The 40598-nt window shown below is 48.2% G+C and carries 36 protein-coding genes and 1 riboswitch; of the genes, 9 read left to right on the forward strand and 27 right to left on the reverse strand.

The annotated features are described in order from the left end of the window. Positions 1-221 precede the first annotated feature (221 nt). Positions 222-890: a class I SAM-dependent methyltransferase gene (locus LG211_RS18045; protein ID WP_269478142.1), complete on the forward strand. Its 669-nt coding sequence runs from the start codon at positions 222-224 to the stop codon at positions 888-890. Between the two features lie 116 nt (positions 891-1006). Here the strand turns inward: LG211_RS18045 and LG211_RS18050 are convergent, their stop codons facing one another. The 4 genes from LG211_RS18050 to LG211_RS18065 all read right to left on the reverse strand — a co-directional run bounded on the left by LG211_RS18050 (position 1007) and on the right by LG211_RS18065 (position 3847). Then, entirely contained in the window at positions 1007-2569 is a 1563-nt protein-coding gene (locus LG211_RS18050; RefSeq protein WP_253021289.1) for a DUF4153 domain-containing protein, read from the reverse strand. A gap of 53 nt (positions 2570-2622) precedes the next feature. Further along, complete coding sequence (locus LG211_RS18055; protein ID WP_148397217.1) at positions 2623-2829, reverse strand: helix-turn-helix domain-containing protein; 207 nt, start codon at positions 2827-2829, stop codon at positions 2623-2625. A 15-nt stretch (positions 2830-2844) separates the two neighbouring features. Continuing rightward, the gene (locus LG211_RS18060) at positions 2845-3297 is read right to left on the reverse strand and encodes a DUF2975 domain-containing protein (protein ID WP_148397216.1); all 453 of its coding nucleotides are present in this window, start codon (positions 3295-3297) and stop codon (positions 2845-2847) included. A 358-nt stretch (positions 3298-3655) separates the two neighbouring features. Next, positions 3656-3847, reverse strand: a complete 192-nt coding sequence (locus tag LG211_RS18065) for a hypothetical protein (protein ID WP_148397215.1) — start codon at positions 3845-3847, stop codon at positions 3656-3658. Positions 3848-3996: 149 nt separating this feature from the next. Here LG211_RS18065 and LG211_RS18070 point away from each other — a divergent pair, with 149 nt between their 5' ends. The 4 genes from LG211_RS18070 (at position 3997) to LG211_RS18085 (ending at position 9085) form a co-directional block, all read left to right on the forward strand. Beyond that, positions 3997-4725: a response regulator transcription factor gene (locus LG211_RS18070; protein WP_148397214.1), complete on the forward strand. Its 729-nt coding sequence runs from the start codon at positions 3997-3999 to the stop codon at positions 4723-4725. After that, positions 4722-5948: a sensor histidine kinase gene (locus LG211_RS18075; protein WP_148397213.1), complete on the forward strand. Its 1227-nt coding sequence runs from the start codon at positions 4722-4724 to the stop codon at positions 5946-5948. The genes LG211_RS18070 and LG211_RS18075 overlap by 4 nt, the downstream gene beginning before the upstream one ends. A 66-nt stretch (positions 5949-6014) precedes the next feature. Next, positions 6015-6698: an ABC transporter ATP-binding protein gene (locus LG211_RS18080; protein ID WP_253020120.1), complete on the forward strand. Its 684-nt coding sequence runs from the start codon at positions 6015-6017 to the stop codon at positions 6696-6698. Further along, on the forward strand, positions 6695-9085 hold the full coding sequence (locus tag LG211_RS18085) for an ABC transporter permease (protein WP_336246092.1): 2391 nt from the start codon (positions 6695-6697) through the stop codon (positions 9083-9085). Before LG211_RS18080 ends, LG211_RS18085 begins: the two co-directional genes overlap by 4 nt. Positions 9086-9154: 69 nt before the next feature. Here LG211_RS18085 and LG211_RS18090 read toward each other — a convergent pair whose 3' ends face one another. From LG211_RS18090 to LG211_RS18115, 6 genes are read right to left on the reverse strand one after another with little or no spacing between them, the layout of a single operon-like run. After that, a complete protein-coding gene (locus tag LG211_RS18090) occupies positions 9155-9571 on the reverse strand; it encodes an acyl-CoA thioesterase (protein WP_253020121.1) in 417 nt (138 codons plus the stop codon). Positions 9572-9617: 46 nt separating this feature from the next. Beyond that, entirely contained in the window at positions 9618-10559 is a 942-nt protein-coding gene (gene whiA, locus LG211_RS18095; protein ID WP_253020122.1) for a DNA-binding protein WhiA, read from the reverse strand. A 15-nt stretch (positions 10560-10574) separates the two neighbouring features. Further along, complete coding sequence (gene rapZ, locus LG211_RS18100; RefSeq protein WP_253020123.1) at positions 10575-11423, reverse strand: RNase adapter RapZ; 849 nt, start codon at positions 11421-11423, stop codon at positions 10575-10577. Then, the gene (locus tag LG211_RS18105) at positions 11420-12154 is read right to left on the reverse strand and encodes a PHP domain-containing protein (RefSeq protein ID WP_148397208.1); all 735 of its coding nucleotides are present in this window, start codon (positions 12152-12154) and stop codon (positions 11420-11422) included. Before LG211_RS18105 ends, rapZ begins: the two co-directional genes overlap by 4 nt. Continuing rightward, on the reverse strand, positions 12144-13052 hold the full coding sequence (gene murB / locus LG211_RS18110) for a UDP-N-acetylmuramate dehydrogenase (RefSeq protein ID WP_269478143.1): 909 nt from the start codon (positions 13050-13052) through the stop codon (positions 12144-12146). Before murB ends, LG211_RS18105 begins: the two co-directional genes overlap by 11 nt. Continuing rightward, a complete protein-coding gene (locus LG211_RS18115; protein WP_148397207.1) occupies positions 13033-14298 on the reverse strand; it encodes an AI-2E family transporter in 1266 nt (421 codons plus the stop codon). Before LG211_RS18115 ends, murB begins: the two co-directional genes overlap by 20 nt. Positions 14299-14569: 271 nt before the next feature. Between LG211_RS18115 and LG211_RS18120 the strand changes: the two genes are divergently transcribed. Then, complete coding sequence (locus LG211_RS18120) at positions 14570-15838, forward strand: argininosuccinate synthase (protein WP_148397206.1); 1269 nt, start codon at positions 14570-14572, stop codon at positions 15836-15838. Next, positions 15789-17156 carry an argininosuccinate lyase gene (gene argH / locus LG211_RS18125; RefSeq protein WP_269478144.1) on the forward strand — a complete coding sequence of 456 codons (1368 nt, stop codon included), beginning with the start codon at positions 15789-15791 and terminating at the stop codon, positions 17154-17156. Before LG211_RS18120 ends, argH begins: the two co-directional genes overlap by 50 nt. Before the next feature lie 671 nt (positions 17157-17827). Here argH and LG211_RS18130 read toward each other — a convergent pair. The 7 genes from LG211_RS18130 to LG211_RS18160 all read right to left on the reverse strand — a co-directional run bounded on the left by LG211_RS18130 (position 17828) and on the right by LG211_RS18160 (position 26487). Then, the gene (locus tag LG211_RS18130) at positions 17828-18550 is read right to left on the reverse strand and encodes an amino acid ABC transporter ATP-binding protein (RefSeq protein ID WP_253020126.1); all 723 of its coding nucleotides are present in this window, start codon (positions 18548-18550) and stop codon (positions 17828-17830) included. Next, a complete protein-coding gene (locus LG211_RS18135; RefSeq protein ID WP_253020127.1) occupies positions 18537-19211 on the reverse strand; it encodes an amino acid ABC transporter permease in 675 nt (224 codons plus the stop codon). The genes LG211_RS18130 and LG211_RS18135 overlap by 14 nt, the downstream gene beginning before the upstream one ends. Before the next feature lie 74 nt (positions 19212-19285). Continuing rightward, positions 19286-20071, reverse strand: a complete 786-nt coding sequence (locus tag LG211_RS18140; RefSeq protein ID WP_148397202.1) for a basic amino acid ABC transporter substrate-binding protein — start codon at positions 20069-20071, stop codon at positions 19286-19288. A 474-nt stretch (positions 20072-20545) separates the two neighbouring features. Further along, positions 20546-20926, reverse strand: coding sequence for a fluoride efflux transporter CrcB (crcB, locus tag LG211_RS18145; RefSeq protein WP_253020128.1), 381 nt, complete (start codon positions 20924-20926; stop codon positions 20546-20548). 35 nt (positions 20927-20961) lie between these two features. Next, a riboswitch (Fluoride riboswitch) is annotated at positions 20962-21035 on the reverse strand. A gap of 373 nt (positions 21036-21408) precedes the next feature. Beyond that, positions 21409-22716, reverse strand: a complete 1308-nt coding sequence (locus tag LG211_RS18150) for an aspartate aminotransferase family protein (RefSeq protein ID WP_269478145.1) — start codon at positions 22714-22716, stop codon at positions 21409-21411. Between the two features lie 17 nt (positions 22717-22733). After that, the gene (locus LG211_RS18155; protein ID WP_269478146.1) at positions 22734-24704 is read right to left on the reverse strand and encodes a hydantoinase/oxoprolinase family protein; all 1971 of its coding nucleotides are present in this window, start codon (positions 24702-24704) and stop codon (positions 22734-22736) included. A 19-nt stretch (positions 24705-24723) separates the two neighbouring features. Then, entirely contained in the window at positions 24724-26487 is a 1764-nt protein-coding gene (locus LG211_RS18160) for a cobalamin B12-binding domain-containing protein (protein ID WP_269478147.1), read from the reverse strand. A gap of 350 nt (positions 26488-26837) precedes the next feature. On the opposite strand from LG211_RS18160, the gene LG211_RS18165 reads away from it, so the two are divergent. Then, complete coding sequence (locus LG211_RS18165; protein WP_269478148.1) at positions 26838-28940, forward strand: sigma 54-interacting transcriptional regulator; 2103 nt, start codon at positions 26838-26840, stop codon at positions 28938-28940. Between the two features lie 78 nt (positions 28941-29018). On the opposite strand, the gene LG211_RS18170 is transcribed toward LG211_RS18165, so the two are convergent. From LG211_RS18170 to LG211_RS18215, 10 genes are all read right to left on the reverse strand, one after another. Continuing rightward, positions 29019-30341, reverse strand: coding sequence for an aspartate aminotransferase family protein (locus LG211_RS18170; protein WP_269478149.1), 1323 nt, complete (start codon positions 30339-30341; stop codon positions 29019-29021). Between the two features lie 177 nt (positions 30342-30518). Then, positions 30519-32114, reverse strand: a complete 1596-nt coding sequence (locus LG211_RS18175; protein WP_148397196.1) for a sodium:solute symporter family protein — start codon at positions 32112-32114, stop codon at positions 30519-30521. Positions 32115-32374: 260 nt separating this feature from the next. After that, complete coding sequence (locus tag LG211_RS18180) at positions 32375-32758, reverse strand: hypothetical protein (protein ID WP_269478150.1); 384 nt, start codon at positions 32756-32758, stop codon at positions 32375-32377. Continuing rightward, complete coding sequence (locus LG211_RS18185; RefSeq protein ID WP_269478151.1) at positions 32694-32888, reverse strand: hypothetical protein; 195 nt, start codon at positions 32886-32888, stop codon at positions 32694-32696. The genes LG211_RS18180 and LG211_RS18185 overlap by 65 nt, the downstream gene beginning before the upstream one ends. 122 nt (positions 32889-33010) lie before the next feature. Further along, a complete protein-coding gene (locus LG211_RS18190) occupies positions 33011-34408 on the reverse strand; it encodes an aldehyde dehydrogenase family protein (RefSeq protein ID WP_269478152.1) in 1398 nt (465 codons plus the stop codon). A 57-nt stretch (positions 34409-34465) separates the two neighbouring features. Beyond that, positions 34466-36187 (reverse strand): acetolactate synthase catalytic subunit, encoded by a 1722-nt coding sequence (locus LG211_RS18195; RefSeq protein ID WP_269478153.1) that lies wholly within the window; start codon positions 36185-36187, stop codon positions 34466-34468. A 384-nt stretch (positions 36188-36571) separates the two neighbouring features. Beyond that, positions 36572-37120, reverse strand: a complete 549-nt coding sequence (locus LG211_RS18200) for a flavodoxin family protein (protein ID WP_148397191.1) — start codon at positions 37118-37120, stop codon at positions 36572-36574. 51 nt (positions 37121-37171) lie between these two features. Further along, positions 37172-38545 carry an MATE family efflux transporter gene (locus LG211_RS18205; RefSeq protein ID WP_269478154.1) on the reverse strand — a complete coding sequence of 458 codons (1374 nt, stop codon included), beginning with the start codon at positions 38543-38545 and terminating at the stop codon, positions 37172-37174. Between the two features lie 515 nt (positions 38546-39060). Continuing rightward, a complete protein-coding gene (locus tag LG211_RS18210; protein ID WP_269478155.1) occupies positions 39061-39474 on the reverse strand; it encodes a glycosyl hydrolase family 18 protein in 414 nt (137 codons plus the stop codon). A gap of 172 nt (positions 39475-39646) precedes the next feature. Further along, positions 39647-39871 (reverse strand): helix-turn-helix domain-containing protein, encoded by a 225-nt coding sequence (locus LG211_RS18215; RefSeq protein ID WP_269478156.1) that lies wholly within the window; start codon positions 39869-39871, stop codon positions 39647-39649. 422 nt (positions 39872-40293) lie between these two features. Here LG211_RS18215 and LG211_RS18220 point away from each other — a divergent pair, with 422 nt between their 5' ends. Further along, on the forward strand, positions 40294-40434 hold the full coding sequence (locus tag LG211_RS18220) for a hypothetical protein (RefSeq protein WP_269478157.1): 141 nt from the start codon (positions 40294-40296) through the stop codon (positions 40432-40434). The last annotated feature ends 164 nt before the right edge of the window (positions 40435-40598 follow it).

Raw genomic sequence — 40598 nt, forward strand, 5'->3', positions numbered from 1 at the left:
ATAATCTACGCAAGACCATTGTAACGGCGTTGCCGTAAGGTTGCGTAGTTTGAAGCATGCTCGACTGTGCTCGCATGTTATAATCTACGCAAGACCATTGTAACGGCGTTGCCGTAAGGTTGCGTAGTTTGAAGCATGCTCGACTGTGCTCGCATGCTATATTCTACGCAAAACCATTGTAGCGGCGCTGCTGGGAGATGAATAGTAAGGAGGATGTGGATATGAGCAGCTATTACGCAGATAAGTTGAACGCTCTGAGTTTGTTCCAAGTGTATGCGTCGGATATTCCTCGCGTGAGGCAGTATCTTGAAGCCGAAATCGATTTTGTGAGAAAAAATCTTCGGGGAGATGAAGCGGTTTTGGAATTGGCCGCCGGGTATGGTCGGATTATGAAAGAACTGGCGCCTCACTGCAAATCGATTGTGGGAATGGATATTTCCGAGGAAAATGTGGCTTTAAGCAAAGAGTATCTGAAAGATTATCCCAATGCCAGCATGGTCGTTATGGATGTTCATGCGATGGATTTTGACCAGGTTTTTGATGTTATTCTTTGCCTGCAAAACGGTTTGTCCGCCATGGGCGCCGACTCTGCTGTCATTGATAAAACACTGTCACTGCTGGCGCCCGGCGGTTCAGCTTATTTCAGCAGTTACAGCGCCAAGTTTTGGGAGTGGCGGCTGAAATGGTTTGAAGAACAGGCAGAGAAAGGACTTCTCGGTGAAATTGATTATGACAAAACAAAAGATGGCGTAATCATTTGTAAAGATGGCTTCCGCGCAACGACCCATTCGCCGGAGGCGTTGGATGAAATTGGCAAGAATTCAGGGCTTTCCTACAAAGTTATGGAAATCGATGAATCCAGCGTATTTTTGATTATTTCCAAAGGATAGGCATGGGGCATGATGAGAAGTAATATCTTTCATGCGACCGCCCGGCGGCTTAACAATTTAACACTTTTATTTATAGTGCAAGCTTGTTTTGAGCATACAAACGGCTGCAGCGCATCTTAAAACAGTAGCTGCCTGCCTCCTGTCCCCGCAGGAGGTTTGATCTCTTTACGAATCTTTTGCGCACGATATTGCTGCAAATTAAATGTCTTTATGTCCTCTTTTTCCGGGACCTGTGCCATACTGCCAGCAGAATCCCCTGTGATGACAGCATATAAAAGCTGGGCATCCTCCTCATCGCTCGCCTCCCGATATGCCTTAAAAAAGTACGGCACCGCTCCATCCGACAGCGCTTCCATACTGGCCCGATCCATCAACTCCAAGTTTCCCGCTAGATACTGGCCCATATTATACTTCGCGATTTGACCATCTACGTTCCCATAACAAAGTCCGAAAAAACAGATCAGTGCTGCCAGAATCACAGCCCTTCCTGCCTGAAACGGACGGACTTGCCTCAGCAGAATAATCAGAAACACAATAAATAGAAAAATCATGAAGATGGAAGTATAGATTCGCAGCCGCGTAAGACCATAGCTTTGAATATAAAGAACCATCTTGCTCAGGTCGATGACGGTAAGCGCAAGGGTAAAGACAGAAAGAAGTATCACCTCAATTCTCAGAAGTTTGCCCCGGCCTTCCTGCGACAAAAGTTTTGCCGCAAAGATAACAGCCAAGTTAATCGCAGTAACTGCACATAATTCAAAGAATCCGTGTCTGGCATATTCGGCATAAGTCATATGCTCAGGCAAAATCTGTCGGAAGGCAGAGAACAGATAGCTGGTCTGTGCAAGAAAGAAAATCACATACACCAAGTTTAAGGCCGCCAGGCTGGAACAGACCGCTGCCGCAGGAGCAATGCGGATTCGCTCAAATGCCCTGTCAACCTTGGTTTTTTCCATTGCCGAAGGATGTTTTTCCACACTTCCCCGGATCAGGCCGCATAAATAGCAGGCTACCGGAATACCCAAAACGAAGTACCAAACATAGATGAGAAATTCATCGGACACCGCCTTTTTTATACTGCCCATCCAATGGTCGAAGGCTGGATCCGCTCTGACCAGCAGCATAATCACTGCGCACAAAATGGGTATCATAATCAAAATTCCCAAAAGAGCCGCCGCAGTACCCTTGCCGGCTTTTTTCTGTTTTATATGCTTTGCCAGAATCGACGGAAGACATGGCAGATTGCCCAGCCCCCTTGCAAAGCTCTGATACAGCAAATCGATCAGGCTGTACCCGGACAACCTGTTTTCGATCGTAGATCCGGTTGTCAAGGCAATCCATTGAACAAAGGCAGCCATAATAAACAGCAGATTCAACTGCTTTTCCAGATACCCATCAAAGATCAGAAACACAGCAGACGATAGAACGATGACAACAAGACCAATCAAACTTCTTTTGTTCTGCCGATACCCTTTGTGATTCAGATAAATGACCGATACGGAACAAACGATCCCTGTAAAAATAACGGTACCTGCTCCCGGTCGAAAAAGGCTGACCAACTCCCAAAACAAAAAACCAACAGCCAGCAGCGAAACGGCCAATGCCCCATCCGCCCTCGTATACTCCATATCCCAAGCGGCTTCGTACAATGTACTCTTTTTCTTCGCACTATTTTCCATCACAATACACGCCCCTCTCTTAACCATTCTCTTAATCCCTTTAAATCCGTTTGTTACTCTTTTTCGTACTCCAAAATATCCCCCGGCTGGCAGTCCAGCACCCTGCAAATCTCCTCCAATGTGGAAAAACGGATGGCCTTAGCTTTATTGTTTTTCAAAATCGAAAGGTTGGCGGGTGTGATCCCGATGGCTTTGGCCAAATCGCCGGCGGAGATCTTTCGTTTGGCCATCATCACATCTATATTGACAACAATCCCCATTTCCGCTGCTCCTTCCTAAATCGTATAATCATTCTCAGTCTTAATGATAACCGCCTGTTCAATCACGTTCTTAACAACCCGCAGAATCAGTCCAAAGAACGCCGCTACAATGCCTACTGCGATAAAGACCGGATAATAGATAACCGCACAGACAAGCAGCGCCGCCACTGCAAAGCAGCACCATGAAATGATCCGCAGATAGCGGACATTGATCTCAACGAACACTCGATCCTTTTTAATGTTTCCCAGCAGCCGGTCCAGCGAAAAAAGCGCAATCAGCGCAGGCAGACAGCAAAGATACAGGATCGCCATCAGCGGCGAAAGCTGCGTAATCTGGCTGTAGGCTGGAGACACCTCAATATAGGTCTCAAGCAGTTTCGGCAAAAAAGCCGCAAAAACAAAAACGGTTACGATCAGCAGCTTCGTACAGATGGATGATAAATGTAAAGATTTTGTTGCGTTCCACATGGTCGTTTTTCCCTTCCCTTTCTTTAACAGCTGTTACCTTATTATGCCATTACATTATTTGTTTGTCAATATATTTTTATCGAATAACAATAAAATTATGTCGATTATTAATATCCACCTATTATCAACTTCAGATAATAATTCCAACTGATCGACCAAAATGGAAATTTTTTCAAATTATCGATTGACAAATGGTTTTCCATATTATATACTATATGTAAATTAATTACATATTTTTTCTTTCCGGCGTATGGTCAAATGGCCTATTTACACGTACAAGTTCGCTGAAAAGCCCGGACAGATTTGGCGCAGAGGGTACTGCCAAGGCTGTCTTGTCCCAAAACCTGTACGACTATAATCAGTAGGCCATTTGAGCATGCGTCTGCCCAGAGGACACCGGGCAAAAAACAAGGCCGCCAGCAGCAAAGTCGTGTTCGCCTTCCATCCAACAAACAATATTAACGTACCATACGCATGCAGCAATCCTGATACATGCTCTGCAAAACTCGGCGGCCGCCACTTTCATGGTGCGGCAGTCTGTCATTTCCACAGATTGCCTCCTTTCTTCAGACAGTCGGTCCCAGCAACTAAGGCCGGCTGTCTTTTTTCTGCTTACAGAATTGTAAGAAAGAACCACCCTCCCCTCCCTTGTATATTACTGGATGCCCCAATATAATAATAGTAATTAGGAGGTGCAATATGGATCATCAAATAACCATCGATCATGCTCATACAAACAAGCTTCTTTTACTTGAGGACGACTGGAGTCTGGTGGATGGCCTCAGTTATTCGCTGAAAAAGAACGGCTTTGATGTGGATATCGCCCGAACGCTCGAGGAAGCAAAAAAATTTCTGCTGCACGGAGAATACGACCTGCTCCTGCTGGATATTACTCTGCCGGATGGCAGCGGCTTTGAAATATGTGAGTATGTCAGAGGACACGGCAATCAAGTCCCCATCATTTTCCTGACTGCCCTGGACGAAGAGGTAAATGTCATTCGCGGCCTGGACTGCGGCGGTGATGATTATATCACCAAGCCTTTTAAGCTGGGGGAGCTATGCTCGCGAATCCGAGCACTGCTGAGAAGAGCCGGAATGTCCAAAGAATCCGAAGCTTCAAGGCTTTGCCGCGGGGATATTACAATTGATCTGCTGGCGAGCCGGGCGCTGCTGCGTGGTGTACCTTTGGAATTGACCGGTGCCGAGTATAAGCTGCTTTGCCTTTTGGTAAGAAACGCAGACCGAACTGTCACTCGTGAAGTCATCTTCAATGAGCTCTGGGACGGCGCCGGCAACTTTGTCGACGACAATACCCTATCCGTCTACATCCGCCGGCTGCGGGAAAAAATCGAATCCGATCCGTCTCACCCGGACCACCTGCTGACGGTCCGCGGGTTCGGCTATCAATGGAAGGAGGTACAGATATGAGTTTCATCCACGAAACCCAATCGCGAAAATTTCTTCTCTTCCTCATTTTATTTATTATGGTGATTGCCGGCTCAGCGCTGTTTACCTATCAGCAGCAAAAAACGGCCTTAAAAGACATCAAGCTTCTGCACGATTACGCGACGGCCTCGGCCCTTGTGGAGCAAAAAATTCCAGCTGATAAAGCGGCCGCCGTGCTTACAAACGCAACAATTACTGCCGCAGGCAAAAAAATAGCTGCCCAGATCGGTATTTCCGAACATACAGACCTGCGTTTTTTGCCGATCCTTCGCAGCAAACAAGCGGATTTTGCCCGAATGTTGACCCTGCAGACACTTGCTTTATCCGTCCTGCTCTTAATCGGCTCCATCTTATTTTTATGGAAGCGGGAAAAGCTTTATCTTTTGGCAATTCAAAGAATCAACCGTTTTGTTGACGGGGATTTTTCCGCCCATCTTCCCAGAGCAGGCGAAGGGACTCTATATCGGCTGTTTGCCGCAGTCGACAGTCTGTCCAGCGCACTTCAGGCGAAAAGCGAGGCAGAGCATAATGCCCGCCGTTTTTTGCGAGAAACCATTTCAGATATTTCCCATCAGCTAAAAACACCCCTGTCTGCCCTTAACATGTATAACGAAATCATTGCCGGTGAAGCGGACAATCCATCTGCCGTAGCCGAGTTTTCCAAAAAAACCAGCCAATCCCTAAGCCGTATGGAATCGCTGATCGGCGCCATGTTAAAAATCGCCCGACTGGATACTGGGAGTATTTCCTTTGAAAAAGAATGGCATTCCGCGTCGGAACTGGTGGAAAAATCCATTGAACAGCTTAGGCTTCGCGCTGAGCAGGAAGGGAAACGGCTCTCCTTCTCCGGACCTTCCCAAACCATCCTCTGCGATTTGGAATGGACCAGTGAAGCCATCACCAATATCGTAAAAAACGCTCTGGATCACACCGGTCCAGAGGGGCAGATTGACATTACCTGGGAACGCTCTCAAACCATGCTCCGCCTCTTTATAGCCGATAATGGTCCTGGAATTCGGCCGGAAGACTTCCATCACATCTTCAAGAGGTTCTACCGCAGCAAAAGCTCTTTGGATACGCCGGGGATCGGACTGGGGCTGCCGCTGGCAAAGGCTATTATCGAAGGACAGGGCGGCCTGATCTCTGTTCAAAGCGCCCCCGGAAAAGGCACCGTGTTCACCCTTTCTTTCCTTACGGATCTGTAAGTTGAGATTCATCTCTTTGTAAGGCTCATTTGGTATACTTTACAAAGAAAAAGGAGGTACTTCCCTATGGAAATTTTAAAGGTTCAAAATCTATGCAAAACCTACGGTAAAGGTGACAATCAAGTTCAAGCGCTGAAAGACGTTTCTTTTACGATTGAAAAAGGGACATTCTGCGCCATTGTGGGAGAATCCGGCTCCGGGAAAAGCACTCTGCTCAACTGCATCGGCGCCCTAGATACGCCAACTTCCGGGGCCATCTATCTGGACGGCCAGGATCTTTTCTCTATGAAAGAACAAAAACGCACCGTCTTTCGCCGACAGAATATCGGGTTTGTCTTTCAGTCTTTTCAGTTGATCACTGAGCTGACAGTGGAACAGAATCTGATTTTTCCTCTGCTGCTGGATTATCAGAAACCGGACCCGCACAAAGTTGATGAAATCCTGGAGGTTCTAGGCCTGACTGAGCGGCGCCGCCACCTGCCTGGACAGCTGTCGGGCGGCCAGCAGCAGCGCGCAGCCATTGGACGCGCTCTAATCACCAGACCTACCCTCATTCTGGCGGACGAACCAACTGGGAACCTGGATTCTAAGAGCAGTCAGGATGTGATGGACCTGCTGCTGAAAGCCTCACGGCTCTATCAGCAGACCATTCTTATGATCACCCATAACATCAATCTTACCGCATCTGTCGATCGAGTGCTGAGCGTTACCGACGGCATACTTTCAGATTTAGGCGGGGTGCGGCAATGAAAATCAAAAAGATGAAACATTACCTTGATCTGATACCCATCTCTGCAAAGGTATACAGAAAACAGAACCGTATGACTCTGATCTGTATCTCCCTGGCCGTCTTTCTGGTCACTGTTATCTTCGGTATGGCCGACATGGAAGTGCGCAGCCAGCGTCTGCAGGCCATCAAGGATTACGGCAACTGGCACATGATGCTCAAGACTGCTGACGAAGAAGAAGCGGCCATGGTAGCTGCCCGCCCCGAAGTGACCGCTTCCGCCTGGTACGGCGTCCTAAACTACAGGCTGGCCCAGGATTATCGGATTGGTCCGGGCAAAACAGCGATCTGCAGCTTTGATTCATCCTTTCTCTCAAATATCTTTTCCGGAATCAAATTTGTGGAGGGCCATTTTCCGCAGAATGACCGGCAAGCAGCTCTGACAGAAAACGCGAAGGATCGTCTGAAAATAAAAGTAGGAGATAAGATCACCCTGGACACGCCTCAAGGGGAATCCTATCAATACACCGTGTCCGGCTTTCTTGAAAACACATCTCTGCTCATGAAAGCAGACGGCATCGGTACTTTCCTCAATCCGGACGGATACCAGGCCCTGACAGCCTCCATGAAAAGTGGGGATGTCACTGATCAGGATGGGTGCTATTATATCCAGCTTTCCACCCATTGCGACATGAACCAGGTTATGAACGATATTGCATCCCAGTTTAATTGGAGCGATAAAAAAGATATTGCAAAAAACACCAAGCTCCTGGCAACCCTCGGGCAGAGCAGAGATTCCTTTATTCTTCAGCTGTACAGCGTGGCACTGGTCCTGTTCCTGCTTGTTTTGCTGGCCGGTGTTCTGATGATCGCCGGCAGCCTGAGTACCAACATCATGCAGCGCACGGAATTTTTTGGAATGCTCCGCTGCCTGGGAGCATCGAAAAAACAGATTATTCGCTTTGTTCGGCTGGAAGCGCTCCAATGGTGCAAATGGGCCCTGCCGATCGGCATTCTGTCCGGTATGGCTGTCATTTGGATTCTTTGCGCTGTGCTCCGCGATCTGAGTCCCAGCTATTTTTCTGCCATGCCCATCTTTGGTGTCAGCTGGATCAGCGTGGTTTGCGGCATTGCCGTGGGCATTCTCACCGTTCTTCTGGCAGCCCAATCGCCGGCAAAGAAGGCAGCCAAAGTCTCGCCCCTTACCGCTGTATCCGGAAACGCGTATACGCCGCAGCCCGCCAGCAAGGCTGCCAATACGAGATGGCTTAAGGTTGACACGGCTCTGGGCGTGCATCACGCTAAAGCGAGTAAAAAGAATTTTGCGCTGATGGCCGGTTCCTTTGCCCTCAGCATTATTCTTTTCCTCGCCTTTTCCGCGACCATGGATTTTATGGATCATGCGATCAAACCGCTGAAGCCCTATACGCCGGATTTATCCATCATCAGCGCCGATAATACCCGCTCTTTGAACAGCCGTTTAACGGATTGTCTGGAAGATGACGCTGCCGTGGAAAAGGTCTATGGACGTATGTTTGCCTACAAGCTCTCTGCTGAAACATCCGGAAATCCTTTAAGTGTGGATTTAATCTCTTACGAACAACATCAATTTGATTGGGCAAAAGACGTTTTAATCGAAGGTTCCCTCGGTAATGTGCAAAAGAACAAAGATGCGGTTTTAACCGTTTATGATGCTAAAAACCCATTACATCCGGGGGATACCATTACGGTTCATTCTCAAGGCAAAGAAAAGACCGTTACCGTGACCGGAGTCCTTTCAGACTCACCCTTTACCAATGAAGCAGATACAGAAATTATTATCTGTTCGGAAGCAGTTTTCCGCAGTCTCCAGGGAGATGGCGGCTACACGATCATCGATGTACAGCTTTCCGACAAGGCGACCGATCAGGATGTGAATCGCATCCGCAGCCTGACTTCCGGACCAAACAGGACCTTTTCCGACCAACGGGCATCCAATGCCGAAGTACAGGGCGGTTATCTATCCTTTGCGCTCTTTATTTATGGATTTCTGATTATCATTGCTCTGATAACTGTATTCAACATCATCAACAGCATCGCCATGAGCGTGTCAGCAAGAATCCCTCAATATGGAGCCATGCGGGCAATCGGTATGAGCAGCCGTCAGATGATAAAAATGATTTTGGCCGAATCGATCACCTATGCGGCAGCCAGTAGTATCATCGGCTGCGCAGCCGGTCTTCCCATCCACAAATTTTTGTATGAGCATTTGGTCACCTACCGCTGGGGCGATCCCTGGCAGGTTCCTGCAGGGCCGCTGGCCTTGATCCTGCTGCTGGTAATCGCTTCATCCATCGCCGCTGTCTATGGTCCTGCAAAACGGATTCACCGGCTTTCCATTGTCGATACCATCAACGCCAAGCAGCAATAAAAAAACCATGTGCGAGCAGTTATCATACCCGCTTGCACATGGTTTTCTTTCTATCATACCGCCTGACCCTTACTTGGCTGCCGCCGCCAATCTTTCATATAGCTGAGGGAAGCTCTTTTTCAGGCGCATGGGCACCAGCTCCGGATCGGTAAACCCGTGGCTGCTGCTTCCTGTCACGCGGATTTTGCCGTCTTCCTTACCGATCACTTCATACGCCAGATAAACGGAAGCACCTTTGAGTTTTTCCACCCAGGAGCGGATGATCACAACCTCATCAAAGACAGACGGGAGCTTGTAATCGCACGTGACCCCGATTACCGGCATCCAGATTCCCATCTGTTCCAGCTCCGAATAGGGATACCCCAGGGAGCGCAGCAAGTCGTTCCTGCCCATTTCGAACCAGCGGATATAGTTGGAGTGGTGCACAATGGCCATTGCGTCCGTTTCCGCATATCCCACTCGATGTTCCATTTCAAATTTTCTCATAACAAACTCCTTTTCCCTTATGTATTTATGAAAGCCGGCCTGCTGATCACAGCTTGCCGGCAATTTCCTCAATTTTTCGAAAACGATTGTTGATTCCGGATTTTTTCATGGGCGGATCCATCATATCCGCCAGTTCCTGCAGGGTTGCTTCTGGATTGTCCAGCCGCAGGATCGCCACATCGTACAGCTTGTCCGGGAGAAAGCGCAGCCCCTTGGTGTTCTGAATCTTATGGATCCAGCCCAGCTGTTTTTCCGCAGCCTGCAGAGCCTTATCAATGTTGGCGTTATCGCAGTTATTGATTCGGTTGGCTTTGTTCCGGATCTCCTTAGTGATGCGAACGTCCTCAAAGGCAAAGATTTGCGAATGAGCGCCCATGATCGCCAAAATGTCAATGATCTGCTCCGCCTCTTTGACATAGACCGCATAATTCTTTTTCCTGGCAGAAACCTTGGCATGAAGATCGACAAAACTGTTGATCAGTTTTTTCACATCGCCCGCCAGAATCTGGCTGCTGCAGTTGAATTCCAGGTGATAGCCCTTTTCCGGATCGGTAATCGTCCCCGAGGCCAGAAAAATGCCGCGCAGACAGGCTTTCCGGCAGCACTTGGTCCGGATCAGCCCGTCATAGATACCGTCGCTGATGTAATTCATCCCTTCTTTTACCATGAGAATGCCCGTTTCCCGCAGAATCTGTTCGCTCAGGTCCTCGGGGCCGATGGTCAGAATATAGGCCCTTCCTTTTTTGAGGGTATTGCCCTGTCCCACTTCCAGCGCCGCGTCGATGCCGAAATAATCTTTAATCAGCTTTTTATAATGGCGGGCTGCCGCCGGATTTTCAGTGGTAGTCACAATTCGGAACTTTCCGCCCCCCGCCAGCCGGATACTGCCGCACATGCGGATAAAACCGGCGATTTCCGCCAGCATGCAGCACTTTTTCTCCGGCACAACATGGGCCAGCTCGTTTTTGGTTTCCATTGAAAATGACATGGTTTTTCCGCTCCTCTACAGGTCCCGATGCTCCACGGTAATACGCTTGCCCTTGCTTCGGAGAATCTCGGCCATTTCATTGGCCATGGCAACCGATCGATGATGGCCGCCGGTACAGCCGAAACAAAGATTCAAATTATATTTACCCTCCCGCATATAAAAGGGAATCAGCTCCAAAATCAGCTTTGGTGTTTCTTCAATGAAGCGCTTGGTCACATCGTGCTTCATCACATAATCCCTCACCTTTTTATTATTGCCCGTAAGCTGGCGCAGGGACTTTATATAATAGGGATTGGGAATAAACCGCATGTCGAATACCATATCGGCCCCCAGCGGAATCCCGTTTTTATACCCGAAGGACATCACATTGATGACAAAGGTTTTTTCGCCCTCTCCGGATGTAATCAAATCTTTGACTTCTTCCAGCAGACGGGCAACCTTCATATTGGATGTATCCACAACATAGTCGGCCCTGGCTCTGAGGTTTTTCAGAATTTCGGTCTCCCGTTTGATGCCTTCCAGGGTGCTTTCCCCTTTGGACAGGGGGTGCTGCCTTCTGGTTTCATTAAACCTGCGGATCAAAACCCGGTCCGATGCCTCCAGATACAGAATTTTGTAGTCGATACCGCTGGCCGACAGATCCTCCAGCGCCTTTTCCATATCCGCAAATAATTCGCCGCCTCTGACGTCTACCGCAAAGGCCGCTTTCTCAATGGGTGTGGATTCGTTGGCCGCAAGCTGTACAAAACTTTTGATCAGCGCCGGCGGCATATTGTCCACGCAGTAATAACCCAAATCCTCCAGGCAGTTCATTGCCTGGGTTTTTCCAGCTCCCGATAATCCCGTTACAATTACTGTTTTCATTTCATCTCCCTCAAATTGACGATTCGGCCCAGGTCCAGCCCCGCTTCTTTGGCTCTTTTAAGACCGCCTTCAAAGTCGCCGATCCTGCCCGGCACATGGGCGTCGCTGCTGATGATAAACTGGGCCTCTGTCTGGGCCGCAATTTTGATCTCTTCGACGGTCAGATGAGGGTGCCAGGTGCTGATCTCCATCAGCGTATCCGTATCGGCGCAGGCTTCTGCGATGGGCAGCATATCAAAGGGCCCCTTATCTCCGGGATGGGTCAATATGGCAATATCGTTTTCGTATAACGCTTTGATGACCATGTCCGTGTTTTTGATCTTTAGCTGTTTTTCCCCCACAGTAAGACCATGTCCATAGAGCCAGTTGTGTACGCAGTAACAGTTGGTCAGTCCATAATGGTATCCGGCGATCACAAAATCATATTGGGAAAACTCTTCTGGTTTGATATCCAGATGATTGTCCGTTTTAATGATATTGGCCTCCACACTCAGATGAACGTTGATCCTGGGATATTTTTTGTTCAGCAGTTCAATTTCCTTGCGCATGGTGGGGACATCCTTTCGTTTCATGCCATAAAACAGATGTCCCGGGCCGTGATCGGTTATGGCGATGTGGGTCAGCCCCCGATCCAGGGCCGCACGTACGTTTTGCTCAATCGTCCCCTTCCCATGGGAAAAAATCGTATGGGTATGGAGATCATAGCCCATTTCATATTTCTTATTCTCCAATGATCCTCACCTCCGGCTCAAGCTTTACACCAAACTTGTCAAGTACGGTGGCCTGTACGATTTCCATCAGCTGTATGATATCGGAAGCAGTGGCGCCTCCCGTATTGACGAGAAAACCGCTGTGAAGAGGCGATACCTGAGCGCCTCCCACCGAAAGCCCCTTCAGCCCTGCGTCCTGAATCAGCTTTCCTGCGAAGTACCCGGTTGGGCGTTTAAAAAAGCTACCTGCGCTGGGCAGAGAAACCGGCTGCTTCTGATTGCGCCTGGCGGCCAGCTCTTTCATTTCTGCGCTGATTGCTTCTTTGTCTCCTTTTTCCAGCTCCAATGTGACGCTCACTGCCACATCCCCCGTCTCGTGGAGAATACTATGACGATAGCCCAGCTCCAGCTCTTCACAAGAAAGAGTATATTCTTTGCTGCCATCTCTGGCGATGATTCTGGCCTGGCGGATGATACCAGCCATTTCTCCGCCGTAGGCTCCTGCATTCATAAATACGGCCCCTCCCAGGCTGCCCGGGATGCCGCTGGCAAACTCAAATCCTGTAAGACCTGCTTCCAGTGCTGCCCTGGCAACGGATGACATCAAGGCCCCGCAGCCCGCGGTCAGCGTCTGCCCCTCGATCTCAATCTGCCCGAAAGCCTCGCCCACTTTGATGATAGCGCCCCGAAAGCCGCCGTCCCTTACTAATATGTTGGACCCGTTGCCCATGACCATATACGGCATGCCCGTCTGCGCGAAAACACTGAGGGTAAACGATAACTCCTCTTCATTTTTTGGCAGGATCAAAAAGTCCGCCTTCCCTCCTGCCCGAAAGGATGTGAATTTGCTCATATCGCAGTTTTCCATCACTGCTTCTTCCCCTAATCTCTCTGTCAGCCTATTTTTTAATGATGCCACTTCCCGGCCCCTCCTTTTTCCTCTTTTTTTTCTTCTCTTTTACCCGATACTTATCTATCGTATAGTCGCGAATATCCGTAGAGAATCCACGACGATCTAATCTTCGATTTATGTTTCTGCTGAAATATGCGTAAAATACCGCAAAGATGGGAATCCCGATGATCATTCCCACAAACCCAAACAGTCCGCCGCCTACCAGGATGGCGAACATGACCCAAAAGCTGGACAGCCCGGTGCTGTCTCCCAGAATTTTGGGTCCGATGATATTGCCGTCAACCTGCTGCAGGATCAAGATGAAAATCAGGAAATAGATGCACTGCATGGGATTTACCATCAGGATCAGCAGCGCCGAAGGCACGGCTCCGATAAATGGCCCGAAAAAGGGAATGATGTTGGTGATACCAATGATGCAGCTAATCAGCAACGGATATTCCCAATTGAATATACTCATAACGATGAAGCAGATCAGCCCCACAATCAGCGAATCGATGATTTTTCCGTTGATAAAACCACCGAAGGTTTTGTTGGTATAAGCAGCGCCCTTCAAAATTTCCTCAGCCCGTCTTTCGCTGAATGTAGCCAGAATCAATTTTTTCGACTGGGCCGCGAACAGGTCCTTGCTGTTGAGGAAATACGCGCAAATGATGATTCCCACGAAAAAGTTCTTTAAAACAGTAATCACGCTGAAAACCCCTGTGGAAATACTGGTAGCAATCTCCATGTAGCTGGGCAGCATCTTCTCTTCCACATATTTGACCACATTATCGGTAAAGCGGTTGATCCAGTTTTCCAATGTGGCCTGCATTTCAGGATAGTTAGTCGTTTTGGTATCGATCCAATCGATAAAGTGATTCATGCTGTCCGGCAGAATCTCTACAATATGCATGATGCTGTCGATTAGTCCCGGAATAATCATCCAGCAAAAGCCGACGATCACGATAAAAAATACCAGCAGCGATAGGAAAGTAGCCACTCCTTTTGACAGTGACAGGGCCCGTTTAGGCTTTCGTGCTTTCCGGTACATCGCCGAATACATGTTTCTTGTTGTAAAATTATAGATGGGGCACAGCAGATATGCGAACACCATTCCGTAAATAAACGGCGTTAAAATTGCCATTCCCACGCTCATCAACTGTGAAAATACGTCGAACCGGTAAATGACAAAAAATACAACAATGGATGCCACGATCACAAAAAATGCGGTCAGGCCCCATTTTTTCTGCTTTTCTTCAAATTGAAATTTCATACAAACGCTTCCTTAATATATATCACTCTTATTATATACACATTTTTCAGACAATAACACAGCTTTTGCTTCTGTAATCTCATTTTACAACATTTATGCATGAAAGTCTTTAGCTTTTTATGATTCTTCTATTTTTTGTGGATTATTTACAAAAATGGGGTTGATTTTTTATGCTTTTGTTGTATAATTAGCCTATGTTTTAAATTTTTATTCACACTATGAATTAATTATTCATCAGTATACAGCAATTTTTTTGAGGAGGATTTTTAAAATGGCGAAAGAAAAAGTGGTATTAGCCTATTCGGGTGGATTGGACACCTCGATCATCATGACATGGCTGAAGGAAAACTATGATTATGACGTAATCGCCGTCTGCTGCAACGCAGGACAGAAGGAAGACTTCGCCGCGATTGAAAAGAAAGCCCTGGCAACGGGAGCATCCAAGGCGATCACCATCGACCTGAGAGAAGAATTCATCACCGATTTTATCTGGCCCACGCTGAAAGCCGGCGCCATCTACGAAAATGAGTATATGTTGGGAACTTCCATGGCAAGACCTTTGATGGCGAAAAAGCTGGTTGAGGTCGCTCAGCAGGAAGGCGCTTTTTACATAGCCCACGGATGTACGGGCAAAGGAAATGACCAGGTACGTTTTGAAACAACCATCAAAGCCCTGGATCCTGCCATCAAGATCATCGCACCTTGGAGATTCTGGGATTTTGAATCCAGAGAAGACCTGCTGGAATATGCGGCTTCCCACAATATTCCCATCAACCAGAGCGAGGCGAAAATCTACAGCCGTGACGAAAACATCTGGCACATCAGCCACGAAGGCGGCGAGCTGGAAAACCCTTGGAATGAGCATTACGATACCATCCACGTTCTTTCCGTACCTCCTGAAAAGGCCCCAGATGAAGTAACTTACGTTGATATCGACTTTGAAGCCGGTGTTCCGGTGGGCATTGACGGTCAGAAAATGGGACCCATCGAACTGCTGACAAAGCTCAACGAGCTGGGAAGCAAGAACGGCGTCGGTACGGCCGACCTGATTGAAAACCGTCTGGTGGGCATGAAGTCCCGCGGCGTTTATGAAACTCCGGGAGGAACCATCCTCTTTGCCGCACACTCTGCGCTGGAAAAACTCATCTTAGATAGAGATACGACCCAGTACAAATATATCGTAGCCCAGAAGTTCGCCCAGCTTTGCTACGACGGCCTCTGGTATACGCCTCTGCGTGAAGCCATCTCCGCTTTCGTAGACGAAACCCAGAAGCTGGTTACCGGTACAGTAAAAATGAAGTTATATAAAGGAAGTGCGGTTGCGGCCGGACGTAAGTCCCCCAACTCCCTTTACAGCGAAGAATTCGCTACATTCAGTAAGGATGAAGTATACAACCAGAGCGATGCGGAAGGTTTCATCAACCTGTTCTCACTGCCTCTGAAGATCCGCGCGATCCAAAAACAAAACAAAGAAGGAGGGGCAAAACTGCATGAAGGCTTGGAAAGGAAGGTTCTCAAAGGCGGCGACTTCGTCCGCTGATGAATTCAACGCATCGATTGAGTTTGACCAAAGATTGTACAAAGACGATATCAAAGGCAGCATCGCCCACGCGACCATGCTGGGAAAACAGGGCATCATCACCAAAGAGGAAGCTGATCTGATCGTCAAAACATTAAAAGAAATTGAAGCCGATATTGATGCCGGCAAGGTGGAATTTACCATCGAATCGGAAGATATCCATATGAACATCGAAACGGTCCTCACCGAGAGGATCGGCGATGTGGGCAAGAAACTCCATACAGCTCGCAGCCGCAACGACCAGGTGGCCGTGGACATCCGGCTCTATTTAAAGGATGAAATCGCAGCCATCGACGCTCTGCTGAAAACTCTGATGTCCACTCTTTCCGATCTGGCGGAAACGCATCAGAATACGGTGATGCCGGGTTATACCCATCTGCAGCGGGCTCAGCCGGTTACGCTGGCTTACCACCTGCTGGCTTACTATCAGATGTTCAAACGGGATGCGTCCCGCTTTGCCGACTGCCTTGCCCGTATGGATTATCTGCCGCTGGGCTCCGGCGCGCTGGCCGGTACTACTTATACCACGGATCGGGATTTTCTGGCGGATGAGCTGGGATTTAAAGGGGTTTGCCCCAATGCCATGGATGCGGTGGCAGACCGTGATTTTGCAATTGAATTCATCAGCTGCTGTTCCATCACCATGATGCATCTGTCCCGCTTTTGCGAAGAGCTGATCCTCTGGAGTTCGGTGGAATTCAGCTTTGTTGAAATCGATGACGCTTATTCGACGGGAAGCAGCATTATGCCTCAGAAAAAAAACCCGGATATGGCGGAACTGATCCGCGGCAAGAGCGGCAGGGTCTACGGCGATCTGATGAGCCTGCTGACTATTTGCAAGGGCCTTCCCCTGGCTTACAACAAGGACTTGCAGGAAGACAAGCTGCCCGTCTTTGACGCCGGCGATACGCTGAAAGCTTCTGTGAATATTTTTACGGAAATGATCGCAACGATGAAGGTCAACGGGGATAACATGGAGCATGCGGCCAAATACGGCTATATGAACGCCACGGATGCGGCGGACTACCTGGTGACAAAGGGGATTCCCTTCCGTGATTGCCATGAAATTATCGGCGGCATCGTCCTCCATTGTATCAATAAAGGCATCGCCATTGAAGAAATGTCTATGGAAGAATTTAAATCCTTCTCAGATAAATTCGAAGATGACATCTACGATAAAATCGCGATACGCAGCTGCATTGAAGCGAAAAAATCCAAAGGTTCCACTTCCTTTGAGAGTGTAAAACAGCAGCTTGCCGATATCCGCAAGGAAAAATGAAATTGAAAAAAAGCTGTCGCACGAACGGTTGAAAACCGTGAAGCGGCAGCTTTTTTTGCTTCGAGCCAGAATGGTCTTTGAGCTGGTGTGGCCCCCGGCGGATTGGACTCCGGGCCAGAATGTCGGAATTCGCCTCAAAATCATCTGGCTTTGATGTTTTACCATTTTTTTCTTAGGATTTCATGAAAAAGTATCAAGAAAGGGCAGCTATTTTCTAAAATCCGATATTCCGGGGGGGGGATACTCGTCCAAAAGTTTGAAAACCAGCATCCGGAAAATTTCAAAAAGATTTCGTGATTTTTACGCAAAGTTATGGGTTTGCGGGACCTGATCCAGAGAAAACACGGAGCTGGTTGCTTCTAGCGGATATTGTGTAGGCGCGATCATTGAAAATTGCGTAAAGAATTGAATTTATTTTAATTCTTTACCGAGAAACGGATGCTATACGAAAGAAGAAAACGCATGCTGCCTGGAGCGATCCCAAAAAATAAAGCAGCCGCATGTAAAGCGATTTGCTTCATGCAGCTGCTCTGTTTTGATCTGCTGCGGCAAGGCCGCGGCTCTTTTTTATTACGTAGGAAATATCATCAGCGATATTTCCGGAGTATCAACAAAGTCTACTTCTTTTAAGAATCGGCGAAGCCGACTTTGTTATAGCAAAGGAAACTTTTTTATAAAATCTTGCTCAGGAAATTCTGAGTCCGTTCGTTTTTGGGTTCCAAAAAGAGCTGGTCCGGGGTCCCCTGCTCCATGATAATTCCCTGGTCCATAAAAAATACCCGGTCGGCAACTTCCCTGGCAAATCCCATTTCGTGGGTTACGATTACCATGGTCATTCCCTGGTTTGCCAGATCTTTCATAACAGCCAGCACTTCTCCCACCATCTCTGGGTCCAGAGCCGATGTGGGTTCGTCGAAGAGCATGACTTCCGGGTCCATGGCCAGCGCCCTGGCAATGGCCACCCGCTGCTGCTGCCCGCCGGACAGAGAGCTTGGGTAAGAGTCTGCCTTATCCTCAAGGCCGACGGTTTTTAGCAGTTCTTTCGCCTTTTTCTCCGCCTCTTCTTTGGCCATTTTCTTCACCTGAATTGGCGCCAGCATAATGTTGTCCATAACCGTCATATGTGGAAACAGATTAAAGCTTTGGAATACCATGCCCAGCTTGGTCCGAATTTCATCGATATTGGCTTCCGGGCTGTTTACCTGCTGCCCATCGAGAAAGACTTCGCCGCTTGTGGGCTCCTCCAAGAGGTTGAGACAACGGAGAAAGGTGCTCTTTCCCGAGCCGGACGGACCGATGACACAGACCACTTCCCGCTCAGTGATGGTTTCGGTGATTCCCTGCAAAACCTTCAGATCACCAAAGGATTTGGTCAGATTTTTAACTTCTATCACTTCTCGCCATCCTCCTTTCTATGTAATTAACCAGCCTGGAAAGGGTCAAGGTCAAGGCCAGGTATACGATCGCCACTCCGATATACGCCTGGAAGAACAAAAACGACTGGGAGGCCCAAAGCTGCCCCTGTCTGGTCACTTCGACGATACCGACCATGGACAAAATGGATGTTTCCTTGATCAACGTAATAAATTCATTTCCCAGGGCCGGCACGATGATCCGGAACGCCTGAGGAACGATAATGTAGCGCATGGTCTGTCTGCTGCTCAGGCCCAGCGATCTGGCCGCTTCCGTCTGCCCGATATCGATGGCCTGAAGGCCGCTTCGGATGATCTCGGCCATGTAAGCGGAACTGTTGATTCCGCAGGCCACGAACCCAATTACGATTTTAAGCTCCCAATGAAAGGAAACACCAAAAACCGAATTAATAATCTGCGGAACGCCGTAGGCTAAAATCAGCACTTGTACCAAAAGAGGGGTACCTCTCAAAACATCCACATAGATTGTCCCCAAAGCGCGCAGTACTTTGAAGCGGGATTTTTTTGCCATAGCGACAAAAAGACCCAGAACCAGGCCAATCAGCACGGCGACCAGTGAAACGGTCAATGTGACAGGAACGCCTTTCAGCGCGATTACGATGCCGTGTAAATACTCCTGCAACTTTATATCCTCCTTACAAAAATTGACCTTTGACCGGGATCGCGGCCAAAGGTCTCGCATTCATTTCTATTATCCTATTTATTGAACCATTCGTCAACCAGTTTGTCAAACGTTCCGTTTTCTTTAATGTTTTTCAAACCGGCGTTGATCTTTTCAAGAAGCTCGGTGTTACCTTTCTGAACTGCGAATCCATAGTTTTCTGCGTTCAGCGGTTTGCCTACCATCTTGATTTTATCCGGCTGTTTTTTCATATATGCTTCTGTTACCGGCTTGTCATTGATGACTGCGGATACATCGCCGTTGATCAGCTGCAGCATAGCTGTGTCCAGACCGTTTAAGATAACCGCTTCTTTGATCTTCCCTGCTTCTTGCAGTTTCTGAGTTTTGTTGGCGCCTGTGGTTCCAGTCTGGGCTGCTACCTTCATATCTTTTGTCAGATCATCCACGCTCTTGATCGTTTCGTTATCAGCCGTTACTGCTACCATCAGCTTTGATTCATAATAGGCGTCGCTGAAATCAACCTGTGCTTGTCTGTCTTTGTCATCTTTATTCATACCAGCAGCGATGATGTCGATGTTTCCTGCTTTCAGAGCCGGAACCAAGCCGTCAAAGGACAGATTTTCAAAAGTCACTTCAAATCCCTGGTCTTCTCCAATGGCTTTGATCAGGTCCATATCAAGGCCGACAATATTCTGTTCTTCGTCAGTCGTGTCAAACGGCGGGAATGTAGGCTCTGTTCCTACTTTATAGGTTACCTTTTCCGCATCTGCTCCGCTCTTTTCGCTGTCGTCGCCTCCGCACGCTGCCAAAGAAAATACCAGCACCATGGCCAGTAAAACTGCTATTATACTTTTCTTCATTGTTCTTTCTCCCTCTCAATTAAGTTTCTTTTATAATTATACACAACACATGTATATTATTCAAGCAATTCTTTTGTTTTTTTAAGGAAATATTCTATAAGTATGATACGGTCGTCGGAGCCGCATGGTACAGAATAGTATACCTTGCAAGCCAGTATGGCCAGCGTTGCCGCAAAGCGAAAATTAAGAGTTAGGCTCAACAATCGAGGAAAACGACTCAATTGTTGAGACAAAACACTGGCTTGTAGGCTGCCAAAATGGAAATAACCTTGTATAACAAAGCCTTCATCAGAAATTGCAGCCTGCAGGCGTTGGAAAGATCTCAACAATAAGCCAAACTTCGTACATTGTTGAACCAATTGTCTCATCCGACAATTTTCGACATACGATATCTCCATACTCCTCTCAGGAGTGAAAGCTGCGAACCACACAATAATTTCCCTACTATTGGACCGCACCTCTGTTAAATCCATCCTATGCGTTCAAACACCCGGCCGCCCATTTGCCAATATACACGCCGGCAATACACAAAATGACGCTGGCGGCGATATACACCAGTCCGATCAGGCTTTTCCCCTCCTGCATAATGTTCAGGGATTCCAGCGCAAACGTGGAAAAAGTCGTGAACCCGCCGCAGATTCCCACTTTCAGAAACAGCACCAGATTTTCATTTAACCCTCCATAGGATTCTGCATATTGAACGATCATGCCAATAGCAATGGCGCCGATCACGTTGACCAGCAAAGTCTGAAAAGGCAGGGCCCCTCTGTGAAGAAAAGGCAGCAGACCAATCAAATACCGAAAAACCGACCCAGCAAAGCCGCCTGCGCCGACGGCCAAACAATTTAACACCATAATAAACAACCTCCTACAAAAAAAGACTCCTGCAAACAAGTGCAGAAGTCATCAACTTTATCAGTGGTTTTGGCATACGCCAAGGGAGAACTTCATTCCCTTTGGTCAGTATAGCACAGTGTGTCTCCTAAGGCAATTGGATTGTTGCATTTGGGCCCAGAAAAATCGGCGGCCTAAATCAGCGGGTGAAACCGGGCTCCGCAGAAAATTTCTGCGAAAATTTAACCTTTTTACGCAAAGTTGTGGGTTTGTGGAGCACTCATATTGAGAAAAGGCCCGCTGATCTGCTCCGGCCTGCATTTAAGGGGTCCCAAGCGTTGAAAAAGGCGAAAATTCTCCAAAAAATCCCCACTCTTTTCCCAAGCAGCTCACTTCCTTCCAAATCCGGCAGCAGCCGCTCCAAATTTAAAATGGAACTCAGCCTTCTCAATTTTTATGTATTTCACTGTTTACCTCCACCAAAGGATTTATCCATAGCAGCTTTATTTTTCCCCGACCGCCTGGGCCATCAGCTCGTCAAGAACCTGCAGAGTGTATGCAATATCTTCATCCGTACTCTGGGCGCACATATAGTTGCGTCCTCTCCAGGGATTGAGACGGATGCCACGCTCCATGCATCCCTGCACCAGCTTGGTATAAAGCTTGCTGTCCACCTTGGAATAATGATCTCTGTAATCGACCAGATCCTCGTCCGTGCCTAAAATCATGGTCCACATACCGCCGATGGCTTTTGTGTTGACTTTTACGCCGTACTTGGCGCAAATGACATGGATTCCATCCACCATTTTCTGAGACATGCGCTCCAGGTTTTCATAGAACCCCGGCCGCTGGCAAATCTCAATTGTCGCCAGGGCAGCTGCCACGCAAAGGGCGTTGGCGGCAAAGGTTCCGGAAGCCACGGTGGCTGCCGACACCACTTCTTCCCGGCCGACTACGCAGGATATGGGGTAGCCGCCGCCGATGGCTTTTCCAAACGTCGCCAGATCGGGCGTAACGCCGAAGTAACCCTGGGCCCCTAGTAAGCCCAGCCGAAATCCTGTAATGACTTCATCAAAGATCAGCACGACCTGATATTGGTCGCAAAGCGTTCTCAGCCCTTCCAGAAAGCCTGGCTTAGGATAAATGGGATCCGCGTTGGCCATGATGGTTTCAAGGATCATGCAGGCGATATCGTCGCCCTGAGTCTTGAAAATATGCTCGATATTGTCCAAATCATTGAACATGGCGATAATCACATCGTCCGGATCCTTCTGCCCTTTTATGTGCTTTATCTTATTGGGATTTTCCCTGGAGCCCAGAGCCTCCAGCCTTTCAGCATCGCAGCTCACCTTTTCTTCATCCATAGAACCGTGATAGCAGCCTTCAATCTTTACGATTTTCTTCTTGCCCGTATATGCTCTGGCGACTCGGATCGCATGCATATTGGCCTCCGATCCTGAGGACATAAAAGCGCTCACTTTATCGGCGCAGGGAATAATATCGACCAGTTTATCTGCTAACTTGACTAAATCCGCGTTGGGCGCAGCCATTAACGTGGCTTTTTGCAGCTGCTTTGCTACGGCCGCTGTCAAATCAGGATGCACATAGCCTAAAAGGTTGGGCCCAAAGGCGTTTAAATAATCGATATAGGAATTGCCGTCCACATCGTAGACCTTCGATCCTTTTCCATGATCCATGTAGATGGGATACTCGTTCCAGGCTGCTTTATGAAAAGAACTGGAAAGTCCCCCCACCAGGCACCTCTGGGCTTTTTGAAATAGCTCTTTTGATTTGTCTGTTTTGTAAGTCATCATGTTCCTCCTTTTCATCAATGACGAATATATTTTGCATTTGCCGAAATATCCAGCCTTAACCTTAATTCAACAAACGTACCTTCAGAATTGCCGCAGCTCTGCGAAAGGATTTGTTCTTTCGAAAGCTGGGAAGTGTATTTATTGACGCCCATTTTTTCTCCGAATTTTTTTCCGCATAGAATCAGTTCCCGCTCCGCGAAGCAGACGGCCTCATCTAACGTTTCAAAAATCCTCCGCTGGTCGGGCAAATGGACGATATAGTTTTTCGAATGACAGTCAAAGCGGATCAGGGCTTCCAGCCTTTCTCGAATATTGCCTGACACAGTTCCGATGGCGTTTGCCACCTCGCTGTTTTCGGGAATGATCACTTTACACCCCAGCTGATCGGCGGCTTTTTTCAGCCAGGTACCGGCCGGCGCTCCAATACCGACGATCGGTGCATGGAAGAGGCAGTTAAAATCAAACAAGCGGCAGGTTGCATCCAAATGATTGAAAACCAGTCGGATCAATTCCCGGGACAGCTTTTCCTCTTCAACGCCTTTTTCGACCAGCAGGCATTCGATGAAGGAAATGCAGATTTTCTCAACAAAACCAGCTTCCGCATAGGCGGCAAAATCCGCCGGAGTCATCTTTTTTCTGGCCGCCAGTTTGGCCAGGGCCAGATGGGATATCCTTTGATCGTATTGGACGTATTCGCCTGTCGCGTGGAGCAAATCCGTAGGCGTAAAGGAGATTAGATAGACGATTTCCCTTTGCAGCAGGGATTCAATCTCGATGCCGTCTATATCCTTGCCCAGTTTTTCTGCCAAATAAAGCAGGGAATGGGCTCCATCCGCCAAAAGCTCCACAAGCTGCTTTTCTTCGGCCGTCAAATGGGCCCGTTCAAGATTCTTCCTTTTAAATAAGGCGATGCAATCCGACTCCTGCCGTTTAATAATGTGATAATCGGCCGGAAGATAGAGCCTTTCCACTTCATTGATCAAATTTTTGTATTTCTCAGCCGCCGCGCATAAAGGCACCACCCTTGTGGGGCCGAATTCCAAGTCCCCCGCATGGTTCATTCTCAGATAGCTGTCCCCGCCCAGGCCAAAGGATCTGGTGCGCATAGCTTTAATCCGGATCCGCCAGCCGCCTACTGCGGCTCCACATTCGTCCATGGGAATGCTTTGGTCCAGAATCGGAACAACATCCAAAGTGGTTCCGCCCATATCGGCAACAATCATGTCTTTGCAGCCGGAGAGCAAGATTCCTCCAAGAGCGCTGGCTGCCGGCCCGGACAGTACGGTTTCGATGGGCCGCTCTTCTGCAAAGGAACAAGTCATGCAGTTGCCGTCGCCCTTGATGATGACCAGGGTAGCACGGATGCCTTTTTTCGCCAGCACCACTTTTGTCGCTGCGATCAGCTCTTTAATAATCGGAATTAACTTGGCGTTGAGGACGGCGGTCACGGTTCGCTCATAGTAGCCCAGCACTTTTGTAAGTTCATGGGCGCACACCACCGGGACGCCCAGGATAGCATCGGAAAGCCCTTTCACCTTCAACTCATAGGCCGGATTGCGGACACTGGCATATCCGGAAACAGCAAGCGCGTCAATTTTTCCTTGCATCCTTTCCAGAGCCGCCGCCGCGCCCTCACAATCCAAGGGAAACACCTCACATCCTTTGACATCGATCTTACCCTTCACATGGAAATGACTAGCTGCAGGATAGGAATGCTCTTTCGGTTCATCGATGGTGATCAAACCGACGGTCGCCCCTTTGCCTTCCACAATGGCATTGGTAGCCAGTGTGGTGGACAAACAGACCAGGGTAATGGTATCCCGGTCCTGGATGCCCAGCTTGTCGATGGCCTCTTCAATGCCAATGGTCAAATTTTCCTTCGTAGTTCGGGCTTTTGCCTTGCTGACCACCTGACCGCTGTCCCAATCGACTAAAACCGTATCCGTATAAGATCCTCCAGTATCTATGCCTAATTTCAATTTCATAAGCGATCCTTCCACAAGCTCAGCTTTCACCGATTGCCTGGATTGTTTTTATCAGATTGTTTTCCGCCAGTATCCCCTTCTGATTGATCATTTCTGTCACATCCGACGGCTCTGAGTGTCCCGGCAGGATGGTGTTCAGTCTGCCGCCCATAAAGACCATGTATTTTTTGTCGCCGCCTCTTTGCTTCATCTCACTGAGAAGCTGTTCGGCGATGCCCAGGGCTTGTCCGTTATGGGTGCTGACGCCGATATAGCGAATCCCTTCCTCGTCGGCTGTATCAAATATGTAGGGGATGGAGGCGTCCACTCCCGCATCCACCACCTCAGCCCCCGCTTTTTCCAAAATGTTTCTTACATATTGCAGCCCATATACATGAGCGTCGGTGGATGCGATTAAAATCGTTCTGCCTTTTAAGCTCCCCTCCAGCTGGGATTTATCCATATTGGCATTGCCTTCATCGATCATATCCTGGGTCAGCTTGCCCATATCCGTATAATAATGGACCTGGATTTTTCCCGTCTCCTTCATGCTGGGATGAAAGGTTTCCTCGAACAGGCCGGCGTTGAAATTCTTCACGAACATGAGCATTTCCATGGGATCGGCCAGATCCAGTCCGGAATCGTCCAGAATATCCAGCATATTATGAAAGAACTTGGTTCCTTCCTCTTTTAAAACCTCGGCCATCTCATCAATATAGGAAAAATCGATGACTGCTTCCCATTGTTCTATGTTTTCTTCCAGCCTCGAGCATACCCCCAGCATCCCTTTAATGGCATCTATCGTTGGCACATGCACCTTTTCTGTAATGGGCACCGGCAAAATGACCGCGCCCGTATTGTATCTCCGCTCAGCGAGGACGGCCATCAGCATTTCCTGGGACAGCATTCCATAATTGGCTTCAATATCGTGGTCCCAGAATCTGGTTGTATTGGCCTGGATTTTGGCTACGGGAAGGGGCTGGTTCTCCCGCCAAAGGGAGTCGTAGAGGGCCTTGAGCAGAGCGGCCCTGATGCGGATATCGCTGATCAGGCCGCCGTAATTCACCTGATAGATGACGCCGCATAAATCGTCGGCGATATATTGTTCAAATAAGGCGTAACCCACCCAAGCGATGGCATCCTTGCAATAGCTGGGGTAAGTGTCATCCAGATACCCGCTCACAGCAAAGCCCTCATCCCGCTTTGAAGAAAGAACGCCCATCACCTTCAGCATGTCGGCCACATAGCTGACATGGTCGTCGCATCCCGGATAATTCCAAAGGAGCTGGGAAAAGCAGCCCACCTGGTATGAGCCTGCTTTGAGGGCGTTGATCCCGTTGAACCATGCGTTGGGCACGGCCAGCACCTGGTCCGACTGTATGACTTCCATGCCTTCGATATCCCCAAGGGTCATAAAGTCCTCCGGCTTTTCCAGCACATAGCTGGTGTTCTTTGTATCGTACCGCCTCAATTCCTTTGGAATCGCGCTCAACGTGCTGGGTATGGCCAGCGTGGAGTGGTAGTTGATCTTTAACTTTTTGCACCATCTTTGCAGTTCTTTGATCCCTTCCACCTCTTCCTCGATGGTCGCCAATCCCACATTGGAAAACCAGGCGATTTCTTTTCGCTCTTTATGATCTTGAAAATATTCCAAGTAATGGTCGAACTCGCTGTCCCTCACTAGGCGGCTGCGGCCGGCTCTGATGGTTGGTCCCACTTTTCTGCCCGCTTCAAGGATTTCTCTGCCATCCGGAAGTCCTTGGGGAATTAAATTTTTTATGTATTCTTTGCTTGCTCTTGCCATAAAACATCCTCCTTATATGATGCGACAGCGCCCTTTTTCCCTATTAATAACGCAAGGGCTGTACCAAATCCCTTACGATTTTTAAAAAAATTATGAAAATTTCAATAGAGCTATTGAAAACCCTTGCTTATAGGCATTATATAAAAAGCTGCGGACTTGGACTTCCTTTATGAAGTTCGAACTTCCCTAAAATATAGTCTCTTTTAGGGTTTTATAGTCTCTTTTTTGCCAGATTCATTGTATCTCCATCGAAACTGAGGTATACTTCTGATAAGCGGGCCATCCCATCCCGGCTTTTTTGAAAATATGAGGGACCTGAAACGATTGATCGACGAGAAGGAGAGAAACCCATGGAAACTTTGGAGCAGAAAAACAAAAAATTGCTGATCTGTATCAGTGACCCCACCATCCTTGAATTTTTAACCAATACCATCCAAACCTACTTTGAAGATGTGTTAGATATTGTATCCATACGCCCATCAAAGCTGTTTGACCTGGATTTTGTGCCCACCGCCGCCATCATATCCCATCGGACCGTCAATCTTGTCAGGGAACGGTTTCCCAATACGACCTTGATCCTCCAGAAAAGGGATTTATCCGGCCAGGCCCTGGAAAAAGTAGTATCTCTGCCGGACGGCTCCAACGTGCTCATCGTCAACCAGCACATGGATGCTGCCAACGAAACCATCCGCTCCTTCATTGAACTGGGGATCAATCATATTAATATGAGGGCTTATGCTCCCGGAAATAACATCGATACCTCCCAGGTCGATGCTGTTATTTATACAGGCGTGCCGGAGGATTGCCCCAAGCTGGACTGCCCTTATATCGATATCGGGCTGAGAAAAATTTCCTTGTACACCATCATCGATATCATACGGGCCTTTGATCTTCCTTCCGATTTTACAAAGGCCTATTACAACGACAGCATCCGCCTTTTCACCGCATCCTGCTACCAGCTGCAAAACACCTTAGAACAGGCCAATACACTGAAAAATAATTTTGAAAAGATATGCGATATCAACAACAACATTACCTTTGTAATCAATGAAAACGATGAAATCATCTTATTCAATGAAACGGCCAATAAATACTTTGAGATTCGGGATCCCCAGGAAATCATGGGCATGGATTATAAGGAGGTTTTCCGCGATCAGCCCGAACTGCTCTCCTATATTGCCGCCAATGTTCCGCTCACCGACACTCTGGTCACCATCGAAAATCAAAAGCTGCTGCTCTCTTCCTTTGAAATGGACGTTGACAAGAGTCAAAACAAAGCCTTCACTCTGCTGCCGCTGTCCACTTTAAAAAAAAGAGAGGGCATGGTTCGAAAAAAATTGAGAGCCACCGGGTTTACAGCCAAATATACCTTTGACGATATCCTCGGTTCCAGCACCTTGATGGAGCGGAGCAAAAAACTGGCCAAGGTCTATGCCAAGACCGAGTTTCCCGTATTGATCACCGGCGAATCGGGCACCGGAAAAGAGCTGTTCGCACAGTCTATTCACAATATGTCCTCCCGCCGGGAATCCAACTTCGTGGCCATCAACTTCGCGGCTCTGCCGGAAACCCTGGCGGAGAGCGAGCTTTTCGGGTATATGGAAGGGGCCTTTACCGGGGCCTTGAAAAACGGTAAGGCAGGCATGTTCGAGCTGGCTCATCAGGGGACCATTTTTCTCGATGAGATCGGCGATGCGTCCCTGCCCGTTCAGGCCAAGCTGCTGCGCGTTCTGGAGGAAAAGGAAGTGGTGCGGGTCGGCGGAACGGATGTGATTCCTGTGGATGTGCGAATCATCTGCGCCACCAACAAGGACCTGCAGGCGGCCATCCGCGAGGGAACCTTCCGGGAAGATCTTTACTACCGCATCAAGGTGCTCAACCTGCGGCTGCAGCCTCTGAGAGAGCGCCCCGAGGATATTATGGAGATCATCTCCCACCTGCTGGAATCCCAGCAGGCCAAAGCCCTGGCAAACCTGCCCAATATCAGGGACAAGCTCATTTCCTATACTTGGCCCGGCAATGCCCGGGAGCTGAGGACCGCGGCCGAATACATGAACATGCTTTCATCCCTTTCCGACCGGGAAGAAGCCCTGGACATGCTCAACGTTTATTTTGAAAACAATCTGCAGACCGGTCCTCTGGCTGAAACGGAATCACCAGCCCAAACCGGAAAACCCGGCCGGGAAGAGGCGGCCGTCAAAGGCGATTACATCGGTCCCGACCTGATTGCCATATTAGAAGCCATTTTCCGCCTGCAAAACCAGGGCGTGACGGCGGGCAGAAATTCCATATGCAAAACTCAGAGCGCCCAGGCTCTCCAGCTCACCGAATCCAAGATAAAAAGCAGGTTGAAGAAATTAGAAGCAATGGGCTATATTACAGTGGGGAAAACAAAGCAGGGAGCACTACTCACCGATCGGGGATATCAGCTGCTCAAGCAATTCATCCAATAGCAATCCATCAAAAAGGAACCGGTTTGGCCTTTCATCCTGCCAAGTCGCTTCCTTTTTCTATAATCAGGGAAGTTTCACTTATTTAAGTCGTTTAAAAATCCTATCCACTTTGGAAATTGTCAAAGTAATATCATCCTCCGTATGGGCGATTGTGAACCCGTTGTGCTGGGGAAAAGGTTTTTCGCCGCCGTCAAAGACATAAAGGTGTTCTGCTAAACATTCCCTGGTAAAACGCCGGTACAGCTGGGGCTGATAATGCTTGACAGTTTCTGAAAGGGTATAATCCAGCTGCGGGTCATCATAGCCGAAATAAAAGGCAAATTGGGCTCCCTGGCTGCGAACATGGCCCGGAATGCCGTGCTTGCCAAACAAAGCGTTCAGTTCTGCGCACAGCGTTTTCTCAATCTTTTCCACCTGATCGTAAAATCCGGGTTCCATAGCCATTTTCAGGCATTCGATTGCGGCCATGACCGACATCAAATTGCCGGAGCTTGTGCCGCTGCAAATCACCGGTCCTGTCGGATTGAACAGCTCCATGATCTCCGCCTTTCCTCCCACCAGGGCCAGGGAGAAACCGTTGGCTATCGCTTTGGCAAATGTGGACAAATCCGGCTTTATTCCATAATAGCCCTGGGCGCTTCCCGGCCGGAAACGCAGCCCGGAGATCACCTCGTCGAAGATCAGCAGGATACCTTCTTTCGTACAAAGCTCTCTGACCTGTTTCATATATTCTCTGGTAGACGGCACGCAGCCGCAGTCATAGTTCACAGGTTCCATGATTATGGCGGCAATATCGCCTCTGTACGTTTCAAATACGTGCTTAACCGCATCCAGATTATTGAATTCAATCAGCTTGACGTTCTTCTCGGCCCCCGCAGGAAACCCCGGCGTGGCAGGCGTCACGCTCCTCGTTTGGCCGTACTTGTCCAAATCACTACCGCAGCCGCCATTGAACCAGATCATTTCATGCATTCCGTGAAAATGGCCGTCCATTTTTATAATCAGATTCTTTTTCGTGTATGCCCTCGCCGCCCGGATTGCCGCCAGCGTCGCTTCTGTGCCCGAGTTGGTCAAGCGTATTTTTTCAACGGTCGGAACGAGCTCTTTAAACAAACGTGCAAATTCTAATGTCGCCGGGGAATCAAAGTTCATGAAAAAGCCTTTGTCCACGCATTTGATGATGGCTTCGCGGATCCTGGGATGGTTCCACCCGAAAAGCAAGGCTCCCGCTCCGCAGTGATAATCGATGAATTCCTCTCCGTCAACATGAAATACATGGCTTCCGTCCGCATGGTCGATATAAAAGGGCGTTCCCAGCGCAGCATGGATTCTGCCGCCCGCGCAGCCGCCTCCTACCATTAGCTTACTGGCTTCCTGAAAAATTTCCGCACTCTTACGCATGTTTTCCTCCTTTTACAGGGTACGTTTTATATGGCTTTTCCCAAGGCCCTCGCTTCATCCAAGGGCAGTGTTCCCCGAATTTCTCCTTCCAACTCGTTTATTTCTAACAAGCAAGCAGATGCACCCGGAGTATTTCCCGGTGCATCTGCAAATGGGTGTTACTTACAGGTCCGAATGTTACGCATTCAGCCCTATGTAGTATGGAATAATCCATGTTACCAGACAGAAGGCGAAGATCCCTACGCCAATCCAGACGCTTGCTTTGAGGGCCTTTCTCGTCTTTTCAATTTCAATGGGATCCTTCTCCGACTCTGGAACAATGAACAAAGCCTCTCTCTGCTCTTTTTCTTCCGGCGTCACCTTGGTCAGGCGGTTTGCAATCATCATCGCCCCAATATTGGCGAGAGTTCCTACAAAATATACGTCGCAATAAATCGGCACGGTGATGCCCTGGGAAGTGGTGATTACCTTCATAATGAAGCTGACGGCAAAGCCTGCGCACATACCTGCGAAAGCCCCGGCCTTGGTAATGTTCTTGCTCCAGACACTTGCAATAGCCACCGGGAGCATGGCGCAGATTACCACTGTGGCGCCGATCTGCATGATCCACCAGATATTCGGCGGATTTGTGATTGCCACAACCAGCACGATGGCGGCCACCAGCAGCATGGAAACTCTTGAAACCAGGACATTCTTCTTACTGTCTTTGATGCGGAAGATATCGTTTGAAATCGATGCTCCGATCAGCGACAGGAATGTGGTGGAAGAGGAAATGGCTGCGGCGATGATGCCGGTTACCAACACAACGCCTATGATTGTTGGAAGTACATTGCCTGCGGCCCAGAGCCATACTTGCGTCGCTTCCGTATCGCCGATATCAAAAGCGTGCATGAAAACAGCTCCCAGTTCGACCAGGTAGTTAACACCGAAGCATCCGATGACAACCCAGACAGCCGAACGGATCACCGTGTGCTCGCTCTTGGCCATAATGTTGCGGGAGCACTGCCATGGTCCGCAAAAGGCCACGCCTGCCCAGCAAATACCGTAGGCCAGGAAGTAGATCACATTTTCCAGACCAGTGTCATACAAATATCCCAATTTGCCCGACCAGGACAGCAGGTAACTGGTTTCCGGGTTGGCCGCGATATCCTCGATGATATTCCACCAGCCTCCGGCTTTGACTGATACGATGATCACGGAAACCACGCCAATGGTAGTAAAGAGGCCGAACATAATCGTATCCGTTATCAGCACGCCTTTTGAACCGGCGGCGATAACCATGATCGTAAAGAGCAAAACAGCCAATAAAACACAAATATTGTAATCCAGTCCGGTTACATTGGACATCAGTGTGGCGCCGCCCTGGGTAACGGACAGCAGATAGACAGCCATTGCCACCACCACCGCGATGACGGTCATAATACCAACTGCATGGGAGCAAAAGCGCTTTTCAAAGAAGGAAGGAATGGTATATACATTTGCTCTTCTTAGAAAACGGCTGAAGAATATGGCTCCCACCACATACCCTCCGGCGCTTATGGCCGCGCACCCGGCGACTGCGATCCATATCCCATTATAGGCTTCTCCCGAGTCGCCTAAGAAAACACCTGTACTCAAAAGAGAGGCCACCATGGATCCGACGATAAGTCCAGTAGGCGCATTTCTTCCTGCGACAAAATAATCATCCGCGCCTTTTACGAATTTGTTTACGACAAATGCTACGATTAAATATACAACGAAACTGATTAAGACACCAATAAGATATACATTCATATCGACGCTCTCCTTTCTACTTTTTGTCCTTCTTTGGAGGATACTCTTTATTGTACTGACGCAGCCCCACTAGCCCGCATATGACCACGGAACCTCCCCAAAATAATGCCATTAAAATTTCCATAATTACGACTCCTTCCTTTTATCACTTCCGATCGTGTTATAACGAATGGTCTCTGATAAACCGGATTGCTTCAATTAAATTGTTATCTGCAAATACGCCTGATTGGTTAATCCTGTCTTTCACATCCGAAGGCTGGTTATAGCCCGGCAGGATTGTATTCAATACGCCGCCTAAGAATGGAAGGTAGCGGCCGTCCCGCTTTTTCGTTTTTCCCAGCTGCCGGATGAAAGGTTTCTTCAAAGAGCGCCGCATCGAATTTTTTTATAAACAGCAGCATGTGGAGCGGGTCGTGAATGTCAAGTCCCGCGTCGTCCAGGCAGTCCAGGATGTGATGGAACATCTCCCGGCCCTGCGCTTTCAAGGTAGCGGCCATCTCATCGATTGACGTGAAGTCAATGACATCTTCCCATTGTTCAATATTCTCTTCCAGTCTCGATGCCATGCCTAAAACGTTTTTAATCGCATCCACTGTAGGAACATGTACCTTCTCTGTGATGGGAATGGGCATGATCATGTTCATCGCAGCCCGGATGATTCCACATCAGCTGCGAAATGCAGCCCACCTGATAGCTGCCTGCTATCAAAGCGCCAATCGCTGTCTCCCAGGTGTTTGGAACACCCAGCACCTGATCCCCTTGCATCACTTCCATACCCTCGATGTTTCCGAGGCGCAGGAAATCTTCTAACGTTTCATGTACATAGCTGGTGCTTTTTATATCATAGGCTCTGAGTTCTTTGGGTACGGCCACCTCCCGATGATGTTTGGGATTTCTTACTTTACAAAAGCTCCCTTTAAAACATAGGTCTTGAGTCTGCTGTATTCTTCCGGAGAATAGCCAACTCCCTCATTGCCAAGACCGCTTGCTTTGCATCCGCCGAAGGGCTGTTCGTTCATTCTGTAACAGCTGCATCCGTTTACGATAACGGCCGAGGATTCCATCTGATCCGCAATGCGAAATGCCCGGACCGTATCGCCCGCAAGGACGCCGCCGCTCAGGCCGTAGCTGGACTGATTGGCAATTTGAATCGCCTCTTCTTCTGTTTCATAGGTAATGATCGGCCATACCTGGGCGAAGATTTCCATATCCTTGGCAACATCCGCATCTTTGGAAACATGGTCGATGATGGTCGGTTCGATGAAGGCGCCTTCCCGCTTTCCGCCGCATACGATGGTTCCGCCCTGCTCTACAGTATGCTGAATTTGCGCTTCTACCTTGATCGCCGCCTTCTCGGTTACTAAGCAGATGGCTTTTGCATCAGGATCGAATTGGCTGCCCCGTGGAATTGCCAGCACTTTCTCTTTTAACTTTGCGACGAACTCATCATGCATACTCGTTGGAACCAGATAGCGCTTTGTGGCGCAGCAAACTTGCCCGTTGTTATAAAGTCTCCCTTCCAGGGCTTCCTGTACAGCCGTGTCCACGTCCGCGTCCTCGCAGATGATGAGAGCATCGTTTCCTCCCAGTTCCATAAAGGTTTTCTTCATGGAGTCGGCGGCCAGCTTAATCATCTCCACGCCCGTTTCTGTGCTTCCAGTGAGAGCGATGGCCGCCACATCAGGATGGGTCAGAAGCGCCTGGGTTGATACCGCTCTTTCACAGGCAGTAAAGGAAATAACATCTTCCGGAATTCCAACTTCGTGAGCGCAATCCACCAGCATTCTCACCGCCAAAGGATTGGAGGACGGAGCTTTTACGATTACCGTATTACCCATCGCCAGCGCAGGTGTTGTCTTCTGGAAGAACATTTCAATGGGATAGTTGAAGGGAATAATGGCGGCGACTACGCCCAGGGCCTCTCTTCTTGAAAATCCCAGGTCATATTCCCGGCCTGCCGTGGTTCCTGTGAAAACATCTCCATATAGATGTTTTGCCCGTTCCACGTTGCCTCTGCCTATTTCTCCGCCGTCGAAACATTCGCCTTTAGCCGAGTTGATGGGCTTTGCCATTTCTGTGGCGCAGATACGGCCGATCTCATCGCTCTTTTCTTCGATTTTGTCAATCATGCTCATGATCAGCTTGGCCCGTTCAACAATGGGTGTTTTCTCCCAGGCCGGCTGGGCCGCCTTCGCTTTAGCAACTTTTTCTTTCAGTTCTTCAATTGTGTCCAGTTTAATCGATTCAACCAATTCTCCTGTATAAGGATTTGTTACGTCTAACATTTTGCTCATAATCATCTTTCCTTTCTTGTTGATCATTTATATTAATACGCTGCGTATTAATCCTTGTTATACCAGCTCCGCCAATTTGAGCGTATCGATCATAGGCAGGGGCGGCTGACAGAAGGTTTCTGTCTTTATGTCAATTACAACCGTCTCTGTTTTTACTGCTTCAAATGCCTCTTCCAGCACCGGCTTAATATCTTCAACGGTTCGGATGGTCAGGCCTTTCAGTCCGCAGGATTCGGCAATCTTAGCGTAGTCCACCGTATCGATCCAGACAGCGTTTGTCACTTCGCCGAATTTGAACTTTTCCGCGTAATACTGATAGCCCAGAATCTTATTATTGATCACTGCCGCGATCACATTGATGCCTTCCCGTTTGCAGGTTTCTAGCTCACTCCATGTATGGGCGAAGCCTCCGTCTCCTGACAGGCTGAATACCGGCTTTTCCGGGCTGGCCAATTTGCAGCCCATGGCCATTGGGAATCCCCAGCCCAGGCCCGCAAGACCTCTGGGGAAATAGAATTCTCTGTCCGCCTTGGCGGTTATATAGTTGGCATTCCAGATGGAGGAAAAGCTTGCGTCAGCAACGACCATACAGTCGTCCGCCACTTGCCTTTCCAGTTCAGCCATGAATCGTTCAATTCGAATGGGTGAAATTTGTGAACACATCACGTCCTTGATCTCTACTTGATGCCTGGCTCTTCCATCCGCGATTTCAGCGGCTATTTCCGCTTTCTTGGCCTGCCGTTTGGCGGCATTTCCCTTTTTCATTTCATCGATGAGCGCCCTTAAGGTGAGCTTGGCATCACCCAGTAACCGAATCGCTTCATAGTTCCTGCCGATTTCCATGGGATCGATGTCAATGTGTATGTAGGTCGCATCCTCTGGCAGGAGGGTCCAGGTATCGGTGCCGTTCTGGTTGGTTCTGTTGCCCACCAGCAAAACGACATCGGACCTTTGGACCAAAGGTTTCATGAATTTGGTGGCGCTTCGGTGTCCCATGTAATATCCAATGACGCCTACAGAGAGGGGGTTGGTTTCGTCAACTGCCCCCTTGCCCATTGTCGTTGTTGCTACAGGAAGGCAAAAGGCATCCTGCAGTTCCCGAATTTCATCCACTGCTCTGGAGGAAAAAATGCCTCCGCCCGCATAAACCAGCGGATTTTCTGCATTGAGCAGCAGCTTGGCCGCTTCCTGGATCGCGCTTTGGGCCGGAACCATTCGATCCAGCGGATAGTGGCCTAAGGAAGCCTTTCTCGGTGAAACTACCGGCCTGGCCGTCTTATCGTTGAAAATATCCTGGGGACAGAGAAGCACGGCCGGTCCGGGTTTCCCCGACGCTGCTGCTGTAAAAGCCATGTCCACATAATCTTCAATTCGGTCCTGCGAGTAGATCTTTTTTATCCACTTCGCGCAGCCCTCGAACAATTTTTCATGATCCAATTCCTGAAAAGCGTTTTTTTCCGCATCGTGGAGCGGGACTTCCTGTACAATGGCTACCACCGGATGTCCGGCCTTGTAATCTTCACAAAGCCCCGGCACCAGCAGCGTGGCAGCCGGACCGTTCTGCGCCGCTACGCATGGGATTTTTCCTGATGCCATGGCGTATGCTTGAGCCATATAGGTGCCGGTATTTTCCTGTCTGAATCCGATTTGCCGGATCCCCAGCTCCATGGCGGCCAGCATGATCTTTGTGGGATTGCTTTGTCCAAAGATAAATTCAACGCCATTTCGTTTTAAAGCCCTTGCAAACCGTTCCGCATTTGTCAATTCTTTTGCTTGCATCTTCTGTGTCACTCCTTATGTAAAAATGTTTTTCCTTATGAACCCCCTTTTGAAGGCATTTACACCTTCTAATTGAGCAACTAATATGCCAACCCGCAAAAGGTTTTTTTCCAAAAACTCTGAAAACGTTTGTGGGCGTTGAAATTTAGACGTTAAATTTGGGTTGATTCTTTTTTATATTTGGTTTTTACGGCACTTCTTTTTGTTTTTAGGCTTGGCGTTGGGCCATTGGGTCTGTTTTAGGAAGTTTTAGGCTTTTCCAGAGAAAATAGGGTTCCCTGTGTAAAAAAGGAAACATATCCACAAAATGAAAAAACCTCTAAGCAAAATTTCTTCCATTGCTTAGAGGTTTTTATGGCACTGTTTTTTAATGCTCAGAACGCGTTAAAACCCTTTCCCGATCTCTTCCAATTCTTTCAGATACTTGTCTGCCAGGTCGCCTTTATGAAAAACGCCGTTGACATGGTAGCATCCCAGGTTGTTCCAGCCGCGATCCTTTGCGATCAGTTGGTGGGTATTGATGATGGCATCGTATTTATAATCATCCTTTCCCGCGCCGCATGTAATCAGGTAGGCTTCTTGGATGGGCTGAGGCCTTTTAGCTACCATCAGCGCATAATACTTGTCCAGTGCCGCTTTTATTTGCGCCGTATAGGTATACCAATACAGCGGCGTGACGATTACCAACGACTCGGCCCATTCATAATAGGGCGCCAGCTCATTGAATACATCGTCATGGGAGCAGGCTTTGTTTTCGCCCAGTTGATAACAGGTTTCGCAAAAAATGCACCCCTTGATGTCTTTAAACCCCGCATCATACCGTACAACCTCATGGCCGGCCGCCTTTGCGCCTTTCACAAAAGCATCCGCCATAAGCTGGCTGTTTCCGCCATGTCTGGCCCCGCCTGTTAAAACTAAAATCTTTTTACTCATTTTCTTCGCTTCCTTTCTTTATGAAAAATAACAATTGATACCGCAACGATTCTAACTGCTGCCATACCACGCAGACTCGTTTTTTCTCAGTTTTTTATAGCCTGCATGAAACGCAGCAAAGTGTAAAACAAAGGTCAATGCCCAAGATACCGGGTAAGACAGATACAGGACTACCAGGGTGTGCTGCACGCTGAACACGGTAAAAATCCACACAACCCGCAGCACGCAGGCGCCCAGCAGAGATATAATAAGCGGAACTGTAGAATAGCCAATTCCCCGCATGGCTCCCGATAAAACATCATTTAGACCGCAGAGGCAGTACAGCGGAAAAACGACCAAAATTCTGATTACGCCCGCGGCTATGACCGCCTCCTGCTGGGAATAGAATCCTAAAACCCCACGGCGAAAAACGATGGAGATCAGGGAGAGGCCAAATCCCGAGACAAAGGCACAAAGCAGGCAGACACCCAACACCCTTTTGATCCTTGCATACTTTTTTGCTCCATAGTTCTGGCTTACAAAGGTCCCCGACGCCTGATAAAAGCCGTACATGGCCTGGTATAAGAAGCCTTCCAGATTGATTACCGCCGTGTTCCCCGCTACAACGATGGAGCCGAAGGAGTTTACGGCATTTTGGACAATTACATTGGATATGGAAAAGGCCACCCCCTGTAGCCCAGCAGGTAATCCGACTTTTATGATTTCGAAGAATTTGGACTTGATGAAACGAATGTTCCGGATCTGCAGGTTTATTGCTGTCGGTTTGCGGCATAGATGAATGGTCATCAGGGCGGCCGCCAGGCCGTTGGATAGAACCGTTGCCAATGCGACGCCAGGGACATCGAGATGAAAAGCCAGCACAAAGAGCAGGTCAAGCACGATATTGGTGCCGCCTGCAAGAATTAAACAAGTGAGAGGGAACCTGGTATCGCCCTCTGCGTTCATAATAGCCCTGATAAAATTAAAAATCAGTGTGAATGGAAAACCCAGGGCACAGATCCTTAAATAAGTGACCGCATCATTTATAACAGTTTCCGGAGTACCCAGAAGCTCCAAAGAGACTCTGGCAACAGCCACTCCCATAATTGCCAAGAAGAACCCGCAAACCAAACAGATTGCCATGGAGCAATGTACGGTTTCTTCCACTTCTTCTTTATTTTGAGCGCCGTAATACCGGGCAGTCACAATGTTTGCGCCTATTGACAGACCTACGAATAAATTGACGATTAAGTAAATGAATGAGATATTGGCGCCTACTGCCGCAAGCGCGTTTTCTCCCGCAAAATTCCCCACAATAACCATGTCTGCTGCGCTGAACAGTATCTGCATCAAATTCCCGATTATGATGGGTACAGCAAATAACAGCACATTCTTAAAGATGGGGCCGTTGCACATTTCGATTGTCGCTACATTTTTCTTTTTCAATGTCAGCACCTTAATGCGGCAAATGTCAGCTACAAATCGCTTATACAGTTTTGAATCGATTAAACTTTTTTTAGCTTAACAGGAACTTTGGAGTTTGTCAAATGCTGCGGATTTTTTATTGAGCCCAGCAAAGGCAGCACCAGCTTCACCAGCCATTTCCCCTGATGCTCGAGGCCGGCACCACCAGCTTGCCGGAAGCTTTAAGGGGGGGGGTCCTGTCAGGGAGCCGGGCCCTGCGGAAAATTTCTGCGAAAATTTAACCTTTTTACGCAAAGTTATGGGTTCGCGGAGCCTCATATTGAGAAAAGGCCCTCCCATCCGCTCCAGACCGCGTTTGAGGGGCCCCAATCGTTGAAAACTGCGTAAATTCCGCATTATGTTTTTGCTTTTTTCACACTCCCCATTCCTTCTCAATCTCCTTTCAGCCAAAGCGAACGGAATGCCAAGCAGCGCCCTTGAAGCGCCAGCCTGCCACTCCTCAGCTCGGATCAAACGCATAACAAAAACCCGCAGCATTACACCTTGGCCACGTCATACATTTCCCGCAGCACCTCAGACCCGGCCGCAAAATAATCCATGATATTCCAATAGCTGACCCCCGCCAGACCATACTCAGATACAAGCGCCAGTTTGGCCCGCATGCTCCGCTCATCTTCAAACCACACCACATGATCGGCGCCGTTTTCATCCGTGTAATAATAATATGGGGATTGCGCCTGCTCATCAAAAAAGATCTCCGCACCATAACGTTCTGCTCTGGCTATCGCCTCATCGTTGGAAATCTTTTCTGCTCTGGATTCTCCCTGAACAAAAGGAAGCGTCCAATCGTAACCGTAGTTGGGGATCCCCATTAATAATTGATCCGGCGGTACCTCACTGACCGCGTAATCGAGTACTCGGCGTACTTGGTTGAGTGGCGCAACTGCCATCGGCGGTCCGTATGTATAGCAACAACAATGTAGTAAGTAAAAAACACCCTGACTTTTCATTTGAAAAATTCAAGGTATTTTGCTATACTATACATGACTGGGAGCGGTGGCAAGCCCGCCCTCCTTGTCTTATGTCTGAGCCTATTCGTTAGGCTCTTTTTATTTGTCTGGCTTAAATAATTGGCTCTCCGGTCTCCTTGTCGATAAACTGTATTTTCAGCTCTGCATCAAGCGCTTCCGCAACCTTTTCAAGTTCGGACACCTTAAAAGTGTTCCTCTTATATTTATTGTTCATATTCTGCGGTGTCTGCCCTGTTCGTCTAGCAAGCTCTGCCTCTGTCATGTTGCCCTTTTTTACTCTGCATAAACTAATATATTCTCTTACGTCTGTGTGCATTTCCTCACTTCCTTTCATACTTAATATACACTTTATTTTATATTAAGTCAAATAATTTTTTTATACTATATAAATTTATTTATAAAAAACAGTTGACATTATATAAAAAATAGTGTATTATATAAACATAGAAAGGAGGTGAGGACAATTGAGATTATAGAAAAAATAGCCAACTTGGGAACCGCGGTTATCTCACTCATAACTGCAATTATAGCTCTCAAGTTAGCTAAAAACACCAAGGGTAAGAAGTAAAACTCTTACCCGCCCCGAAAGGGGCTGTTACATCATTATAACCTCAATTGTACGAATTATGCAAGTGATAACATTAATAATTAGTTTAGTCGCTTTTGGCATCGCTATAGCGGCATTGACAAAGATATTGAAGAAGTAAGGGCATAGGTCCCCGGAAGGGAGAAAAAAAGATGAAATTTACACTTGATGAATGGCTATTAATAAGAGAAATTTTAACTGAACAGGGCGAAACAGATCAATACAAGTGTTTAGCAAGACGACGTTTAGAACTTGCAAAACTGGTTATGAAGCTTAACGATACAGAATTTTAAACATTTACCCAAAGATATATTACAATGCTTATACAAAGGATGCTGAATAGCGGTCAACACAAATGCAATAATATGAGCATCTAAGGCAACAAAAAAGCCCCGGTCAGGATCACTCCCCCGGGGCATATGTATGGGCTATTCTACTGTATCTCTAACTTCCGTCT

Source organism: Hominibacterium faecale (genome assembly GCF_020734085.1).
In the GTDB taxonomy this organism is placed as follows: Bacteria; Bacillota; Clostridia; order Peptostreptococcales; family Anaerovoracaceae; genus Hominibacterium; species Hominibacterium faecale.

What these genes read in the sequence shown, in the direction of transcription:
- LG211_RS18045 (WP_269478142.1), top strand. Translation starts at nt 222, where the DNA reads ATGAGCAGCTATTACGCAGATAAGTTGAACGCTCTGAGTTTGTTCCAA.
- LG211_RS18050 (WP_253021289.1), bottom strand. Translation starts at nt 2,569, where the DNA reads ATGGAAAATAGTGCGAAGAAAAAGAGTACATTGTACGAAGCCGCTTGG.
- LG211_RS18055 (WP_148397217.1), bottom strand. Translation starts at nt 2,829, where the DNA reads ATGGGGATTGTTGTCAATATAGATGTGATGATGGCCAAACGAAAGATC.
- LG211_RS18060 (WP_148397216.1), bottom strand. Translation starts at nt 3,297, where the DNA reads ATGTGGAACGCAACAAAATCTTTACATTTATCATCCATCTGTACGAAG.
- LG211_RS18070 (WP_148397214.1), top strand. Translation starts at nt 3,997, where the DNA reads ATGGATCATCAAATAACCATCGATCATGCTCATACAAACAAGCTTCTT.
- LG211_RS18075 (WP_148397213.1), top strand. Translation starts at nt 4,722, where the DNA reads ATGAGTTTCATCCACGAAACCCAATCGCGAAAATTTCTTCTCTTCCTC.
- LG211_RS18080 (WP_253020120.1), top strand. Translation starts at nt 6,015, where the DNA reads ATGGAAATTTTAAAGGTTCAAAATCTATGCAAAACCTACGGTAAAGGT.
- LG211_RS18085 (WP_336246092.1), top strand. Translation starts at nt 6,695, where the DNA reads ATGAAAATCAAAAAGATGAAACATTACCTTGATCTGATACCCATCTCT.
- LG211_RS18090 (WP_253020121.1), bottom strand. Translation starts at nt 9,571, where the DNA reads ATGAGAAAATTTGAAATGGAACATCGAGTGGGATATGCGGAAACGGAC.
- whiA (WP_253020122.1), bottom strand. Translation starts at nt 10,559, where the DNA reads ATGTCATTTTCAATGGAAACCAAAAACGAGCTGGCCCATGTTGTGCCG.
- rapZ (WP_253020123.1), bottom strand. Translation starts at nt 11,423, where the DNA reads ATGAAAACAGTAATTGTAACGGGATTATCGGGAGCTGGAAAAACCCAG.
- LG211_RS18115 (WP_148397207.1), bottom strand. Translation starts at nt 14,298, where the DNA reads ATGAAATTTCAATTTGAAGAAAAGCAGAAAAAATGGGGCCTGACCGCA.
- LG211_RS18120 (WP_148397206.1), top strand. Translation starts at nt 14,570, where the DNA reads ATGGCGAAAGAAAAAGTGGTATTAGCCTATTCGGGTGGATTGGACACC.
- argH (WP_269478144.1), top strand. Translation starts at nt 15,789, where the DNA reads ATGAAGGCTTGGAAAGGAAGGTTCTCAAAGGCGGCGACTTCGTCCGCT.
- LG211_RS18140 (WP_148397202.1), bottom strand. Translation starts at nt 20,071, where the DNA reads ATGAAGAAAAGTATAATAGCAGTTTTACTGGCCATGGTGCTGGTATTT.
- crcB (WP_253020128.1), bottom strand. Translation starts at nt 20,926, where the DNA reads ATGGTGTTAAATTGTTTGGCCGTCGGCGCAGGCGGCTTTGCTGGGTCG.
- LG211_RS18150 (WP_269478145.1), bottom strand. Translation starts at nt 22,716, where the DNA reads ATGACTTACAAAACAGACAAATCAAAAGAGCTATTTCAAAAAGCCCAG.
- LG211_RS18155 (WP_269478146.1), bottom strand. Translation starts at nt 24,704, where the DNA reads ATGAAATTGAAATTAGGCATAGATACTGGAGGATCTTATACGGATACG.
- LG211_RS18160 (WP_269478147.1), bottom strand. Translation starts at nt 26,487, where the DNA reads ATGGCAAGAGCAAGCAAAGAATACATAAAAAATTTAATTCCCCAAGGA.
- LG211_RS18165 (WP_269478148.1), top strand. Translation starts at nt 26,838, where the DNA reads ATGGAAACTTTGGAGCAGAAAAACAAAAAATTGCTGATCTGTATCAGT.
- LG211_RS18170 (WP_269478149.1), bottom strand. Translation starts at nt 30,341, where the DNA reads ATGCGTAAGAGTGCGGAAATTTTTCAGGAAGCCAGTAAGCTAATGGTA.
- LG211_RS18175 (WP_148397196.1), bottom strand. Translation starts at nt 32,114, where the DNA reads ATGAATGTATATCTTATTGGTGTCTTAATCAGTTTCGTTGTATATTTA.
- LG211_RS18180 (WP_269478150.1), bottom strand. Translation starts at nt 32,758, where the DNA reads ATGAACATGATCATGCCCATTCCCATCACAGAGAAGGTACATGTTCCT.
- LG211_RS18185 (WP_269478151.1), bottom strand. Translation starts at nt 32,888, where the DNA reads ATGGAAGTGATGCAAGGGGATCAGGTGCTGGGTGTTCCAAACACCTGG.
- LG211_RS18190 (WP_269478152.1), bottom strand. Translation starts at nt 34,408, where the DNA reads ATGAGCAAAATGTTAGACGTAACAAATCCTTATACAGGAGAATTGGTT.
- LG211_RS18195 (WP_269478153.1), bottom strand. Translation starts at nt 36,187, where the DNA reads ATGCAAGCAAAAGAATTGACAAATGCGGAACGGTTTGCAAGGGCTTTA.
- LG211_RS18200 (WP_148397191.1), bottom strand. Translation starts at nt 37,120, where the DNA reads ATGAGTAAAAAGATTTTAGTTTTAACAGGCGGGGCCAGACATGGCGGA.
- LG211_RS18210 (WP_269478155.1), bottom strand. Translation starts at nt 39,474, where the DNA reads ATGGCAGTTGCGCCACTCAACCAAGTACGCCGAGTACTCGATTACGCG.
- LG211_RS18215 (WP_269478156.1), bottom strand. Translation starts at nt 39,871, where the DNA reads ATGCACACAGACGTAAGAGAATATATTAGTTTATGCAGAGTAAAAAAG.
- LG211_RS18220 (WP_269478157.1), top strand. Translation starts at nt 40,294, where the DNA reads ATGAAATTTACACTTGATGAATGGCTATTAATAAGAGAAATTTTAACT.